We start from the raw sequence: 57,671 nt of genomic DNA on the forward strand, positions 1-57,671 counted from the left end.
TGAAGGCACCGGCGGTGATCAGGCCTTGTTTGGTGCCGGTGACGGACATGTAGGCAGGTGTTGCCATGGGGGTTTGCTCCTTGCAGAAAGTGAAGCCGAACAGGCGAAAAATGCCGTGCGACTGCAAGGAGACAGTTCAAGACCCGTGCCAACTGAAATTTAGTTGTTATTAATCAGTGGCTTGTGTTTTTGCTGTACGTTTTTTGAGCACTTTTGTGCGAGAAAACCCGAAAAAGTGCGCAACTTCTTGCGCAGTACTGTGCAAGAAGTTGCGCAGTTGGCTGCAGACCACGTTTATTATGGCCCGCAGCAATGTATGCACAGGGTTATCCACATTTGAGTGCGCAAGAAGTTGCGCAGTTGGGGAAATCGGCCGCGAGCATTTCAAGAGGCAAAACGAGCGTCGACTGACCGATCGATCGTCGCCGACAGGCACCCACTCACTGACGACTGAATGCGCTCGCCATCGCACCTCATGCGCCATGACCCTGTAAACTGTCGGCCAACTTGTCCCCCCTCAAACGAGAGCTGCCCATGGCCAACCACGACCTCACCTTCGTTCCCGATCTCGATGCCGACTCCATCTCCTCCGACGTTGTCGGTTTCGGCGGCGTGCTGGTCTCCACCCAGATCCCGACCCGGGCCGACGGCAGCCTGGAACTGGGCGACATCACCCTGCAGAGCGAATGCACCCTGCAAGCCCTGAAGGTGGCACTGGAGCGCGCCGGCAGCTCGATGGACAGGGTCATGCACCTGACCATCTACCTCACCGACATGGCCGACCGCGCCGCCTTCAATGCGGTGTACCAGCGCTTTTTCGCCAAGCCATGGCCAGTGCGGGCCGCAGTTGGCGTGGCCGCCCTTGCGGTCGAAGGCATGCGCGTGGAAGTGACGGCCATGGCGGCCAAGGGCTGAGACCAGCCGTAGGCGGTCGCCTGGCTCAGGACCGCGGCAGGCAGGCCAGCATCTGACGGATACGCTGCTGGGTATAGCCGGCTCGTGCAGCCGCCTCATCGATCGACTGCCGAGTCACCGTCTGCTCGATCAACCCGCCTTTGCGGGAAAATCCGGCCTGGCCAAGCACGACGAAATCGACTGGCTCGCTGATACCGTTGTAGGCACGGATATCGCTGGCGCTGCTGGCTGCTCGCCCTTTCCGGCAGCCGTCCCCTGGTTTGTCCGGGGAGGACCGAAAAGGGGGCGTCAGGCCTGACTCGACAGCGCTGCAGCGCTGCCCCACAGGGATAGGGCCGGATGCCTGCGCGGTGATTGCATTGGTGTGCAACAACTGGTGCAGCGCGATTGAGCCTTCGCCAAAAGCCGGCCCGCTTTCGCCCACAAGCGCGAACGTGCCGTTCAGGCCCTTGCCTGCGACCCAGACGATCGATCCCAGCATGCTCGCCTTGGCGGCCACCGCTATGGGCAGTGACTCGGAGTCCAGAGGCTGCACCTGGCCATCCACCTTGTGGCGCAATGAGGTGGTGGAAACATAGCTCTGCACCGTGGCGCCGCTCACGGTGTCAAGCAGCGGCCCCTTGCGCAGGCGGCCCTTGCCATTTCCGATGAGGTAGCGCCCATTGCCGCAGGATGTTCTGGCCTGCCCTGGCGCAAAGGGCTCGACTTCCATGGCATACACGCAGAACTCGGGCGTGTGCTCGGCAAACCCTTTGAGTTCCGCCTTCAGAAAAGCGTTTCGGCAATCAAGGTCGCATCGATAGCGGACACCTTTGCGCATGATCGAAAGGCCGTTGGCGATATAGGTGAACCCATGATCGCCAACGGTGTAGGCGCCCTTGCCACCATCCGGATTCACTGCCAGCCGCGCACGCACGGCGATCGAGCCATCCTTGAACACTCGCGTCACCAACACTCGGGAATCACCCTTGCTGCTGGTCAGTGTGCCAGGCGTACCGCAATCCTCGGCGCCTGAAGCCATTGACGCGGCGAGCAGAAAGCCCGCAGCAAGCCCGGACAGTACCGTTGGGCCAGACATTCTCGATCCCCCCCAGCTCAAGGACCAGCCGCAGGAGCGGCGGAGATACTGATGTAGAAGTCGATGGTGACTTCGCCCTTCTGGCTATCCGTCAGATAGGCCTTCAGCGGTTTCCGGGTCTGCCTGAGCGCCTTGACCTCCACCCAGTAGCTTCTGTTTTCAGTAATCACCCTGATTTCGGCAGCGCCCTGATCGGCTGAGTCCTGGGTTGCGTAGGTGATGCGCAGGTCGCCGGAGGAGTTCAGGATCAGAAAGCGCTCCTGCCCGCCTGCCACCATGTCCAGTGTGGATCCGGATGGCAGCCCTTTGATCGAGGGCACTTGCCCCTGAAACGGGTTGCAACCGGGAGCATCACTGTCAAAGCCCGGTACAGTGGTGTAGATGCGCGCAATCCATTCATTGGCCTCATCGGCCAGCAAGGCCGCCTGGAGCTGCTGCTGGGCATTGAAACGTCCATTGATGGAAATAGGCGCCAGGCCGGCTGACCACGCGTTCTTCGTGCCGTCCGGCGGGGGAACCGGCCGTGACCCGATCGCGTCGGAGATGATCCGGTACGTCACCTCAGGGGCAGGCTGCAATGCAGCCAGGTAGTTATTGAGCGCCGCGACGATTTCGACCAGTTTCTCCTTGTACACCCTGTCGAATGCCTTCGCCCTGGAAATCGCGCCATACAACGAGTAGGCATTGGTAATCGACACGGCTCCAGAGCCAGCCTTCAGCTGGGCGATGCGCCTTATCAGCTCGTTACCCTCCTCCAGGCTGGCCCGCTCGTATATCGACTCGACACACATCACCGCTTGCACGCCACGGTGATAAAGCTGCTCTCTGGTGGGTTTGTACTGCGCAGCGGAAAAACCATAGAGCGATGCACTGCCAGCCGCAAGCGCTGCCACCTGGTGACCGTTGCCTGCAGTGACGGCCTTGTAGCCCCCAAGACCCAGCGCACCTGCCAGCGCCAATGACGATCCCGACTGCCAGTAGGCCAATCCGTTGGTCTTGCCCTGGAGCTCCATGCGGATCTTGCTGGCCAGTTGCGAGCCAGTGGCAGTCTTTGTTTCAGGCGCGATACTCTGCACATAAGGGTTGAACAGCGCACAGGATGCGAGCAGCGCGGCCCCGCCCATGACCAGCAGTCTGACCAGCCGTATCGTCATGATGCCAATCCTTTGGAAGGCTGTAACAACGACGATAGATCCGCCATGGCAAATAGCAAGTGCGCCAGTATTTAAGACGCCTGCAGCAGTCCTATGCTTCGACTCAGGGCCCAGTACGAGCAGGATATGTTTCACCAACCCCCTGTTTCCAGTACCCTCGACGCAACTGCGGACATACATCTGATTCCATGCGAAAACTTCTGCTTGGCGCCCTGGCGCTTGTTCTGACTGCCATGCTCCTGGGCTATGGCCTGTGGACCGAACAACGCCCGGCCGGCCACTACCTGTCCGACCTTCGCGTTGAAGTGGCGCTGAACCAGGGCGTGCCCGCCGACAAGGGCAATCTGCTGGGCATCGAGCCACTGCTGTATCCGGGCGACTACCAGAACCTGGCCCTGCTGCACCGCAAGCTCGCCGCCTACCTTGAACACGCTCGCACCCAGGGCCTGGTCGGCCCGCGCACGATCGTGGTGCTGCCCGAGCATATCGGCACCTGGCTGTGGGCCCGCGGCGAAAAGAAAGAGCTGTACCAGGTCACCCGCCTGCAGGAGGCCTGGCAATGGCTGGAGCTGAGCAACCCGCTGCGCTACGGGCTGGCGATGTTCAACGCCGAGGGCGACGACCGCCGCGCCGATGCGCACCTGCGCATGAAGGCCACGCAGATGGCAGCCGACTACCAGCAACTGTTCGGCGGCCTGGCCAGGGAGTTCGGCGTGACCCTGGTGGCCGGTTCCATCGTGCTGCCCACGCCGTATGCAGAGCAAGGCATCCTTCACAGTGGCAGCGGCGCGCTGTACAACAACGGCGTGGTATTCGCCAGCGACGGCAAGGTGATCGGCCAGCCGCAACGCCAGCAATACCCCGACAGTGAAGTGCGCCGCTTCATCCGCAGCGGCGATGCCTATCCGCTGCAAGTATTCGATACACCCGCAGGCCGCCTCGGCGTATTGGTGGGCAGCGACAGCTGGTACCCGGCCAACTACCAGCAACTGGCCGCGCAGTCGGCACAACTGATCGCGGTACCCGCCTTCATCAGCGGCCGAGACAGCTGGACCGCCCCCTGGCGCGGCAACCGCCACCAGCCGATGGCCGTGAGCCTGCCGCTCAAGGCCGGCCAGGTCGAGGAAGGCCAGGCCTGGCAGCGCCTGATCGGCCACGGCCAAAGCGCCGATACTGCCCTGCTGAGCGTGTTCCTGCGCGGCCAGTTCTGGGAAATTGCCGGCGACGGCCTGGGCTTCACCAGCCGCGACGGGCACTACGTCAGTGCCAGCAGTCATCCCGGCGCGCGCCTGCTCAACCTCTGGCTGTAACCGATGAACCGACCACGGGTACGCCTGGGGGATCTGTCGGTGGGGTTCATCCAGAGCCTTGCGCAGGCGCTGCAGCAACTGGGGCATGATCCGGCCCCCCTTCTGCAACGCTACGGGCTTGTGCCTGCACGGCTGGCCGAAGCCGGTGCGCGCCTGTCGATTCCGCGCTACATGCACCTGGGGCATGCCGCCATTGCACTCAGCAACGAACCGGCGCTGGGCTTGCACATGGGCCGCCTGAGCCGCCTGAACCAGGCCGGCCTGGCCGGTGTAGCCGCCGCCCAGGCCCCTACCCTGGGCGAGGCCGCGCGTACGCTGGTGCGTTTCGAGCCGCTGTACGCCGCCAACTACCGTGGCCAGTCCAGCCTCCATGAGGACAATCAGGGCGCCTGGCTGCGCTTCTATTCGATCAGCCCGTACAACGACTACAACCGCTTCGTGGTCGACTCGGTACTGGCCGGCTGGCTGGCACAACTGTCGGGGCTGGTGGGGGTGGCAGTGCAGGCGGAGCGCATGGAGATCGAGTTTTGCGCACCCGCCTATGCCGACCGTTACCAGAGCCTGTGCAGCAGCCCGGTGCAGTTCGGGGCCACACATAATCAGTTGCGCCTGGACCGCGCCAGCCTGGCGCTGCGCAACCCGGCCCATTGCCCCAGCACCTGGCAGCACCTGTTGCAGCTATGCGAGCAGGAACTGGCGGAGCGCACGCGCATGCGCAGCCTGGCTGAGCGTATCGCCCATCTGCTGGGGCCATTGCTCAACGGCGGACGTGAACCGGACCTGGGTGAAGTGGCGGCGCAGTTGCAACTGCCCACGTGGACCTTACGGCGCAAGCTGGCCGAGGAAGGCACGCAGTTTCGGGCGATTCTGAACGACACGCGCCGCGATCTGGCTGTGACCTATATCCGCGACACGGAGCTGGCCTTTGGCGAAATAGCCTACCTGCTGGGGTTTGCGTCGGCAGAGGCCTTCCAGCGCGCATTCAAGCGCTGGAACGGCGTGACGCCGGGGGACTTTCGCCGCAGCCAGCGGCGGGGCGCATAAGCCCGATCAGAGCTCGGTAGCGTCTTCGGCCGGCTCTGGCGGGTCGAGTTCGAATGCGCGGTATTCCAGCAGTTCTTCTTGATAGTCGTCCATTGCCTGCTCCTTGGTTTTCTCGATCATGTCATTGAGTCGTGCTTCACCCTAAAGTGCCCAGGTGAAGAAAAAATGACCGTGACGTGACAGGCTGGCGCAAGGTGGCTCGCCCTTCGCTGGCAAGCCAGCGAAAATTACAAGCGCTCAGCCCATTGAGATAAACGTAGCAGGCAATCGATGATTTATCCGATGCGTCACAGCGGCGCAGGCGCGTCGGGCGTCGGGGCCGCTGGAGGCTGCGCCGGTGCGGCGGCAGGCTCGGTGGGCGGTGCAGTCTGTTCGACCGTGATCGGCGCCGCATCCTGGGGCGGCGCCACAGGCTGCGAGCTCTTGCTGTCGTCGACCAGCGGTGCAGCCGGCGCTTGCGCTGCCGGTACCGCCACCACCGGCGCTGCGACCTCGGCAGGTGCCGCAGGGGCCGGAGCCTGCGCCGGCGCGGCCTCGACGGCCGGAGCGCTTGGCGCAGCAGGCGCAGGTTCGGGCACTCCCAGGTCGAGAGCCGGCTTGGCGGGTTCGGCCTTGGGCTCGACCTTGGCCTTCTTGCTCGGCTTGGGCAGGAAACTCTCGACCAACGCAAAGTAGCGCTCGTAGAACTTGGGCGAGGTCACCGTTTCGCTGGCCACTTTGACCATGGAGTCGTCCGACGAGCCGATCGGCATCGACACCGACCCCAGCACACCCACCCCGAGGCTGGCCGAAGTGTTGGATTTTTTCAGCGCATAACGGTCCTGCAGGGCATTGGCGAACATGGTCGAGCGCTGACCGGAACCGGTGTCGTTGGCACAGACCACGTTGAAGCTGATCTGCAGGTGCGAGTCGCCCGTCTGCTGGAAGCTCTTGTTGCCATTGACCTGGCCCGGTTCGCTGGTGGTGATGATGTAGCCCTGGCTGAGCAGCGCGCGCCGGGCAGCCTCGCAGGTACCTGCTTCGCTGACCGGAAAGCTGCGCGAGAAGGTGCCCGAGTCGTCGAAGTTCTCGTGTTCGTAGATGGCGGCTTTCTTCGAGGAACAGCCGGCAACGCCCGACAGCACAAGGGCCAGCCCGAGCGCAGTGAAGACGGTTGACTTTGACATTGAAAATCCTGCGAAAAACGGTCGGCGCCTATTGTGCATCACATCCGCAGATGACTGAAACCGCAACCGGGCGATCCGGCACTAAATTTCACCTGCACAGCGGCTGTGCCTGCACTACACAGCCGTCCTGAACCATTGGTCGCGATTTTTTTCGTTCACTATTTAACCAGCTTTCCCACGTCATACCGGGAAATGTCTGACTCCCCGCTACACCTTGAGCCCATCGATACTGGCCCGGCATGCGACAGAAAATGGCAATACGCCACTACGTCAGCCACTGACCATCGACCCAGGAGCATTCAAGGTGAAAAACATATCGGTGAAAGTGAAGCTGGCCCTCGGTTTCGCGAGTATCGTGCTGCTGATGGCGCTCCTCGCCGTGATCGGCATTCGCAGCCTCAACACCCTGACCACCCGTGCCGATCGGCTGGTGTCGGTCAATCACGTGCTCGACCACACCAACGACATTCGCGCCGCGCGCCTGTCGTATGAACACCACGGCGATGAAAACCTTGCGGCGCAATTGAACACCTCTTACAGCACCCTGGTGGCGCTGATCGAGGAGAACCTCCAGCGCCTGGACGACGCAGTGTCCAGGCAGCAGTTGCAACACGTGCTGGAAAACATGCAGGGCTACATGCAGCAGTTTCGCCAGCTGCAAACCGCCCAGCAGGACATAGGCCGCATCCAGGCCGATTCCGAGCGCCTGGGCAGCAGCCTGCAGAACGATGTCCGTACGCTGACCCAGGCGCTGTACCAGGACGACGCCGGCAACGTCCGTCGCGACCTTGCCACCCTCAACGACGCCCTGAGCGACCTGCGCCAGAACAGCCTGGCCATGATGCGCGAGGGCAGCACCAAACGCCTGGACACGGTGCGTGAGGCCCACACACGCGCCAATGACAGCGTGAAGCGCCTGGGCAGCGGTCACCCGCAACTGGGTAGACTGCCCTCCGACCTGGACCAGTACCTGCAACTGGCCGAGCGCTTTGCCCGCGATGTCGAGCAGCAGGCCCGCAGCCGTACAGTGCTGGTGAGCAATATCGAAACCAGCCTGGAAGCGATCAATACGCTGATCGCACGCCAGAATCAGCTCAGCGTCGACGAATCCAGCCACAGCCGTGCATTGATGCTCGGGCTGCTGGTTGGCGCCATGCTGCTGGGCGGTGCGATCGGCTGGGTGATCATCCGCCAGATCACCCAGCCGTTGCAGCAGGCCGTAGTGATCGCGCGTCGTATCGGTGCCGGCGACCTGAGGGATAACAGCAGCGAGCTGCGCCGTGACGAGTTTGGCCAGTTGCTCCAAGCCCTCTCCCAAAGCGGCGACAACCTGCGCGGTGTGCTGGGCCAGGTGGGCACCGTTACCGCTCAGTTGTCAGCGGCGGCCGAGCAGCTCTCGGCCATCACCGAACAGACCCGTGCCGGCGTCGACAGCCAGAAACTGGAGACCGACCAGGTCGCCACGGCCATGAGCGAAATGGTAGCCACGGTGCAGGAAGTGGCGCGCAATGCCGAGCAGGCCAGTACCGCCACCCGCCAGGCCAACAGCCAGGCCAGCCAGGGCAATCTGGTGGTACAGCGCGCACTGACCCAGATCGACCAGTTGGCCGACGACATCGGCACCTCCGCCGACGCCGTCGGCAGGTTGTCCGAAGAGAGCGAACGCATCGGCAGTGTGATGACGGTGATCAATGCCATCGCCGAGCAGACCAACCTGCTGGCGCTCAACGCCGCCATTGAGGCGGCACGTGCCGGCGAGGCCGGGCGTGGCTTCGCCGTGGTGGCCGATGAGGTGCGCGGGCTGGCCCAACGCACCCAGCAGTCCACCGCAGAGATCGAGACATTGATCGGGTCATTGCAGCAGGGTGCGCAGAGGGCTGCAGAACGCATGCACACCAGCCAGGGCATGGTCGGTACGACAGTCGGGCTGGCCAATGAGGCAGGCGTGGAGCTGCAGGCCATCACACACACGGTCACGCACATCCAGGCCATGAACGTGCAGATCGCGACCGCCGCCGAACAGCAGAGCGCGGTAGCCGAAGAGATCGGTCGCAGCGTGATCAGTGTGCGTGATGTGGCCGAACAGACGTCCACCGCCTCGGCGCACACTGCCACCTCGGCGGCAGAGCTGGCGCGCCTGGGCACTGAGCTGCAAGGGCTGCTTTCGCGCTTCAAGGTCTGAGGGGCATATTCTTTCGCCAGCAAGGCCGGCACCTGCAGGCAGTACGTCGCCAGCAGGTGCCAGCCTTGGCGGCCAGGCTTTTCTGCAGGCACAAAAAAAGCGACCCTAAGGTCGCTTTTTTTGTTGCTTCGAGGAGTTCAAGGGCCTCGAGGCGGATATGGCGCAGCGGACGGGACTCGAACCCGCGACCCCCGGCGTGACAGGCCGGTATTCTAACCGACTGAACTACCGCTGCGTATCGCACAGGCTTTCACCTGTTTGAAACTGGGATCTGGCCTGAAGCCTTGGCTTCGGACCTCAAACCGGTTGTTGAACCGATCTGGAGAAAAGTGGCGCAGCGGACGGGACTCGAACCCGCGACCCCCGGCGTGACAGGCCGGTATTCTAACCGACTGAACTACCGCTGCGCATAGTGGACTTGCGTCCTGTTCCTCTCTGGTAACACCGTCTTTCGAAAGTGTCGGGCCAGGAACATCTCAGGAAGTGGTGGGTGATGACGGGATCGAACCGCCGACCCTCTGCTTGTAAGGCAGATGCTCTCCCGGCTGAGCTAATCACCCGTGTGCTTCGCTGAGGTGGTGAAATTTACGCAGGTATCGAACCTAAGTCAATACCAGTGTTGAAGTTTTTTTCACTTTCGTAAAAAAACAGCTGCAGGCTTCAAGCAACAAGCTGCAAGTAAAAGCAGAATCAAAAGCCGATTGCACAGGTTCTTGCAGCGTGTCGCGTGAAGCCTGCCGCTTACGTGTAAATCATCTTCTTGGTCATGCCACCGTCCACCACGAACTCCTGGCCGGTGACAAAACCCGCGTTGCGCGACAACAGCCATGCCACCATCGCCGCCACATCTTCCACGGTCCCTACCCTGCCCGCCGGGTGCTGCGCATGGTCGGCCTCGCTCAAGGGCTCGGCACGGCGCAGCGAAGGGTCCCGCGCATCGATCCAGCCAGGGCTGACAGCGTTGACGCGGATCTCCGGGCCCAGGCTCATGGCCAGTGCGTGGGTCAGGGCCAGCAGCCCGCCCTTGCTCGCAGCATAGGCCTCGGTATCGGGTTCGGACTGTGCCGCACGGGTGGACACCAGGTTGACGATGGCACCGCAATGCGCGCGCAGGTAAGGCGCACAGTGCTTGGCCAGCAGCATCGGGCCACCCAGGTTGACCGCCAGCACGCGGTTCCAGTGGTTCAGGCTGAGGCTTTCGAGGGTGGTATTGTGCGGGTCGGCAATCGCCGCGTTGCACACCAGCGCATCCAGGCGTCCGAACTGCCCCAGCACCTCGGCCACGCCCACCGTCACCTGGGCCTCGTCGGCCACGTCCATGCCGACGAACCAGGCGTTGTCACCGAGCACCTTGGCCACCTTCGCGCCACGGGCCCGATCCAGGTCGGTGAGCACCACTTGCCAGCCCTCGCTGATCAGCCAGGCCGCGATGCCCAAGCCGATCCCGCGTGCAGCGCCGGTTACCAGCGCCACACGCCCGTTGTGGCTGCTCTCGCTCACCGACCAGTCGATCACAGCGCCGCCAGACCGCGCGCCAGGTCGGCCTGCAGGTCGCCCACGTCTTCCAGGCCCACGGCAACCCTGATCAGGCTGTCGCGAATCCCGGCGGCCTCACGCTCCTGCGGCGCCAGACGGCCGTGGGAGGTGGTGGCCGGGTGGGTGATGGTGGTCTTGCTGTCACCCAGGTTGGCGGTGATCGAAATCAGCCGCGTGGCGTCGATGAAGCGCCATGCGCCCTCCTTGCCACCCTTGACCTCGAAGCTCACCACCGCACCGAAGCCGCGCATCTGGCGCTTGGCCAGCTCGTGCTGCGGGTGGCTTGGCAGGCCCGCGTAATGCACCTTCTCGACACCGTCCTGCTGCTCCAGCCACTCGGCCAGGGCCTGGGCATTGGCGCAGTGGGCGCGCATGCGCAGGTTCAGCGTTTCCAGGCCCTTGAGGAACACCCAGGCGTTGAACGGGCTCAGCGTCGGCCCCGCAGTACGCAGAAAGCCCACCACTTCCTTCATGTGCTCGTTGCGCCCGGCGACCACGCCGCCCATGCAGCGGCCCTGGCCGTCGATGAACTTGGTCGCCGAATGCATGACGATGTCCGCGCCCAGCTTCAATGGCTGTTGCAGGGCCGGAGTGCTGAAGCAATTGTCCACCACCAGCAGCGCGCCCCGGGCATGGGCGATCTCGGCCAGCGCGCCGATGTCCACCAGCTCGGCCAGTGGATTGGACGGCGACTCGACGAACAGCAGCCTGGTATTGGGCTTGATCGCCTGTTCCCAGCCAGCCAGGTTGGCCAGCGGCACGTAGTCGACCTGCACGCCGAAGCGCTTGAAGTACTTCTCGAACAGGCTGATGGTCGAACCGAACACGCTCTGCGAGACCAGCACATGGTCGCCAGCGCTGCACAAGGCCATCACCAGCGACAGGATCGCGGACATGCCTGTGGAGGTGGCGACCGCCTGCTCGGCGCCTTCCAGGGCGGCGATGCGCTCCTCGAAGGCCCTTACGGTCGGGTTGGTGTAGCGCGAATAGACGTTGCCTGGAACCTCGCCGGCGAACCGCGCAGCGGCGTCGGCCGCCGTACGGAACACGTAGCTGGAAGTGAAGAACAGCGGGTCGCTGTGCTCACCTTCCGGCGTGCGATGCTGGCCGGCGCGTACCGCCAGCGTATCGAAAGCGACCCCGTCGAGGTCGCTGTCCAGGCGCCCGGCATCCCATTGCTGTGTCATGCCGTTGCTCCCCTTGTCAGTTGTTGTAAAGGTCGATGATCGCGCTGACCGCCTGGTTCTTGACCTTGGAGGCGTCATTGCGCGCCTGCTCGATCTTGTCCAGGTAGGCGGCGTCGATGTCGCCAGTCACGTACTGGCCATCGAATACCGCGCAATCGAAATGCTCGATCTTGATCTTGCCACCACCTACAGCCTCGATCAGGTCCGGCAGGTCCTGGTAGACCAGCCAGTCGGCGCCGATCAGTTCGGCCACGTCCTGGGTGCTGCGGTTGTGCGCGATCAGTTCATGAGCGCTCGGCATGTCGATGCCGTAGACGTTGGGGAAACGCACCGCTGGCGCGGCGGAGCAGAAGTAAACGTTCTTCGCGCCGGCTTCGCGGGCCATCTGGATGATCTGCTTGCAGGTGGTGCCGCGCACGATCGAGTCGTCGACCAGCATCACGTTCTTGCCGCGGAACTCCAGCTCGATGGCATTGAGCTTCTGGCGTACCGACTTCTTGCGCGCGGCCTGGCCGGGCATGATGAAGGTACGGCCGATGTAGCGGTTCTTGACGAAGCCTTCACGGAACTTCACGCCCAGGTGGTTGGCCAGTTCCAGCGCCGCGGTACGGCTGGTGTCGGGAATCGGGATGACCACGTCGATGTCGTGCTCGGGACGCTCGCGCAGGATCTTCTCGGCAAGCTTCTCGCCCATGCGCAGGCGCGCCTTGTACACCGACACACCGTCGATGATCGAATCCGGGCGGGCCAGGTAAACGTGCTCGAAGATGCAGGGGGAAAGCTTGGGCGCGATGGCGCACTGGCGGGTGTGCAGCTTGCCTTCTTCGGTGATGTACACCGCTTCGCCCGGCGCCAGGTCGCGGATCAGGGTGAAGCCGAGCACGTCCAGCGAGACGCTTTCGGAGGCGATCATGTATTCGACGCCTTCGTCGGTGTGACGCTGGCCGAACACGATCGGGCGGATGCCGTTCGGATCGCGGAAGCCGACGATGCCGTAGCCGGTGATCATCGCCACCACCGCGTAGCCACCCACGCAACGGTTGTGCACGTCGGTCACGGCGGCGAACACGTCTTCCTCGGTCGGTTGCAGCTTGCCGCGCACCGCCAGCTCATGGGCGAATACGTTGAGCAGCACTTCGGAGTCGGAGTTGGTGTTGACGTGGCGCAGGTCGGACTCGTAGATCTCCTTGGCCAGTTGCTCCACATTGGTCAGGTTGCCGTTGTGCGCCAGGGTGATGCCATACGGCGAGTTGACGTAGAACGGCTGGGCCTCGGCCGAGGTCGAGCTGCCCGCAGTCGGGTAGCGCACATGACCGATGCCCATGTGGCCCACCAGACGCTGCATGTGACGCTGCTGGAACACGTCACGTACCAGGCCGTTGTCCTTGCGCAGGAATAGTCGGCCATCATGGCTTGTAACGATACCGGCAGCATCCTGGCCGCGGTGCTGGAGCACGGTTAGCGCGTCATACAGCGCCTGATTGACGTTCGACTTACCGACGATACCGACGATGCCACACATGCGACGCAACCCCTACATTATGAAACTTGACGGATCAGCACTCAGGGCGCTTTGGGCCCAAGCAACTGTTCTTGAAACGGGAGATCAGCCGGTGCGCTGATTCCGCTGGCTAGCCACTGGCTGGTCAGCCCCAGAATGAGGTTTTTCGACCAGTCAGCCACCAATAGAAATTGTGGCAGCAGGCGAGACTCCTGCCACCACGGGTCCTGTTGTACCGGCCCCAGGCTCAGCAGCCCGACCGCCACCACGACGAGCAGGGCCCCGCGAGCGGCGCCGAACGCCATGCCCAGGAAGCGATCGGTCCCGGACAACCCGGTGACGCGAATCAGCTCGCCGATCAGAAAATTGATCATTGCCCCCACCAGCAAGGTGGCGACGAAAAGAATGGCACATCCGGCTATCACCCGCGCCGACGGCGTCTGGATGTAGCCTTCAAGGTACTGCGAGATACCGCCACCGAACATCCAGGCGACCGCACCGGCGATGATCCAGGTAAGCAGCGACAAGGCTTCCTTGACGAAACCGCGCTTGAGACTGATCAGCGAAGAAACGGCGATGATCGCGAGAATCGCCCAGTCGACCCAGGTAAATGCCACAGTGCTGCCTGCAAACGGATAAGGCGGCGCATTTTACCAGAGCGGTGGGCTATCGGTAAGCGGTGATTTGCCGTCCGGCGGCGGCCGGACGGCGGGGAGGGTCAGCTACGTTCGGGCTGGAAGCGCACCACAAAACCCTTGAGGTTCTGCTGGCGGTTGATCACATCGCGCAGGCGCTCGGCTTCGGCACGCTCGATCAGCGGCCCGACGAACACCCGGTTGGTACCTTCGGCCGAGCGAATATAGGCGTTGTAGCCCTGGCTACGCAGGGTTTTCTGCAGGTTCTCGGCATTGGCGCGGTTGGACAGGCTGGCCAGTTGCACCGACCAGCTCACCGGCAGGCCATTGCCATCGACCTTGGCAGGTGCACTGGCAACCGGCTTGGCCGGGGCCGCCGCAGGCTTGCTGACCGGCGCAGGCGTGGCCGGCTTGGCCTCCGCCACCGGCGCGGCGGGCGCTGGGGTGGGTGCAGTCACCACCGGTGCCGGGGCAATGGGCGTGCTCGGTGCGCTGGGTTCCTGGGCGGTGAGCGCCTCATCCTGGATCACCTGCGGCTCGGGCACCTCCACCGGTTCCACCTGCACCTGCGGCAAGGCCGGCACAGCCGGGGCGGCGGGCGCCTCGACATGCACCTGGCGCAGCTCGTCCTCACGGGTGAACAGCATCGGCAGGAAGATCACCGCCAGTGCCACCAGCACCAGCGCGCCCACCATCCGCTGCTTGACGACTTTATCCAGCAACGCCATTTGCCCCGTCCTCCATGGTCTGCCGGCTCAGCCACTGCAGGGCCTCGCCGACACAGAAAAATGATCCGAACAGCAGGATCTGGTCGCCTGCCGTCGCTTGCGCACACTGCCCGTCAAGGGCGTCGGCGACGCTTGCATACGACTTCACGTCGGCGCCAAGGTTCTGCAACGCGGCCTGCAACTCGCTTGCAGGCCGGCTGCGGGCGGTGTCCAGTGGCGCAACCGCCCAGTGGGCCACTTGCGCATGCAGCGGTTCGATCACCCCGGCCAGGTCCTTGTCGGCCAGCAGGCCGAACACCGCCAGGCGCCTGCCGGCCACCGGGCGCGAAGCCAGGCGCTGAGCGAGGTACTGGGCCGCATGTGGATTATGGCCGACGTCGAGCAGAATGCTCAGGTGCTTGCCCTGCCAGATGAACTGGCGACGGTCGAGGCGCCCGACGATACGGGTGTCGCGCAGTGCCTGGGCGATCTGCGCGGCATTCCAGGGCAGGCCGGTCAGCAGGTAGGTCTGCAACGCCAGCGCCGCGTTTTCCATGGGCAGATCGAGCAACGGCAGGTCGTGCAGCTCGACGGCATTGCCGTGCGCATCCAACCCCCGCCACTGCCAGTACTGGTCGGTGCTGGACAGGTCGAAGTCGCGTCCGCGCAGCAGGAACCGGCAGCCTAGTTCGCGTGCCTTGTCCAGCAGCGGCTGCGGCGGGTCGAGGTCGCCACACAGCGCCGGCTTGCCGGCACGGAAAATCCCGGCCTTCTCGAAGGCCACCGACTCACGGGTATCGCCAAGGAAATCGCAATGGTCGACACCGATACTGGTGACCACGGCAAGGTCGGCGTCCACCAGGTTGACGGTGTCGAGCCGCCCGCCCAGGCCCACTTCAAGCACCACGGCGTCCAGCGCCGACTGCTGGAACAGCCAGAACGCCGCCAGGGTACCGGCCTCGAAGTAGGTCAGGGAGGTCTCGCCACGCGCCGCTTCGACGGCGGCGAATGCCTGGCACAGCTGCGCATCGCTGGCCTGCTGGCCGTCGATCTGCACCCGCTCGTTGTAGCGCAGCAGGTGCGGCGAGCTGTAGACACCGACCTTCAGGCCCTGGGCGTGCAGCAGGCTGGCCACGAAGGCACAGGTAGAGCCCTTGCCATTGGTGCCGGTAACGGTAATCACCCGAGGCGCGGGCTGGCCCAGCCCGAGGTGCGTTGCGACCTGCCGCGAACGCTCCAGGCCCATGTCGATTGTCGACGGGTGCAACTGCTCGAGGTAGGCGAGCCACTCGCCCAGGGTGCGCTGGGTCATACGTTGGCAGGCACCGGTGGTACCACGATCGGCTCGATCACGGGGGCGACGAACTTCGGCGTCGGCAGGCCCATCATCTGCGCCAGCAGATTGCCCAGGCGCGGGCGCAGTTCGGATCGGGCGATGATCATGTCGATAGCACCGTGCTCCAGCAGGAACTCGCTGCGCTGGAAGCCTTCAGGCAGTTTTTCGCGCACGGTCTGTTCGATAACCCGAGGGCCGGCAAAGCCGATCAGCGCCTTGGGCTCGCCCACGATCACGTCGCCGAGCATTGCCAGGCTGGCCGAAACGCCGCCGTAAACAGGGTCGGTGAGAACCGAGATGAACGGAATGCCTTCTTCGCGCAGGCGCGCCAGCACGGCGGAGGTCTTGGCCATCTGCATCAGCGAGATCAGCGCTTCCTGCATGCGCGCGCCGCCCGAGGCCGAGAAGCAGACCATCGGACAACGGTTTTCCAGGGCATAGTTGGCGGCACGCACGAAACGCTCGCCGACGATGGCACCCATCGAACCGCCCATGAAGGAGAACTCGAACGCACTGACCACCACCGGCATGCCCAGCAGGGTACCGCTCATGGAAACCAGGGCGTCCTTTTCGCCGGTCTGCTTCTGCGCAGCAACCAGGCGGTCCTTGTACTTCTTGCCGTCGCGGAACTTCAGGCGGTCGACCGGCTCCAGGTCGGCACCCAGCTCATTGCGGCCTTCGGCGTCGAGGAAGATGTCGATGCGTGCACGTGCGCCGATGCGCATGTGGTGATTGCACTTGGGGCACACATCCAGGGTCTTTTCCAGCTCCGGACGATACAGCACGGCCTCGCAGGACGGGCATTTGTGCCACAGCCCTTCGGGTACCGAGCTCTTCTTCACCTCGGAACGCATGATCGAAGGGATCAGTTTGTCTACCAACCAGTTGCTCATGCTTTCTTTCTCCAGTAGCGGCGACCGGCAGGCAAAAGTTGCCGGGTCACGCGTATGCCCTTGAGCTCAATTCGTGTATGACGCGATGATGAAACGTGGCCGGCGGTGCGCGTTCAGCGCGGTACCACCCTGCCCCAGCTTCATCGTCAACCTGTAAAGGCGACGCCGGTGGCGCCACCCGGTAATTTCGATCGGCCCGTGGGCGCGATCCGGCAGCAACGGGCTGCGAAAGCTATGGACGATGGCGCACCGCCAGCCGTCACATCGAGCATTCGCCCGCCCCTCACGCCTGGCGCACCGCGCGCATGAACGCCTCGATGCGGGCCGGGTCCTTGATGCCCTTGGCCTGCTCCACCCCACCACTGACGTCCACTGCGTAAGGACGCACCTGGGCGATGGCCGCCCCGACATTGTCGGCCGAGAGGCCGCCAGCCAGGATGATCGGCTTGCTCAGGTGCTCGGGTATCAGGGACCAGTCGAACGCCTCGCCGGTTCCGCCCGGAACGCCGGCCACGAAAGTGTCGAGGAGGATGCCGCTGGCCTTGGCGTACTGCTGGCAGCCGGCCTCCAGGTCATCCCCGGGGCGAACCCGCAGGGCCTTGATCCAGGGACGGTGGTAGCCGTCGCAGTCGGCCGGAGTTTCGTCGCCATGAAACTGCAGCAGGTCCAGCGGCACGGCGTCGAGGATCTCGTTTAGCTCACAGCGGCTGGCGTTGACGAACAGGCCCACGGTGGTGACGAAGGGCGGCAGTGCAGCGATGATCGCCCGCGCCTGCTGCACGTTCACCGCGCGCGGACTTCTGGCGTAGAACACCAGCCCGATGGCGTCGGCGCCCGCCTCGGCCGCGGCCAGCGCATCCTCGATGCGGGTAATCCCGCAGATCTTGCTGCGAACGGCGGACATGGCCTGTGAACCTCAGCTGAACCGGAAAGCTCCGGATGTTAGCAAATGCCTTGCGGGCCGTCAGCCGTCAACGACTCGTAACCCGTAAGGAAATGTGGCCCGATGAAACGCTCGGGCAGTTCGAACTCGTCATGGTATTCCACCTGCACCAGGTACAGCCCGAACGGGTGCGCGGTCACCCCGCCGGTACGACGCACGCGGCTTTCGAGCACTTCCCTGGCCCACTCGGGCGGACGCTCGCCGGCGCCGATGGTCATCAGCACGCCGGCAATGTTGCGCACCATGTGGTGCAGGAAGGCGCTGGCACGGATATCCAGCACGATCATGCGCCCATGCCGGCTCACCCGCAGGTGATGGATCTGCTTGATCGGCGACTTGGCCTGGCACTGGCCGGCGCGGTAGGCGCTGAAGTCATGGGTGCCCACCAGGTAGGCTGCGGCTTCGGCCATGCGCCCGGCATCGAGTGGGCGGTGATTCCAGGTGACCTGGTCGCCCAGGTGCGCCGGGCGGATCTGGTCGTTGTAGATCACGTAGCGGTAGCGCCGGGCAATGGCCTTGAAGCGCGCGTGAAAGTGCGCCGGCATCTGCCTGGCCCACGATACGCTGACGTCATGCGGCAGGTTGATGTTGGCGCCCATGGTCCAGGCCTTCATGCTGCGCACCGCCCGCGTGTCGAAATGCACCACCTGGCCGCTGGCATGCACGCCGGCATCGGTACGCCCGGCGCACTGCAGCGACACTGGCGAGTCGGCGACCTTCGACAGCGCCTCCTCGAGGGTCTGCTGCACGCTCGGCACGCCACTGGCCTGGCGTTGCCAGCCACGGTAGCGGGTGCCTTTGTATTCCACGCCCAGCGCGATTCTGAAAAAGCCTTCGGCGGCCATTTCGGCTGCGGCGTTATCGATGATTTCCAAGGGGATACAGCCTGTCGGTTTACGCAATGGCGCGGATTATAACGACAACGGCAGCCACGAGGGCTGCCGTTGGCCTTTCAGGTGGGCGTTCAGCTCATCTGCGAACGCAGTTCGATGGCTTCCTTGCGCTGGGTCTCGGTACCTTCCTTCATCACTTCGTCGAGTATCTCGCGGGCGCCGTCGTTGTCGCCCATGTCGATGTAGGCACGTGCCAGATCGAGCTTGGTGGCGGCTTCGTCGGTACCGGAGAGGTAGTCGAACTCCGGCTCGTCGAGCATCAGGTCGGAGGCGTCTTCGGCGGTGAAGTGCGGCGCGATGGAAGGCTGCTCGAGGTTCTGCGAGAGCTTGTCGAGCTCGGCGTTGACGTCGTCCAGCTCGGCGGCAAAGCTGGCGTCCAGCGGGTCCGGCTCGTCGGCCAGGGACAGGTCGAAATCATCGGCCAGGTCCGGGAAGCTGTCGTCCAACCCCAGCGAGTCATCGAACGCCGCCAACTGGGCCTCGATATCCAGTGGCGCTTCAGGCGTAGCGGCGGGTGCAGCTTCAGGCGCCGGTGGCGCAAGGTCGGCGCCCATGTCGAGGTCGAAGTCGGACAGGTCATCCAGAATTGGCTCGGGCTCGACCGGTGCAGGTTCGGGCATCGGCTCGGCAGGCACCTCGGCGGGTGTCTCGGCCGGCACTTCAGTCACTACCTGCTCCTGCACGTCGGGCACGTGCGGCGCTGGCGTCTCGGCCTGGGCCTGGGCCTGGGCCTGCTCTTGCAGCAGGGTATCGAAATCGAGGTCGTCGAGCGCCGCGATATCGGCAGGCGGCGTGGCCTGCGGGGCCTGCGGATCATCGATCTGCAGGTCTGCCAGGCCCTCGAGACCTTCGAGGTCTTCAAGGCCTTCCAACCCCTCCAGGTCATCCAGGCTCAGGTCGAAGGCGCTGTCCAGGTCGTCTTCGCCCGGCAACTCGATTTCCGGCTCGGGCTGCGGGTCGTCCTGCAGCAGGTCCTGCACATACTGGGCATCCAGCTCGGCGGCCAGGGCCGCAGCGCTGACGCCCGCTGCGGCCACGCCGAGCATGGCCGGGTAACGCTGCTTGAGCGATTCGACACCGGCGTGGTTCTGACCATTGGCAACCAGTTGGCGCTCGTGGCCGACAAAGGCGTCACGGTCGCCCTGGCGGGCATAGACTTCCATCAGCTTCAGGCGCAGGTCGGCGCGCTCGGGGGCCTGCTCCACCGCAGGCTCCAGCAGCTCGGCGGCATGGTTCAGACGACCGCGGGCAATGCTCAGGTCGACTTCCGCCAGCAGGGCATCGTCATTTGGCGCGGGGGCGTCCTCGGCCGGTGCCTGCACGGCAGCCGCGATGACGGCCGGTGCCACCACCGCAGCCGGGGCCGGAGACGGAACCTCTACCGGCTCGGGCGCGGGCTCGACCACGGGGGCCGGCTTGGGCTCGAATTCCGGCTCCAGCTCCAGCTCGGACTCCGGGTCCAGCCTGTCGTAGGCGGGTGCTACCTCGGCAGCCGCAGCCGCTGCAGCGGAGGCCGCCACCACACCCGGCGCCAGGGTCACGCTCGGCGCGGAGACCTCCAGGCCCTCGAAACTGCTTTGCGGCAGATCCATGTCCGGCCCCAGGCCCAGGTCGCTTTCCTCGGCCAGGGCTCGCGCCATGCGCATGTGCTTTTCAGCCTCCTGCTGGGCACGACGCTTGCGCGCCAACAGCAGCAGAAGCAACAACAGCACCAGCAAGGCTGAACCTGCGATCAGCGCCAGCAGCCAGCTGTTGCCCAGCAGGTCGTCGAGCATCTTGTCCGAATCGCTCGGGGTAACGGCAGCCGGCGGCGTTTCGGCCACCGGCGCGGTATCCACGGCAGCCGGCGCCGGGGACACCACCGCTTCGCTCGGTACCGCCTGCTGCAACTGGGCATCGATCGCCGGCTGCTCGGGCGCAGGCACGCTCGCCGGCGCGGCGCTCTGGGCTTCCAGGCGCGCCAGCTGGTCGTTCTTCAGTTCGATCAGGCGCTGCAGCTTGTCCAGCTGGCTCTGCAGATCCGCCACACGGCTTTTCAGCTCGGCGTTGTCACGCCGGGTGGTGTCGAGGCTCTCTTCGGCCATCGCCAGCTTGTCGGCCAGGGCCTTGCTGTCGCCAGCCGCACCTTTGCCGCCGGGTGCCACCAGCTTGAGGTTGTCCTGCTGGGCGATACGCGCCGGGGCGGCGCCGGCCGCGTCACGCCGGGTGGCGTCGAGCTGGCGCGCACGCGGGCCCAGACGGCGCCCCTCACGCCAGGCCGCATACTGCTCGGCCACTTCCTTGACGGCCTGGCCCTGGGGGATGGCGGCGATCTGCTGCTGGTCGGGCAGGCGCAGTACCTGGCCAACCTTGAGCTGGTTGATGTTGCCGTTGTAGAAGGCATCGGGGTTGAGCGCCTGGATCGCCAGCATGGTCTGCTGCACCGATCCACCCTGGCGCGCCTTGGCGGCAATCTGCCACAAGGTGTCGCGACGCACGGTGGTGTGGCGGGCGGACGCGGTCACCGCTGGGGTGACGCCCGAAGCCGCCTGGGCCGCTTCGGGAGAGAATTTGGAGGCGTCGATCAGTACGCTGTAGTCGCGCAGCAGGCGGCCCTGGGGCCACATCACCTGCACCAGGAACTTGACCATAGGGGCCGGCAGCGGCTGGCTGGAGGTCACCCGCAGCACGCTCTTGCCACTGGGGTTGATCACCGGGGTGAAGGTCAGGTCGTTGAGGTACGCCTGGCGTTCGACCCCGGCCTTGCTGAACTCTTCGGCCGGCGCCAGGCTGGGCACCACTTCGGCGGGGGTGAGATCACGCACATCGAGCAATTCGATCTCGGCATCCAGCGGCTGGTTCTGCCCCGACTTGAGGGTCAGCTCGCCCAGCCCCAGCGCATGCGCCATACCCGAGGACAGCGCCGATGCCGCGGCTATTGCTAACACCAGTTTGCGAATTCGAAGCATGACCTCATCCTTTGTATGAACCTTCCCCGGCTACCGAGAAGAAAGTGAAAAACCGCCGTGAGGCATTTGACTGGCATGACCACCGGATCATGTTGGCAAGGTGCCCCGCAAGCGCGTGACGGCCGCTCACTTCCAGTATTTCAGAAACAATGTGCAAATCGTCGCCAAGTATCTTTTACGCAAGGTGTTTTATCAACAACTCCGCCAGCTGTACGGCGTTCAACGCCGCGCCTTTGCGCACGTTGTCGGTGGTCAGCCAGAGATTGAGCTGTTCGGCCTCGTCGACACCGCCACGCACCCGCCCGACATACACCACATCCTGGGCCACCGCATCACCGACCGGGGTCGGGTAGTCACCCGCCTCCACCAGTTCGACACTGTCGGCGTGCTCCAGCACGGCGTTCACCGCCGCCAGATCGACCGCCTTGCGACTGTGCACGGCCACAGTGTAGCTATCGCCGAAAAACACCGGGACTTGAACACAGGTCACGGAAATCTTCAGCGAAGGCAGGCCAAGCAACTCGCGCAGCTCACTCACCAGGCGACGCTCCAGGGCGCCATGGCCCTCGCTGTCGCTGGTGCCCACCTGGGCCAGCAGGTTGAACGCCACCTGGCGATCGAAGAAGCGCGGCTCCAGCGGACGCGCATTGAGCAACTCGGCAGTTTGCCGGGCCAGTTCGCCCACCGCCTCGCGGCCCTGGGCCGACACTGCCATGCACGCCGTCACGTTGACCCGTTCCAGTTCCAGCAGGTGCTTGAGCGGGGCCAGCACCACCGCCAGGGCAACCGCGGCAGCGCTCGGGCTGACCAGTTGCACGGGCAGGCTCTGACTGTCGATGGCCTGTGGATTGGCCTCGGGCACCACTGCTGCCACCTGTTCGGCCGACAGCGCGCCGGACAGATCGATCACCGCACACCCGGCGGCACGCGCCTTGGCGGCGAAACTGCGGGTAACCGCAGGGCCTGCGGCGAAGAACGCCAGCTTGACCTGGCTGAAGTCGAAGGCATCGACTTCGCGCACGCGCAGGTTCTTGCCACGGTAGTTCACCGAGCTGCCCGCCGACTCGTTGCTGGCCAGCAGGTGCAGGGTGCCCAGGGGAAAATCGCGCTCCTCGAGGATTTGCACCAGGGTCTCGCCGACGGTGCCGGTGGCGCCGATCACGGCGATATCGTAGGTCTGGGTCATGGACAGTGCCTCTGGCAGAACGGGGGGAGCGGCACTTTACTCGGATTGCCGCAGCGAGACCACCCGGTGCCGGCAAAGGCATCAGGCCACCACAAAAAAGCCCCCTGCGTCGCAAGACGAGGGGGCCTGTTCTAGCGCGCAGCAGCGATCAACGCTCCAGCAGGATCCGCAGCATGCGACGCAGCGGCTCGGCCGCGCCCCACAGCAGCTGGTCGCCCACGGTGAAGGCGCCCAGGTACTGCGACCCCATGTTCAGCTTGCGCAGACGCCCTACCGGGATGTTCAGCGTGCCGGTGACGTTGGTCGGGCTCAGCTCCTGCATGCTGATCTCGCGCTGGTTCGGCACCAGCTTCACCCAGGGGTTGTGCTGGCTGATCATGCCTTCGATGTCGGCGATCGGCACGTCCTTGTTCAGCTTGATGGTCAGCGCCTGGCTGTGGCAACGCATGGCACCGATGCGCACGCAGATGCCGTCGACCGGGATCGGGTTCTTGAAACGACCCAGGATCTTGTTGGTCTCGGCCTGGGCCTTCCACTCTTCACGGCTCTGCCCGTTGGGCAGCTCCTTGTCGATCCACGGGATCAGGCTGCCGGCCAGCGGCACGCCGAAGTTCTCGGTCGGGTAGGCGTCGCTGCGCATGGCCTCGGCAACCTTGCGGTCGATGTCGAGGATGGCCGCCGCCGGGTTGGCCAGGTCATCGGCAACCGCCGCATGGGTAGCGCCCATCTGCTTGATCAGCTCGCGCATGTTCTGCGCGCCGGCGCCGGAGGCCGCCTGGTAGGTCATGGCGCTCATCCATTCGACCAGGCCGGCTTCGAACAGGCCGCCCAGGCCCATCAGCATCAGGCTGACGGTGCAGTTGCCACCGATGTAGTTCTTGGTGCCGGCGTCCAGCTGCTGGTCGATGACCTTGCGGTTGACCGGGTCCAGCACGATGACCGCGTCATCCTGCATGCGCAGGCTGGAAGCGGCATCGATCCAGTAACCCTGCCAGCCGGCTTCGCGCAGCTTGGGGAACACCTCGTTGGTGTAGTCGCCACCCTGGCAGGTCAGGATCACATCGAGGGTCTTGAGCTCTTCAATGCTGTACGCATCCTTGAGCGGAGCAATGTCCTTGCCCACGGATGGCCCCTGGCCCCCGACATTGGAGGTAGTGAAGAACACCGGCTCGATCAGATCGAAATCCTGCTCTTCGAGCATCCGCTGCATGAGCACGGAACCGACCATACCGCGCCAACCGATCAGACCTACACGTTTCATCGCAACTACACCTTCGCTAAAAGTGGGCCGCCGCCTGGAAGAAACCAGCGGCGGGCCCGAGAGATTACAGATTCCGCAGCGCTGCGACTACTGCGTCGCCCATTTCCTGCGTACCTACCTTGCTGCAGCCCGCCGACCAGATGTCGCCGGTGCGCAGGCCCTGATCCAGCACCAGGCTCACGGCCTGTTCGATGGCCTCGGCCGCCGCCTGCTGGTTGAAGCTGTAACGCAGCATCATCGATACCGACAGGATGGTCGCCAGCGGGTTGGCGATGCCTTGCCCGGCGATGTCCGGGGCCGAACCGTGGCACGGCTCGTACATGCCCTTGTTGTTGGCATCCAGTGACGCCGACGGCAGCATGCCGATGGAACCGGTGAGCATGGAAGCCTCATCCGACAGGATGTCGCCGAACATGTTGTCGGTGACCATCACGTCGAACTGCTTGGGCGCGCGCACCAGTTGCATGGCGGCGTTGTCGACGTACATGTGGCTGAGCTCGACATCCGCGTAGTCCTTGGCCACGTCCTCGACGATTTCACGCCACAGCTGGCTGGAGGCGAGCACGTTGGCCTTGTCCACCGAGCACAGCTTCTTGCCGCGCACGCGGGCCATGTCGAAACCGACACGGGCGATGCGGCGGATTTCGCTCTCGCTGTACGGCAGGGTGTCGTAGGCCTGGCGCTCGCCGCCTTCCAGTTCGCGGGTGCCGCGCGGCGCACCGAAGTAGATGCCGCCGGTCAGCTCGCGCACGATCAGGATATCCAGGCCGGCGACGATTTCTGGCTTGAGCGAGGACGCATCGGCCAGCTGCGGGTAGAGAATGGCCGGACGCAGGTTGGCGAACAGGCCCAGTTGCGAACGGATTTTCAGCAGGCCGCGCTCAGGGCGGATATCACGCTCGATCTTGTCCCACTTCGGCCCGCCCACCGCGCCCAGCAGCACGGCGTCGGCCTGGCGCGCACGTTCCAGGGTCTCGTCGGCCAGCGGCACGCCGTGCTTGTCGATGGCCGCGCCACCGATCACATCGTGCGCCAGGCTGAAGCCGAGCTGGAACTTGTCGTTGGCCAGTTCCAGCACCTTGACCGCCTCGGCCATGATTTCCGGGCCGATGCCATCACCTGGGAGAATCAGAATCTGCTTGCTCATGGGTTCCTCATCATTCAATTCAAGCGGTGCGCCGCACTGGCGTACCGGGGAAAACTCAGCGTTGGGCCCAGAGCACGATCACGTCGGTGCTGAAGGAGCCATCGGCTTCTATCTGGTAATGCTGGCGAACTTCGTCGCCCATCGCCTGCTGCAACTGGCGAATCGCCGCACGCATCGGCTCGGGGGTGCGCATGCGCTCCACCCACGAGGTGTATTCCAGGCGCAGGCGCTGGCGCGTGTGGCTGCGGGTGCACAGGCCGGCTTCGCTGACCTGTTGCAGCCACTCGCCGGCAGAATAATCGCGCACGTGGCTGGTGTCGCGCAGTACTTCGACGCTTTGCAGGTAGGTGTCGAGCAGCGGGCTGCCCGGCGACATGACGTCGACGAACGCGGCCACGCCGCCGGGCTTGAGCACCCGGCGTACCTCGCGCAGGGCCAGGCCCAGGTCGCTCCAGTGGTGCGCCGAGTAGCGGCTGAAGACGAAATCGAACGAGGCGTCGGCGAACGGCAGGCGCTCGGCGGCGCCACGCTCGGTGACGATGTTGTTCAAGCCGCGCTCGATGGCGGCGGCGCCGACCACGTCGAGCATCTGCTGCGACAGGTCATAGGCGACCACTTCGGCCACCAGCGGGGCGACATGGAAGCTCACGTGACCGGCACCGCAGCCCAGGTCCAGCAGGCGGGCGTCGGCGTGCCCGGCAAGCTCGGCCTGCAGCAGGGCGAATTCGCTACCCTGGGCATGCACGGCGCTGCTCAGGTAGGCAGAGGCTTGTTCGCCGAACTGGCGCTGGACGACTTCGGTGTGGGCGGTGCTGCGGGTCATCATGGATCTCCTGGGGCGGCTTGGCCGGCACATCACTGCATCATTCAGGCGTCGCGAAACAACCAGGGCTGGCTAGCACGGTGCCTGGCTTCAAACGCTGCAATCGCATCGCCATCCTGCAAGGTCAGGCCGATGTCATCCAGGCCGTTGAGCAGGCAATGCTTGCGGAACGCGTCGATCTCGAAGTGGAGCACCTTGCCGTCCGGCCGCGTCACGGTCTGCGCCTGCAGGTCGATGGTCAGCTGGTAGCCCGGGTCCGCCTCAACCTGCTTGAACAGCTCGTCGACTTCCTCGTCGCCGAGGATGATCGGCAGCAAGCCGTTCTTGAAGCTGTTGTTGAAGAAGATGTCGGCGTAGCTGGGCGCAATGATGCTGCGAAAGCCGTACTCTTCCAGCGCCCAAGGCGCATGCTCGCGGCTCGAACCGCAACCGAAGTTCTCCCGCGCCAGCAACACGCTGGCCCCCTGGTAACGCGCATGGTTGAGCACGAAATCCTGGTTCAGCGGGCGCTTGCTGTTGTCCTGGTAGGGCTGACCCACGTCCAGGTAACGCCATTCGTCGAACAGGTTCGGGCCGAACCCGGTGCGCTTGATCGACTTCAAGAACTGCTTGGGGATGATCTGGTCGGTGTCGACGTTGGCACGGTCCAACGGGGCGACCAGGCCGGTGTGCTGGGTAAAGGCTTTCATGCTGCGCTCCCTTGGATCAACTCGCGTACATCGACAAAACGACCGGTTACTGCGGCAGCCGCCGCCATTGCCGGGCTCACCAGGTGGGTACGCCCACCGGCGCCCTGGCGCCCCTCGAAGTTGCGGTTGGAGGTGGAGGCGCAATGCTCGCCACTTTCGAGGCGGTCCGGGTTCATCGCCAGGCACATCGAGCAGCCCGGCTCACGCCATTCGAAACCGGCCTCGAGGAAGATCTTGTCCAGGCCTTCCTGCTCGGCCTGCGCCTTGACCAGGCCCGAGCCCGGCACCACGATGGCCTGCTTGATGGTCGAGGCCACCTTGCGACCCTTGGCGATCACGGCCGCGGCGCGCAGGTCTTCGATGCGCGAGTTGGTGCACGAACCGATGAACACGCGGTCGAGCTGAATGTCGGTGATCGCCTGGTTGGCGTTCAGGCCCATGTACTTGAGGGCGCGTTCGATGGAACCGCGCTTGACCAGGTCGGCCTCGGCCGCCGGGTCCGGCACGCGCTGGTCGACCGCCAGCACCATCTCGGGCGAGGTGCCCCAGCTGACCTGCGGTTTGATCTGCGCCGCGTCCAGCTCGACCACGGTGTCGAACACCGCGTCGCTGTCGGACACCAGGTCTTTCCAGGCTTCGACGGCCAGGTCCCACTGCTCGCCCTTGGGCGCATACGGACGACCCTTGACGTAGGCAACGGTCTTCTCGTCGGTGGCCACCAGGCCCACCCGCGCACCGGCCTCGATGGACATGTTGCAGATGGTCATGCGGCCTTCGACCGACAACTCGCGAATGGCGCTGCCGGCAAACTCGATGGCATGCCCGTTGCCGCCGGCGGTCCCGATCTTGCCGATCACGGCCAGCACGATGTCCTTGGCAGTGACGCCGAACGGCAATTGCCCTTCGACGCGCACCAGCATGTTCTTCATCTTCTTGGCCACCAGGCACTGGGTAGCGAGCACGTGCTCGACCTCGGAGGTGCCGATGCCGTGGGCCAGGGCGCCGAACGCGCCGTGGGTGGAGGTATGCGAGTCGCCGCAGACCACGGTCATGCCGGGCAAGGTGGCACCCTGCTCCGGGCCGATGACGTGGACGATGCCCTGGCGCACATCGTTCATCTTGAATTCGGTGATGCCGTATTCGTCACAGTTTTCGTCGAGGGTCTGCACCTGCAGGCGCGACACCTGGTCGGCGATGGCCTCGATGCCGCCCTTGCGCTCTGGCGTGGTGGGCACGTTGTGGTCGGGGGTGGCGATGTTGGCATCGATGCGCCAGGGTTTGCGGTTGGCCAGGCGCAGCCCCTCGAAGGCCTGCGGCGACGTCACTTCGTGAATGATGTGACGGTCGATATAGATCAGCGCCGAACCGTCGTCGCGCTGCTTGACCAAGTGCGAATCCCAGAGCTTGTCGTAGAGCGTTTTGCCAGCCATCAGACTTTCCTCATCAGTCTTTCTATGCCAATAACCCCTTGGCTTGTACGGACGATGCTATGGGGTTAGATTGAATAACTCAAATTCATATTTTTTATGCTTTGGATAACTTTTAGGAATCCAAACCCGAGGAACTCATTCCGTGGACCTGGCCAACCTTAGTGCCTTCATCGCCATCGCTGAAACCGGGAGCTTTTCCGGTGCCGGCGAGCGCCTGCACCTGACCCAGCCGGCCATCAGCAAGCGCATTGCCGGGCTGGAGCAGCAGCTGGATGTGCGCCTGTTCGACCGCCTTGGCCGCGAGGTGAGCCTGACCGAAGCCGGCCGTGCCCTGCTGCCGCGTGCCTACCAGATCCTCAACGTGCTGGACGACACCCGGCGGGCCCTGACCAACCTCACCGGCGAGGTCAGCGGTCGACTGACCCTGGCCACCAGCCATCACATCGGTCTGCACCGCCTGCCGCCGCTGTTGCGGGCGTTTACCCGTCAGTACCCGGCGGTGGCTCTGGACATCCAGTTTCTGGACTCGGAAGTGGCCTACGAGGAAATTCTGCACGGGCGCGCCGAAATCGCCGTGATCACCCTCGCCCCCGAGCCCCACAGCCTGGTGCGCGCGGTGCCGGTATGGGACGACCCGCTGGATTTCGTGGTTGCCCCCGAGCACCCGCTGGCCTGCAAGGGCGCGGTGGGCCTGGCGGACATTGCCCACCACCCGGCCGTGTTCCCCGGCGGCAACACTTTCACACACCATATTGTGCAGCGTCTGTTCGAGGCCCAGGGCCTGGTCCCCAACATCGCCATGAGCACCAACTACCTGGAAACCATCAAGATGATGGTGTCGATCGGGCTGGCCTGGAGTGTGCTGCCGCGCACAATGCTCGATGAGCAGGTTGCATCCATCGACTTGCCGGGCATACAGCTGTCGCGCCAGCTAGGCTACATTCTGCACACGGAACGAACGTTATCGAATGCGGCCAGAGCCTTCATGGCCCTGCTCGACAGTCACGCAAGCCCGGCGTAGCCCGCCCCTGCCCCGGGCGGCCCGCCACCAAGGACGTATCACCCGCCAAAGGTCTGGTACCGATGCCCAAGTCAGCCAATCGTTTTGCGCGCCTTCCCCGTATCCACGCAGCAGACCCCCAGGAGCTGGAACAGGCCTGGGAGAGTGCGCCGCAGTTGCTCGCGGCGCTCAATGGTGCGCACCTTGGCGCCTGGGTGTGGGATGTGGGCAGCGGGCGCATCAACTGGTCACGAGGCACCCAGGCACTGTTTGGCTTCGATCCGCATCAACCGCTGACCCACGACATCGACTACCTCGACCTGCTGCCGGAAGAGGACCGCGCACGCATGCGCCAGGCCTTTCATGCAGTGCTCAACGGCGAGCCGGTGGACCAGGCCCTGCGCCATCGCATCCGCTGGCCGGACGGCAGCCTGCACTGGCTGGAAGTGAACGGCAGCCTGGCCACCAACCGCGACGGGCGCCTGCAGATGATCGGGGTGGTGCGCGAGATCACCCGCCAGCGCGAACGCGAAACCGCACTGATCAACTCCGAAAAGCGCTTTGCCACGCTTTTTCACCTGAGCCCGAACGTGGTGCTGCTGACCCGGCGTGCCGACGGGCTGATCCATGAGGTCAACCAGCACTTCGAGAACATTCTTGGCTGGCCCGGCGCCCAGGTGATCGGGCGTACCACGCTGGAACTGGGCCTGTGGGCCAACCCCAGGCAGCGTGACCAGGTGCTGGAGGCCACCAGCGGCAACAACGGCCCGGTGACCCTGGAAGTGCAGTTTCGCGCCAGCAGCGGGCAGGTCCACGATGGCATCCTCAGCACCCAGGCCATCGAACTCGAAGGTGTCACCTACCTGCTCAGCACCTTCGTCGACACCAGCGAGCGCAAGCGTGCCGAACAAGCCCTCAAGGACAGCCAGGAGCGCCTGGACCTGGCACTGGACTCTGCCCAGCTGGGTACCTGGGACTGGCACATCCCCAGCGGCATGCTGTACGGCTCGGCCCGCGCGGCACAACTGCACGGCCTGGCGCCGGTGCCGTTCCACGAGTCGTTCGAGGCGTTTTTCGAAGGCGTGCCCGAGCTTGAGCGCAGCGGCATGCGCCAGGCCTATCGCAGCCTGCGCGAAGGCCCGGCGGGCAACTACCAGATCACCTACCGCATCCAGCTGGAAAACGGCGCCTCACGCTACCTGGAGAGCCGCGCACGGCTTTACCGTGACGACCAGGGCAACCCGCTGCGCATGGCCGGCACCCTGCTGGACATCACCGAACAGGTTGAACGCGAACAGCGCCTGACCAGCTCGGAGGAAAAGTTCGCCAGCCTGTTCCAGGTCAGCCCCGACCCCATCTGCGTCACCCGCCAGGACACCGGCCAGTTCATCGAGATCAACCAGGCGTTCACCCAGACCTTCGGCTGGTGCGCCGACCAGGTACTGGGTCGTACCGCCGAACAACTGGGGCTGTGGGCCGAATCGGCCGCCCGCGCACGACGTATCGAGCAGGTGATTCGCGACCAGGCGTTGAACAATGTCGCGGTGGTGGTCAATCACAAGGATGGCCAGCCCCTGACCTGTGTGATTTCCAGCCGCCTGATCAAGGTCGACAACCAGCCCTGCAGCGTCACCACCCTGCGCGACATCACCCAGCAGCAACGCGGCGAAGCCGCACTCAAGGCCAGTGAGGAGAAGTTCGCCAAGGCCTTCCACTCCAGCCCCGACGCCATCACCATCACCGAGCGCGACAGTGGCCGCTACCTGGAGGTGAACGACGGCTTCTGCCGGCTCACCGGCTACAGCGCCGACGAGGTGATCGGCCAGAGCATGGCTCAGATCGGGTTGTGGGCCGACGACAAGCAGCAGACCCTGCTGTTCGGTGAAATGCGTGAGCGCGGGCGGGTGCACCACCGCGAAATGCTGGGGCGCAACAAACGCGGCGAAATCCTCACCGTGGAGGTGTCGATGGAGCCGATCACCCTCAACGAGACAGACTGCCTGCTACTGACTGCCCGCGACGTCAGCCAGCTCAAGAATGCCCAGGCGCAGATCCGTCACCTGGCCTACCACGACCCGCTGACCAACCTGCCCAACCGCGCCCTGCTGATGGATCGCCTGAGCCAGCAGATCGCCCTGCTCAAACGCCAGAACCTGCGCGGCGCCCTGCTGTTCCTCGACCTCGACCACTTCAAGCACATCAACGACTCGCTGGGCCACCCGGTGGGCGATACGGTGCTCAAGATCATCACAGCCCGGCTTGAAGCCAGCGTGCGCCTGGAGGACACCGTGGCGCGCCTGGGGGGTGATGAGTTCGTGGTGCTGCTGAGCGGCCTGGAAGGCAGCCGCGAAGAGGTCACCGACAAGGTTCGCCAACTGGCCGACACCTTGCGCGAACTGCTGGCCGAGCCGATGTCGCTGGACGGCCAGCGCCTGCAGGTAACCCCCAGCATCGGCGTGGCGCTGATCCCCGATCACGGCACCACGCCGGCCGACCTGCTCAAGCGCGCCGACATTGCGCTGTACCGCGCCAAGGATTCGGGTCGCAACACCACGCAACTGTTCCACACCACCATGCAGAAGGCCGCCAGTGAACGCCTGCGCATGGAGAGCGACCTGCGCATGGCCCTGGCCAGGGGCGAACTGGCGCTGCACTTCCAGCCCCAGGTGGATGCCCGTGACAACCGCATCGTCGGGGCCGAGGTTCTGCTGCGCTGGCACCATCCGCTGTTGGGCCAGCAGCCGCCCAGCCAGTTCATCCAGGTGCTGGAGGAAAGCGGGCTGATCCTGGAGGTGGGCAGCTGGATACTCGACGAAGCCTGCGATGCCTGCTCGCGCATGCTGCAGGACGGGCTGATCGATCCGATGGATTTCAGCCTGTGCGTGAACATCAGCCCGCGCCAGTTCCGCCAGAACGATTTCGTCGAGCGGGTGCGGCGCAGCCTGGACGACTACCGCCTGCCCTACCAGATGCTCAAGCTGGAGATCACCGAGGGCATCGTGATCCAGAACCTGGAGGACACCATCAGCAAGATGCGCGAGCTGAAGGCGTTCGGGGTGAGCTTTGCGATGGATGACTTCGGCACCGGCTACTCGTCGCTCACCTACCTCAAGCGCTTGCCGGTGGATGCGCTGAAGATCGACCAATCGTTCGTGCGCGATGCACCGCTGGACCCCAATGATGCAGAGATCGTCAAGGCCATCGTGGCCATGGCCAGAAGCCTGGACCTGGCAGTGATTGCCGAAGGGGTGGAGCTGTCGGAGCAACTGGAGTTTCTGGAGCGGCTGGGGTGCCATCTGTACCAGGGGTACCTGCACAGCCGGCCATTGCCGCTGAACGAGTTCAGGGCGATGCTGCTGCAGGCACCGGCGGACTACTGACACACCGCAGCACGGCAGTTGCCAGCAAGGCTGGCTCCTGCAGTGAAGAGCCGCGGACCGGGCACAAAAAAGGGCACCCGAAGGTGCCCTCTTTCACTCAGTCCACACTCAGTTCAGCGCAGGTTTCTCGCCGTTGATCGGGATGCGCTTGGCCTTGGCTTCTTCAGGCACAACACGCAGCAGATCGACACTGAGCAGACCGTTGGCCAGGCCCGCCGACTTCACTTCGATGTGGTCAGCCAGGCGGAAGGACAACTTGAAGGCCCGCTGGGCGATGCCCTGGTGCAGGTAGGTGACGCTTTCACCACTGCTGTCACGCTTGCCGCCACTGACGGTCAGAACGCCTTTTTCCACTTGCAGGTCGAGGTCCTCTTCCTGGAAGCCAGCTGCAGCAACGACGATTCGGTAGTGGTCTTCGCCATGTTTTTCAACATTGTAGGGTGGGTAGGTGCTACCCGACTCGCTACGTGCCGCGGATTCGAACAGGTCGTTGAAACGGTCGAAGCCAACGGATTGACGGAACAGTGGAGCCAGAGAAAATGCGGTAGTCATGGTACATCTCCTGAAATATCAGCGAGTTGGTGATTGCGCGACCCGACTTCGGCATCGCGTACTCCCTAGATAAGGACCCGCCCTAACATTTCAAGCATCGACCACAAAAATTTTTTCAGGCCGCCTCGCTGACCGGAATACCCAGCAGCCGCGCCACGCGATCACAGTCGGTCTCGCGGCGCAGTTCGGTAAACAGTGCCGTGGCTTCGGGGTAGGTACGGGTCAGCATCGCCACCCACTGCTTCAGTCGCCCCGGTGCCTGACGCTCGGTCATCTGTTCCCGGGCCTGCACCCAGAAGTCCTGCAGCAGCGGTTGCAGTGCCTGCCAGTCCAGCGGCACGAACTCGATGCCCTGGCGCTCGGCGGCAATCTGCCGGGCCAGGTCCGGGCGCGACACCAGGCCGCGACCGAGCATGATGTCCTCCACGCCGCTGACCTCGCGGCAGCGGCGCCAGTCTTCCAGCGTCCACACCTCGCCGTTGGCGAACACCGGCACCTTCACCACCTCCTGCACCCGCGCCACGTACTCCCAGTGCGCCGGCGGCTTGTAGCCATCGACCTTGGTGCGTGCGTGCACCACCAACTGGTCGGCACCGCCTTCGGCCAGGGCGCGGGCGCAGTCCAGCGCACCGTCCGGGCTGTCGAAGCCCAGGCGCATCTTGGCGGTGACCGGGATATGCGCAGGCACCGCCCGGCGCACTTCGCGCAGGATGGCATGCAGCAGCTCGGGTTCCTTGAGCAGCACCGCGCCGCCGCGGGACTTGTTCACGGTCTTGGCCGGGCAACCGAAATTGAGGTCGATGACGGGGGCGCCCAGCTCGCAGGCCAGCACCGCGTTATCGGCCAGGCATGCCGGGTCGGAGCCCAGCAACTGCACACGCAAAGGCACGCCGGCGGCGGTTTGCGCACCGCGGCCAAGCTCCGGGGCCAGCTTCTCGTACACATGCGCCGGCAGCAACCGGTCGCACACGCGAATGAACTCGGTGACACACCAGTCGATGCCGCCCACCTGGGTCAGTACGTCGCGAAGGATGTTGTCGACCAGCCCCTCCATGGGGGCCAGGGCAATTTGCATGGCGTGGGTCTCGCGCGAAAAAGGCCGGCAGTCTAGCAAAAACCGTGGCTTATCGGGCTCCGGCCATCGCGGCGCCGTAGCCCTCGATGAATTCTGCCGGCATGCGCCTGGGCTTGCCGGTGGACAGCTCGATGCACACGAAGGTGGTCTGCGCCCGCAGCAAGGTGGTGCCGTCGCTTGGTCGCACCAGCTGGAAGTGACGGGTCATCTTCAGGCGCTGGTCCCAGTCGACGATCCAGGTGGCCAACTGCAGGATGTCGTCCTCATAGGCGCTGGCCAGGTAGTCGATCTCGTGACGCACCACGGCCATGGCGCGGTCCAGGCGCCGGTACTCGGCCAGGTCCAGCCCCAGGCGCTGGGAATGACGCCAGGCGCAGCGCTCGAGCCAGGTGACGTACACCGCGTTGTTGGCGTGCCCCAGGCCGTCGATATCCTCGGCACCGACCTGCAGGTCGATGGTAAATGGCGTTGCCCGATCCCAGCTCATGCCCGCTCCCGATCTGTAGTTAACGGGCAGAGTGTAACGGATGCTCAGGCTGATTGGCGCACTGGCCGGGCACTGCGTTGCAGCAGCGCAAGCACGCCGTCGACCAGTTGCGGGTCGGACAGCACACGCATATGCCCGCCCTGGGGCAACAGCAGCAGCTGGCTGTCGAACCACGCCTGATGAATCAGCCGCGCCTCGCTGACGGCGACCAGCGGGTCGTCCTCGGCATGCACGATGAAACCGGGCAGTTCCAGCTGGTAGACGGCCACGTCCAGGCGCGAGATCGGCACCCCGACCTCTCGCTCCACCTGGCGAATGAAGGCTGCCCGCGCCCGCGCCGGCAACCCCAGGTGCCGCGCCATGCCGCGCAGCACCTCGAGCAGGCGCGCCGGCGCGGCGATGCTCACCGCCACCTCGGTACGCAGCCCCCACTGCAGGGCCAGCAGCGTACTGGCACCGCCCATGGAATGGCCGATCACCCCGTGCAATGGGCCCAGCTCACCGGCCGCCTCGAGCAAGGCGTGGGCGAACGACACCACGTTGGCCTTGTTTCCACGCGAGCGGCCGTGGGCCGGCCCTTCGAGCGCCACCGCACAATAGCCGGCGGCCACCAGGGCCTCGATCAGATGGGCGAACTGGGTGGGGCGCCCCTCCCAGCCGTGCATCAGCAGCACCGTGGGGCCTTGCCCCCAGCGCAGCGCACTCAGGCCAAAGCGCAGGGTAATGCGCTCGGCACGCGCCAGCAGCGGCAGTTCCCAGTCGCGTGGCGGCAAGGTGCGCGGGCTCATGAAGGCCTGGCGCATCTGCCCGGCCACCCGATTGGGTGCCAGGCGTCCAACAGTGGCGTTGATACCACGAATCCAGCTCAGGCTGTTCATCACGTCGCTCCAGATCAGATCACCGCGGACTTGGCGGCACGCAACACACGGTCGGACAATTCGCTGGTACCCAGCGCTCGCGCCAGGGCCAGGCCACCGACCATCAGGGCCAGGTCGGCCAGCACTTTGTCGGCGTCTTCGGGGGTGTCGGCCAGGTTGGCCATCATCAACTCGATATGCTCGGTCAGCACCGCGCGAAAGGTCGCCGGCAACTGATTGATCTCGCCCAGAGAGCTGGGCAGCGGGCAGCCGCTGTCGACGGCATCGCGGTGTTTGCGCGACAGGTAGAAGGCCGCCACCAGGGCACGACGCGCCTCCCCGTCCAGCGACGCGTCGACCTGTGCCAGCAAGGCCCGGCGCTCGCCAAGCAACTGGCAAAAGGCTTCGAGCATCAGCGCATCCTTGTTCTCGAAATGCGCATAGAACCCACCCACGGTGAGCCCCGCAGCGCCCATCACCTGCTGCACACTGGGGTCGGCCGGGCCGTTAAGGATCAGCGCACTGCGCGCCGCATCCAAAATGCGCTGGCGGGTCTGGGCTTTTTTGTCGTGCATGGCAGGCCTCCAAATATTATGGAAGCAATATTATGCTCATAATATTTATTGGCAAGCACTTTCTCCTGCGGCCCAAGCGCGCAAGAGATTTTTTCGAGGGAAAAAACAAAAGGCTCATTCAATAATCGAATGAGCCTTGAAATCCCGCAGAGCGGGTAAAATGGCGTCCCCTAGGGGACTCGAACCCCTGTTACCGCCGTGAAAGGGCGGTGTCCTAGGCCACTAGACGAAGGGGACTTGTAACCTTCGTGCAGGCTCGTTTTCACGAACCCTGGCAAAATTGGTGGAGCTAAGCGGGATCGAACCGCTGACCTCCTGCATGCCATGCAGGCGCTCTCCCAGCTGAGCTATAGCCCCAGATTTCTAGCCTCGCGGCCCAGCGATGCCTTGCAACATCACTTGTGTAAAACTGGCGTCCCCTAGGGGACTCGAACCCCTGTTACCGCCGTGAAAGGGCGGTGTCCTAGGCCACTAGACGAAGGGGACGAACCTTCTTACCACACAACCCGGCTGCTGGAACCCGGTTGAACCCTGAGTTGTATGACCAACTCCGGATAGGGAATTTGGTGGAGCTAAGCGGGATCGAACCGCTGACCTCCTGCATGCCATGCAGGCGCTCTCCCAGCTGAGCTATAGCCCCACAATGTCGCTTTGAACTGAATCGCTTGGCTGGGTGCTTCGCGCTTCGTTTCGTTCATCGCTGTGGACGGGGCGCATATTAAGATCGGATTGAAGACCTGTCAAATAAATTTTCAACAAAATCCAAAAGAAATTTCCGAGATAACAAACACTTACCGGCCTGGGTCAGGAGAGCCCCCGCAAACTCGGGGGTCTCGCCCTTGCAGGAGCCGGCCTTGCCGGCGAAACAGGCGCTGCGCAATACCGGGTACCGCAGCGCTTTGTTCGCCGGCAAGGCCGGCTCCTACGGGAAAAATGCTCAGGCAATGGTGCCCAACAGCTTTTCCCATTCCTTGTTTTCTTTCTTCGACACACCACCCAGCAGGTCCAGCGCCTGGCGCAGGCGGTAGCGGGTCAGGTCCGGCCCGAGGATCTCCATGGCATCGAGCACCGACACCGAGCTGGCCTGGCCGGAAATCGCGGCGAACATCAGCGGCATCGCGTCACGCAGCTTGAGCTCAAGCGCCTCGACCACCGCCTGGATGCAGCCGGTGATGCGATCCTTCTCCCACTGGCGCAACCCCTCGAGCTTCCACAGGATCAGCTGGATCACCTGGCGTACCTGGTCGGCCGACAGTTTCTTGTGCTCGAACAGCTTGGCGTCGAGCTTGAGCGCACCTTCGAAGAAGAACCCACCCAGCGGCGCAATCTGGCTGAAGGTCTCTACCCTGCCCTGCACGTGCGGCGCGATCTTCATCATGTAGTCGCTGTTGAACGCCCATTTCTGCACGCGCGCGGCAAACTCTGCGACAGGCAGCTCACGCAGCCACTGGCCGTTGAGCCACGACAGCTTCTCGATGTCGAAGATCGGGCCGCCCAGCGACACACGCGACAGGTCGAAGTGCTCGACCATTTCGGCCAGCGAGAACTTCTCGCGCTCGTCCGGCATCGACCAGCCCATGCGGCCCAGGTAGTTGAGCATGGCTTCGGGCATGAAGCCCATGCGCTCGTAGAAGGTCACCGAGGTCGGGTTCTTGCGCTTGGACAGCTTGCTCTTGTCGGGGTTGCGCAGCAGCGGCATGTAGCACAGGGTTGGCTGCTCCCAACCGAAGTACTCGTACAGCTTGATCAGCTTGGGCGCCGAAGGCAGCCACTCTTCGCCACGCAATACGTGGGTGATGCCCATCAGGTGGTCATCGACCACGTTGGCCAGGAAGTAGGTCGGCAGGCCATCGGTCTTCATCAGTACCTGCATGTCCATGCGGTCCCACGGAATCTCGACGTCGCCGCGCAGCATGTCCGGTACCACGCACACGCCTTCGGTCGGCACTTTCATGCGGATCACATGGGGCTCGCCGGCGGCCAGGCGACGCTGCACTTCTTCAGGTGAGAGCAGCAAGGCGCGCCCGTCATAGCGCGGGGTTTCGCCGCGGGCCATCTGCTCGGCACGCATCTGGTCCAGTTCTTCGGCAGTGCAGAAGCACGGGAAGGCATGGCCCAGATCGACCAGTTGCTGGGCGTACTGCTTGTAGATCTCGCCGCGTTCGCTCTGGCGGTACGGGCCGTGCGGGCCGCCGACATCCGGGCCTTCGCTCCATTCGATACCCAGCCAGCGCAGGGCATCGAAGATCTGCTGCTCGGACTCGCGGGTGGAGCGCAGCTGATCGGTATCTTCGATACGCAGGATGAATTCGCCACCGTGCTGCTTGGCGAAGCAGTAGTTGAACAGGGCGATGTAGGCGGTGCCGACATGGGGATCGCCAGTCGGCGAAGGCGCGATACGCGTGCGAACGGTGGTCATGAGAGTCTCGAACAAGAGGTGAAACAAAGGCTGGATGTTAACAGCACGGGGCCACCCGGCTCCAGCAATGGGCACGATCGGCGCTTGTGTTTGCCAAGGCAAACCTTGTTAAATTTGCTTACATTTTTGGAACGATCGTACCCATGCCTGCCCAACTCAAGCGTCGCCTGCTGATTTTCCTGACCCTGGTTCTGCTCATCGGCCTGGGCTTTCTGGCCCACTGGTACTTCAAGGGGCGCTTCTACGAGAGTACCGACAATGCCTATGTGCAGGGCGAGATCACCCGGGTTTCCAGCCAGTTGGGCGCGCGCATCGAGCAGGTGCTGGTCGAGGACAACCAGCATGTGGCCAAGGGCGACCTGCTGGTGCGCCTGGAAGGCAACGACTTCCAGTTTGCCGTGGAGCGCGCCCGCGCCACCCTGGCCACCCGCGAGGCCGAGCGCCTGCAAGCCGACAGCCGCCTGACGCAGCAGGCGAGCCTGATCGCCGCCGGCCAGGCACAGGTGTCGGCCAACCAGGCCACGCTTGGGCGTACCCAGCTGGACCTCAACCGTGCACAGGCGCTGCGCAAGCCAGGCTTTGTCTCGGAAGAACGGGTGACCACCCTGTCGGCCGAAAGCAACGTGGCACGCTCCCAGGTGAGCAAGGCCCAGGCCGACCTGCAGGGTCAACGCCAGCAGGTCAACGCACTGGCTGCCGAACTCAAGCGCCTGGACGCCCAGATCGCCACCGCCCGCACCGACCTGGCCCAGGCCGAGCTGAACCTGAGCCGCAGTGAAATTCGCGCGCCGATCAGCGGCATGATCGGCCAGCGCGCGGCACGCAACGGCCAGTACGTGCAGGCCGGCGCCTACCTGCTGTCGATCGTGCCCGATCAGGACATCTGGGTGCAGGCCAACTTCAAGGAAACCCAGATCGGCAAGATGCAGCCCGGCCAGCGTGCCGAGCTGGTGTTCGACAGCTACCCCGACACGCCGATCGAAGGCCGCGTCGACAGCCTGTTCGCCGCTTCCGGCGCGCAGTTCAGCCTGCTGCCACCCGACAACGCCACCGGCAACTTCACCAAGGTCGTGCAGCGCATCCCGGTCAAGCTGACCTTCGCCGCCGACAACCCGCTGCACGGCAAGATCCGCCCGGGCATGTCGGTGACCGCCACCGTCGATATCCGTACCGATGGCCGGTGATCAACTGATCCGTCCCGCCGGCGAACCCAGCCGGCGCGACTGGATCGCGGTGATGAGCGTGATGCTCGGCGCGTTCATGGCAGTGCTCGACATCCAGATCACCAACTCGTCGCTCAAGGACATCCAGGGCGCCCTGTCGGCGACCCTGGAAGAAGGCTCGTGGATCTCCACCTCCTACCTGGTGGCCGAGATCATCATGATCCCGCTGACCGCCTGGCTGGTGCAGTTGTTGTCGGCGCGGCGCCTGGCGGTGTGGGTGTCGGCGGGTTTTCTGGTGTCGTCGCTGCTGTGCTCGATGGCCTGGAACCTGGAAAGCATGATCGTGTTCCGCGCCCTGCAGGGTTTTACCGGCGGCGCCCTGATCCCGCTGGCCTTCACCCTGACCCTGATCAAGCTGCCCGAGCATCACCGCGCCAAGGGCATGGCGATGTTCGCCATGACCGCCACCTTCGCCCCGTCCATCGGCCCTACCCTGGGCGGCTGGCTGACCGAGAACTGGGGCTGGGAATACATCTTCTACATCAACATCCCGCCCGGCCTGATCATGATCGGCGGCTTGCTGTACGGCCTGGAGAAGAAGGAAGCGCACTGGGAGCTGCTCAAAAGCACCGATTACACCGGCATCCTGACGCTGGGCGTCGGGCTTGGCTGCCTGCAGGTGTTTCTTGAGGAGGGGCATCGCAAGGACTGGCTCGAGTCGGGGCTGATCGTCACCCTGGGCAGCATTGCCCTGGTCAGCCTCATTACCTTCGTGATCGTGCAGTTCTCGAAACCCAACCCGCTGATCAACCTGCGCATCCTGCAGAACCGCAATTTCGGGTTGTCGAGCATTGCCAGCCTGGGCATGGGCGTGGGGTTGTACGGTTCGATCTACCTGCTGCCGCTGTACCTGGCGCAGATCCAGAACTACAACGCCCTGCAGATCGGCGAAGTGATCATGTGGATGGGGGTGCCGCAGCTGTTCCTGATCCCGCTGGTGCCGCAACTGATGAAGGTGATTTCGCCGAAGATCCTCTGCACCATCGGCTTCGGGCTGTTCGGGCTGGCGAGTTTCAGCTCGGGGGTATTGAACCCGGACTTTGCCGGCACCCAGTTCAACCATATCCAGATCATCCGTGCGCTGGGGCAGCCGATGATCATGGTGACCATCTCGCTGATTGCCACGGCCTATATCCAGCCGCAGGACGCAGGCTCGGCGTCGAGCCTGTTCAACATCCTGCGCAACCTGGGCGGGGCCATCGGCATTGCGCTGCTGGCCACGCTGCTGGATGCGCGCACCAAGGTGTATTTCGACTACCTGCGCGAGGCGGTGGTACCGACCAATGCCGCAGTGGCCGAGCGGCTGACCTTGCTGACCGAGAAGCTGGGCAGCGAAGGGGCAGCACTGGCCAGGCTGAGCGAGATCACCCATCAGCAGGCGATGATCATGGCGTACAACGATGCCTTCCATTTTGTCGGCATCGGGCTGGCAATCAGCATGGTGGCGGTGCTGTTGACGAAGAAGCTGCCGCAGGGGTTGAAGGCGGGCGAGGCGCACTAGACCGCGTTGAAGTCTTCGCTGGCAAGCCCGCTCCCGCAGGTACTCCATTGCCCTTGGCGTCAATGTGATCCTGTGGGAGCGGGCTTGACCCGCGAAAGGCCCGTCAGACCGTGAGCAGTCGCTCACGCAACTGCGCGATCTCGTCGCGCATCTGCGCTGCAGCCTCGAACTCCAGGTCCCGCGCCAGCTGGTACATCTTCTCTTCCAGCGCCTTGATGCGCTTGGCGATCTCGCCAGGCGAACGCAACTCGGCCTCGTAACGCTCGCGCTCCTCGGCGGCCTTGGCCATGCCCTTGCGCTTCTTGCTGCGCGAGCCGGGCACGTTGGCGCCTTCCATGATGTCGGTGATGTCCTTGACCACGCCCTTGGGCACGATGCCGTTGGCCTCGTTGAAGGCCATCTGCTTGTCGCGGCGACGCTCGGTTTCGCCGATCGCCCGCTCCATCGAGCCAGTCATGTTGTCGGCGTACAGGATCGCGCGGCCGTTGAGGTTGCGCGCCGCGCGCCCGATGGTCTGGATCAGCGAGCGCTCCGAACGCAGGAAGCCCTCCTTGTCCGCATCCAGAATCGCCACCAGCGAGACCTCGGGCATGTCCAGGCCCTCTCGCAGCAGGTTGATACCCACCAGCACATCGAAGGTGCCCAGGCGCAGGTCGCGGATGATCTCGACTCGCTCAACGGTATCGATGTCCGAGTGCAGGTAGCGCACCCGCACATCGTGATCGGCCAGGTAGTCGCTGAGGTCTTCGGCCATGCGCTTGGTCAGGGTAGTGACCAGCACCCGCTCCTCCACCGCCACACGCTTGCGAATCTCCGACAGCAGGTCATCCACCTGGGTCGTGGCCGGACGCACCTCCACCTGGGGGTCGACCAGGCCGGTCGGGCGCACCACCTGCTCCACCACACGGCCGGCATGCTCGGCCTCGTAGTTGCCCGGCGTGGCCGAGACGAAGATGGTCTGCGGGCTGACCGACTCCCATTCGTCAAAGCGCATGGGCCGGTTGTCCAGCGCCGAAGGCAGGCGAAAGCCGTACTCCACCAGGGTTTCCTTGCGCGAGCGGTCCCCCTTGTACATGGCCCCCACCTGCGGAACGCTGACGTGGGATTCGTCGATCACCAGCAACGCATCCGGCGGCAGGTAGTCGTACAGGGTCGGCGGCGGCGCGCCGGCCGGACGCCCGGACAGGTAGCGCGAGTAGTTTTCGATGCCGTTGCAGTAGCCCAGCTCCAGGATCATCTCCAGGTCGAACCGGGTGCGCTGCTCCAGGCGCTGGGCCTCGACCAGCTTGTTGTGCTTGTGCAGGTACTCCAGGCGTTCCTTGAGCTCCGCCTTGATCCCGTCCATGGCCTCCAGCAGGGTTTCGCGCGGGGTCACGTAGTGGCTCTTGGGGTAGAAGGTGAAGCGCGGCAGCTTGCGGATCACCTCGCCGGTCAGCGGGTCGAAGGCCGCGATGTTCTCCACCTCGTCATCGAACAGCTCGATGCGGATGGCCTCCAGGTCCGATTCGGCCGGGAAGATGTCGATCACGTCGCCGCGCACACGGAAGGTGGCGCGGGCAAAGTCCATGTCGTTGCGGGTGTACTGCAGGTCGGCCAGACGGCGCAGCAAGGCCCGCTGGTCGAGCTTGTCGCCACGGTCCACGTGCAGCACCATCTTCAGGTAGGTTTCCGGGCTGCCCAGACCATAGATGCACGACACCGTGGTGACGATGATCGCGTCACGCCGCTCCAGCAGCGCCTTGGTCGCCGACAGGCGCATCTGCTCGATATGGTCGTTGATCGAGGCGTCCTTCTCGATGAAGGTGTCGGAGGACGGCACGTAGGCCTCGGGCTGGTAGTAGTCGTAGTAGGAAACGAAATACTCCACCGCGTTGTTCGGGAAGAATGACTTGAACTCGCCATACAACTGGGCGGCCAGGGTCTTGTTCGGCGCCAGTACCAGGGTCGGGCGCTGCACCTGGGCAATCACGTTGGCGATGCTGAAGGTCTTGCCCGAACCCGTCACCCCGAGCAGGGTCTGGTGCGCCAGCCCGGCCTCGATCCCCTCGACCATCAGGCGAATGGCTTCGGGCTGATCACCCGCCGGCTGGAAACGGGTGACGAGTTGAAACTCGGACATGGTGAACCCCTGGAAATGAACGGATACAGGCAACTGTATTTATAGACAGTACTTATACCCAATTGGTGGTGCCCGGCGCCAGTTTCAAGGCAAACCACGGCCTGTTTCACAGTATTGACCGGCGCAAGCGACTGACGGTCGAAAAATATTCGCGAAAACAGCAGTAAAAGCTGCGACAGACTGTCGCCGTGACCGATGGGTATCACTATACTGACTCCCCGTTTGTGCACCGCTTCAGTGCATTCGGCTGGAGCGTGCGACCTCTATCACTCTCCATTCAGAGCCAAGGTAAAAATGAGCCTGTTTTCCGCTGTCGAGCTGGCACCCCGCGACCCTATCCTGGGCCTCAACGAAGCGTTCAATGCCGATACCCGCACCCACAAGGTGAACCTGGGCGTTGGTGTTTACTGCAACGAAGAAGGGCGTATCCCACTGCTGCGTGCAGTCATCGAAGCCGAAACCCAACGCGCCGCCCAGCACGCCTCCCGCGGCTACCTGCCGATCGACGGCATCGTGGCCTACGACCAGGCCGTGCAGAAGCTGCTGTTCGGTGCCGATTCGCCCCTGTTGGCCGCCGGCCGTGTGGTCACCACCCAGTCCGTCGGTGGTACCGGCGCCTTGAAGATCGGCGCTGACTTCCTCAAGCAGCTGTCGCCCAATGCCACTGTCGCAATCAGCGACCCGAGCTGGGAAAACCACCGCGCCCTGTTCGAAACCGCCGGTTTCCCGGTCAAGAACTACCGCTACTACGACGCCGCCACCCATGACGTCAACCGTGCCGGCATGCTCGAGGACCTCAACGCGCTGCCGGCCGGCTCGATCGTGGTACTGCACGCCTGCTGCCACAACCCGACCGGCGTCGACCTGACCCCGGCCGACTGGAACAACGTGCTCGAGGTGGTCAAGGCCAAGGGTCACATCCCGTTCCTGGACATGGCCTACCAGGGCTTTGGCCAGGGCATCGCCGAAGACGCCGCTGCCGTGCGCCTGTTCGCCGAATCGGGCCTGGACTTCTTCGTCTCCAGCTCGTTCTCCAAGTCGTTCTCGCTGTACGGCGAGCGCGTCGGCGCCCTGTCGATCGTCACCGAGTCCAAGGAAGAGGCCACTCGCGTGCTGTCGCAGGTCAAGCGCGTGATCCGCACCAACTACTCCAACCCGCCGACCCACGGCGCCACCATTGTCGCCACCGTGCTCAACAGCCCCGAGCTGCGCGCAATGTGGGAAGCGGAACTGGCCGAGATGCGCCAGCGCATCCACGGCATGCGCAAGCAGATGGTCGAGCTGCTGGCCCAGTACGGCGCACAGCAGGACTTCAGCTTCGTCGGGCGCCAGTGCGGCATGTTCTCCTACTCGGGCCTGACCGTCGAGCAGGTGGCACGCCTGAAGGACGAGCATGCGATCTATGCTCTGGATACCGGTCGTATCTGCGTCGCCTCGTTGAACCAGAACAACATTCACGTGGTGACCAAGGCGATTGTCGAGGTCCTGTAACACCTGATTGCTCAGGGGGAGCTTGACTTCCCCTTAGCAATCAGTAAGATACGCCCCAGATTCCGCGATAGCTCAGTCGGTAGAGCAAATGACTGTTAATCATTGGGTCCCAGGTTCGAGTCCTGGTCGCGGAGCCAAACATCGTTTCAGAGCGTGCTTGCACAGCCTCTGAAATACTCGAAAAACCCGCCTTTTGGCGGGTTTTTTCGTTTTGGTCTTCAGCCCGGGCCAGGACTGCCGGGCGATACAGGCTGCGACAGGCTGCGACAGGCTATTGCTGCCCGATTGGAAAGAACTGCCCCGCACTCCATACGCCCAGCCATGGCTGCCCATCGATGTCGCGCGTTACAGCCAGCTCTACCAGCTGGTAAAACACGCTGCGATGGATCAGCGCCTCGAGGTTGTTGCGCATGTGCACGTAAGGCGAAGGCTCCTGTGTCAGCGGGTCGATCACGAAGCGCAGCGGGTGCTCGGGCCCGGCCTCGACCACATCCTCCACATTGCTGGTGAAGCGCAGCACCTGCTGCTCACCACTGCCCTGCACGTCCATGAGCACCGCCACGAACGGCGCATCATCGACCTGGATTCCGACCTTTTCCACAGGCGTGACCAGGAAGTAGTCATCACCGTCGCGACGGATGATGGTGGAGAACAGACGCACCATCGGCTTGCGACCAATCGGGGTGCCCAGGTAGTACCAGGTACCGTCGCGGGCGATTCGCATGTCGATGTCGCCGCAGAAGTCCGGATTCCACAGGTGGACCGGCGCCGGGCCTTTGCCGACCTTCGGGAGTTGCGCCAACAGGTCATTGGCCTTGCCGGTATCCACCATCATCTGCTCCTCAGCGGCTCATGCCCAACAAACTGCGAGCGTAATCCTCAAGCGGTGCCGCAATCAAATCCTGCGGCTGATTGTCGTGGAACGTCAGCAAACCGCCACGGCTGCGGATGCTCACGGTATCGATCAGATAGCGGGTACTGGTTTCGATCAGCATCAGCTGAATTCTTCCGGTGTCGACACCCAGGCGGTCCACCGCCTGCTCGTCGTACCACTCGTCACCATTGCCGATACGGTTGTCGGCCTTGGCAAAACGCGCATACAGCAGGTAATGCGCGCCGACGTCGCGCGCCTGGGACAAGGCATCCTCCAGCCCCAGCGGACCCTCGGCACGTCGCACCAGCGGGAAGTACTCGACAAAGGCCTTGAAGGCTTCCTCGGCCACCACGTTGGGCCGCGGATAGGCATTGCCCGGCGGCACGAACACGCCCTGACCGATGAAGACGAACGAGTCGGGCTGCAGGCGCACCGACAACGAACGGCGGGTTTCGCTATGGTCGAGCAGGCCGGCGTCGCTCATGTGGTAGCGCACACCTTCGCCCATATCGCTCACATTCATGCAGCCACCCAGCGCCATCAGCGCCAGCAGCAGAACCAGGCTACGCATCTTTCCTCCAGAAGCCGGTGACGGAAAACCGGCGAACAGCCGCCAGATGCAGGTTTTGCGCCAGCTGGAGGGTATGGCTCAACCGCCGATGATCTTCATCACCGTGGCACCGCCTGAAAAAGCCACGGCCTGCTTGTCGCCCAGGGCCTTCATCAACATGCCCTGCAAGGCCGGCAACGCCTGGTGGCGCGGCTTGTCGAGCAGGTCACCGATGAAATGCCGGTTGCTCGACGACAGGCAGCCATGCAGCCACCCGGTAGAAGACAGACGCAGGCGCGAGCAGGTTCGGCAGAACGGCACGCTTTCGTTGGCGATCACGCCGAAGTGGCCTTGCCCCGGCACCCGGTAGCGCAATGCAGTGGCGTCCACTGGCGCATCGGCCTGGGCGTACTCGTGATGCTCGCCGATCAGTTGCAGCAACTGCTCCAGGCTCACGAACTGCTGCAGGAAAGCGTTGTGGTCGCTGGCCAGGTGCCCCATGCGCATCAATTCGATAAAGCGCAGTTCATAGCCACGGGCCAGGCAGTAGTCGAGCAGCGGCAGCACCTGATCGAGGTTGCGCCCGCGCAGTGGCACCATGTTCACCTTGATCTTCATGCCGGCGTCGCTGGCCTTGTGCATGCCATCGAGCACGCTGGCCAGATCCCCGCCACGGGAGATCCCGCGGAAGGCATCGGCGTCGAGGGTATCAAGGGAGACGTTCAGGCGCCGGATGCCGGCATCCAGCAGCAATGGCAGCTTGCGCGCGAGCAACTGGCCATTGGTGGTCAGGGCGATGTCATCGAGGCCGAGCACCGACACGCCAGCCAGGAAGGCTTCGAGCTTGGGACTGACCAGGGGTTCGCCACCGGTGATACGCAGGCGCTCGATACCGGCAGCTTCGATCAGCCAGGCCACCCCACGCACCATGGCCTGGGCCGAGAGCTCATCCTGCGCTGCGACCAGACGCTTGCCGTCCGGCACGCAATAGGTGCAGGCATAGTTGCACGCCGCGGTGAGGCTGACGCGCAGGTTGCGAAAACGTCTGCCTTGACGGTCGACGATCATGGAGCACTCCGGCAAGTGTGAATCGGGCTTGCAAAACCTGACTCAGAAATCAGTTTTTTGCAAGCCTCTTACCTGAGTATATGCCTGCACGGCGCCAGCGAGCATTCAGCTGCCAGATGGCTCCGGGTCGCGCTTGCGCTTGTTGCCCATGCGCACGCCAATGTCCATGAGGAACTGGAAGAAGCCTTCCTGGTCCTCCAGCACATTGCTCCAGAACGGCGAGTGATACAGTGCCACCGCGCCATGCACCAGGGCCCAGGCTGCGCAGTAGTGGAAATACGGCGGCACGTCCTCGAGCTTGCCCTCGGTGATGCGACCCTTGATCAGCAGGGTCAGGCGCTCGAAGTTGGAGGCACGGATCTTGTGCAGCTCCTCGACCATTTCCGGCACCTGGTTGCCTTTGACCACCTTCTCTTCGAGGCGGTCGAACAGGCGGTAGCGCTGCGGGTCGCGCATGCGGAATTCGAAGTAGGCACGCGACAGGGCCTCCTTGTCGCGATCCACATCGGCAGAGTGCAGCAGTTCGTTCAAATCGCGCTCGTAGTCGAGCATCAGGCGCAGGTAGATCTCCGCCTTGGACTTGAAGTGCTTGTAGATCGTGCCTTTGCCGATACCCACGGCGTCAGCGATCATCTCGACGGTGACACTGTCTTCACCCTGTTCGAGAAACAGCTTGAGCGCGGTATCGAGAATCTCTTGCTCTCGGCGACGAAACTCACGGACCTTACGAGGTTCTTTCTGCATAAGAAGGACTGGATCAAAATCGAAGCCCGTTATTATGCCTAACTTGCGCAAAAATGCACGGATCATCCGCGCATGCCTATGTTTCTTGATGAGTTTGAACAGGCCGGCGACCCGGTTGCCCGAAGCGGACCTCCCCTTCCCCCTGCCTCAGACGTGCAATCCAGGCGGTCAGGCGCACGGCAGAGCAATGCGTGCTCAGCAGGGCCGCACGTATTCCAAATCTGTTTAAAAAACGATCAACCCTTGGTGGAATCGCGGCGAACCTGACCAATACTTGAGGTGTTGGCGCGACGCATCCCCCCAAGTGACGCGCCGATAAGGGTGAACACGGACCGCTCGCCTTTGTTTTACTCCTAATGGTCTTAACCCGGATTCCCCCCCAGAACCCGGGTTTTTTTTGCCCGCGCGACCGCCACGGCGACCGCGCAGCGGGGTCAGGCCACCCGCACCCGCGCCAGGGGGAACAGACGCCTGAAGTTCTCGGTGGTCTGTTGCGCCAGTTGCTCGTAACGCTCCCCCCGCACCAACGCGATGAACTCCGCCACGTCACGCACATACTCCGGCAAGTTCGGCTTGCCGCGGTGCGGAATCGGCGCCAGGTACGGTGAGTCGGTCTCTACCAGCAAACGATCTGCCGGCACCTGCCGCGCCACATCACGCAACGCGTCGGCATTGCGGAACGTGACAATCCCCGACAACGAAATGTAATACCCCAGGTCCAGCGCTGCCTTGGCCATCTCCCAGTCTTCGGTGAAGCAGTGCAGCACGCCTGCCTGCGGCAATGCCGCCTCGCGCAGCAGGGTCAGGGTATCGGCGCGCGCCGCACGGGTGTGGATGACCACCGGCTTGCCGGTGAGCCTGGCCGCCTCCAGGTGCAGGCGAAACGACGCCTGTTGCAACTGTGCAGCCTCGGGCTCGTAGTGATAGTCCAGCCCGGTCTCACCAATGGCCACCACCTCGGGGTGGTTCAGTTCGCCGAGCAGCCAGTCCAGCGCCGGCGCTTCGCCTGGCGCCAGGTCCAGCGGGTGGATGCCGACCGAGCAGTCCACATCAGGGTAGCGCGCTGCCAGCGCCCTGACCTGGGCCGCATTGTCGGCACTTACGCCGATGCACAGGAAATGCCCGACGCCCCGTGCCCGCGCGGCATCCAGTGCGGCATCCAGGGAGCCACCATGGGCGGCGAGGTCGAGACGGTCGAGGTGGCAATGGGAATCTACAAGCATGGGCGTAATGACAACACTGAAAATGGAGGATCGAAAGGCCAGCTCAACGCTGGCCCGGCAACAGGGCCCAGGAGGCCAGCAACGCTTCGAGCAACAGCACGCGGTTGAGGTTGGCCTTGTTCAGCACCTTCTGGCGCTGCACAAGAATCCAGTCCTGGATATCCAGCACCTTGCCCTGCGGGCTTTTCTGGGCAAGGTACTGCACGACCTTGCGCATGTCGGCCAGCCCCAGGCCCTCTTCGTCCTGGGTCAGCTGATAGCGCAGGATCAGGTTGGACCAGTCGCAGAACCAGTCGAACAGCAACAATAGCGGGATGCTGTTCCAGCCTTCGGCCAACTGGGTCGCGGACTGCTGCTGCTTGAGCAGCTTCTTGACCCCCTCGACCACCTGCGCGCGCTGCTCGCGCACACCCTGGGCCTGCAGGCTGACAGCCAGCAGTGGCGAACCTGCTGCAAGGCTCAGCAGTTCGTGGCGCTCGGCCTCGTCACTGTCGGGTAACGCGGCTGCCAGCCACGCCTCGCTCTGCGCCTGACTTGGCAACGGGCAGGCCTGTTGCTGGCAACGGCTCCTGATGGTCGGCAGCAACCGGCTGGGCTGGTGACTGACCAGCAACAGCACGGTATCGCCCGAAGGCTCTTCGAGGCTCTTGAGCAAGGCGTTGGCAGCGTTGATGTTCATTGCCTCGACCGGCTCGATGAGAATCACCTTGCGTCCACCCATCTGCGCGGTCTGCACCACGAAGCTGACCAGGTCGCGCACCTGGTCGACCTTGATCGGCTTGTCGGCCTCTTCAGGCTCCAGGATGTAGTTGTCCGGGTGACTGCCCGCCTTCAGTAACTGGCACGACTTGCAGTGCCCGCACGCCTCAAGCCCCTCGGGCTGGCGGCACAGCAGAAACGCCATCAGGCGCTCGGCCAGCGCCCGCTTGCCGATGCCTTGCGGGCCGTGCAACAGGTACGCATGGGCATGCTGTGTGCGCCCGGCCAGTTGCTGCCAGAGCGTCGCCTGCCACGGGTAGGCCTCAGCCACGGCAATGCTCCAGGATCTGCGGCAGCAACGCATCCAGGGCGAGTTGAACCCGGGCCAGCGGTTGCGCGGCATCGACCAGGTGATAGCGCGCCGGGTCGGCGGCTGCGCGGGCCAGGTAGGCCTGGCGAACGGCCTGGAAAAACGCCTGGCCTTCCTGCTCGAAGCGATCCAGCCGCCCGCGCGCCGCTGCGCGCGAAAGGCCGACCTCCACCGGCAGGTCGAACACCAGGGTCAGGTCGGGGCGCAGGTCGCCCTGGACGAAGGTTTCAAGGGTGGCAATGCGCCCGACCGACAGCCCGCGGCCACCGCCCTGGTAGGCATAGGTGGCATCGGTAAAACGGTCGCACAGGACGATGGCGCCCCGCGCAAGCGCCGGGCGGATCACCTGGGCCAGGTGCTGGGCGCGCGCGGCGAACACCAGCAACAGCTCGGTGTCGGCATCCATCGTCTCATCGCTGGGGGCCAGCAACAGTTCGCGGATGCGCTCGGCCAGCGGGGTGCCGCCCGGCTCGCGGGTCAGCACCACATCCAGCCCGTGGGCGCGCAGGTGCTCGGCCAGGTACTCGCGATTGGTGCTCTTGCCCGCGCCTTCGGGACCTTCCAGGGTGATAAACAAGCCGCTCACAGGCAGTCCTTAATCAGGGTCATTGCGGGGTAGGTTCGCTGGCCGGGGGAACATCCGGCTGCACCGAGGGCTCGGCAGGCTGCGGTGCAGCCTGGGGCGCCTCGGACGCAGGAACCTCGTTCGGGGTGTCGCCGGCGCTTGGCGCCGGGCTTGAACGGTAGTCGGCACGCCGCTTGATCTGGTACTCGCGCACGGCAGAATTGTGCGCCCCCAGGTCGTCGGAGAACACATGGCTGCCATCGCCCCGGGCGACGAAGTACAGGCTGCTGCCCGGCTCCGGGTTCAAGGCCGCGTGAATGGCTTCACGCCCGACCATGGCAATCGGCGTGGGCGGCAGGCCGGCGATCACGTAGGTGTTGTAGGGCGTGGGCTCACGCAGGTCGGCGCGGGTGATCTTGCCGTTGTAGCGTTCGCCCATGCCATAGATCACGGTAGGGTCGGTCTGCAGCAGCATGCCGATCTGCAGGCGACGCACGAAGACGCCGGCGATCTGACCACGCTCCTGTGGCACGCCGGTTTCCTTCTCGACCAGCGAGGCCATGATCAGCGCCTGGTAAGGGTCGCGATAGGGCGCAGCCGGGGAGCGCTCGTTCCACTCCTTGGCCAGCACCTCCTCCAGGCGCGCGTACGCCTGCTGCAGGAACTCGACATCGCTCATGCCGCGCACGAACCGATAGGTATCAGGGAAGAAGCGCCCCTCGGGGAACACGCCCGGGTGCCCGAGCTTGTCCATGACCTCGCTGTCGCTCAGGCCATCCAGGGTCTGGCGGATCTTTTCATGTCTGGCCAGTGCCGAGCGCACCTGGCGGAAATTCCAGCCCTCGACCAGGGTCAGGCTGTACTGCACCACGTCACCACGCCGCCACGCCTCGAACAGGTCGCGCACGTTCATGCCGGGGGTCATGCGGTACTCGCCGGTATGCAAAGCCACGCTCGGCATGTTGAAGCGCCAGTAAAGGCGCAGCCAGAAGGCGTCGCGAATCACGCCGTCCTGCTGCATGCGATAGAACATGCGGTTGGGCGTGGTGCCGGTAGGAACATCGAGCAACCGCTCGCCGGTCAGGTGCAGCGGCTGCTCCAGCGCCGAGTGCACCTTCCAGGCCGAGAAGCCCAATAGCAGGCCGGCCAGGATCAACCCGGTCTCCAGCAGCACCAACAATTTACGTCTCACGAATCAAGCATCCAGTAGCGTACGGGCAATGGCCTGCAGTTTACGGGTGAGCGGCCCCGGCGACCAGTTCAGCGATGCAAATGCACGCACCGGCCATACGCCATACACGCTGTTGCACAGCAACACTTCGTCGGCCTGCTCGAGATCGGCCAGCGCCAGGTCGACCACACGGGCCGTGATACCGTGGCGCGGCGCCTCGTCCAGCAAGGCAGCGCGCATTACCCCAGCCACGCCGCAACGCGCCAGGTCGGCGGTGTAAAGCACGCCATCGCGCACCACGAACAGGTTGCTGTAGACACCTTCGATCACACGCCCGGAAACATCACGCATCAAACCTTCAGCGTACTCGGCGCCCTGCCACTCGGCCCGTGCCAGTACCTGCTCCAGGCGATTGAGGTGCTTGAGCCCGGCAAGCAAGGGTTGCTCGGCCAGGCGGGTCTGGCAGGCAAACAGCCTTATCCCCTGCTCGGCGTTCTGCGGCGGGTAGCTGGCGGCGGGGCTGGCCTGAAGAATGCGACGCGGCGGTGCACCGGCAGCCGGGGCATAGCCGCGCTGACTGTCGCCACGGGTGAGAATGAGCTTGAGCACGCCATCACCCAGCAAGCCGGCATAACGGCATACCTCGTCGCGGATGAGTAGGTGATCGGCGTCGATCGCCAGGCGCTGGCAACCCAGCGCCAGGCGGTCGAGGTGATATGCCAGCAGCGAGGGCTGCCCGGCCCGCACGGCGATGGTCTCGAACAGACCATCGCCATAGGCCAGCCCGCGGCTGCTCAACGTCAGGGCGTCAGCCGGCAGGCCATCGACCCAGCTGTGCATCACTCGGCGAACCGGCGGAACACCAGCGAGCCATTGGTACCGCCAAAACCGAAGGAGTTCGACAGCACGACCTCGATCGGCATGTTGCGCGGCTGGTGCGGCACGAAGTCCAGGTCGCAGCCTTCATCCGGCTCATCGAGGTTGATGGTCGGCGGCGCCACTTGCCCATTGATGGACAGCACGCTGAAAATCGCCTCTACCGCGCCGGCAGCCCCCAGCAGGTGACCGGTCATCGACTTGGTCGAGCTCACGGCCAGCTTGTAGGCGTGCTCGCCAAACACCGACTTGATCGCTGCCACTTCGGCCAGGTCGCCGGCAGGCGTCGAGGTACCGTGGGCGTTGATGTAGCCGACTTCGCTGGGGTTCACGCCCGCATCGCGCAAGGCGTTGGCCATGCAACGGGCCGCACCGGCGCCGTTGTCGGGCGGCGAGGTCATGTGGTAGGCGTCGCCGCTCATGCCAAAACCAACCAGTTCGGCATAGATGGTCGCGCCCCGCGCCTTGGCGTGCTCGAGCTCTTCGAGCACCAGCGCACCGGCACCGTCGGACAGCACGAAACCGTCACGGCCCTTGTCCCACGGCCGGCTGGCACGGGTTGGCTCGTCGTTGCGCGTCGACAGCGCACGCGAAGCGCCAAAACCGCCCATACCCAGGCCACAGGCCGCCATCTCTGCGCCACCGGCGATCATCACGTCGGCTTCGCCGTAGGCGATATTGCGCGCCGCCATGCCGATGCAGTGCGTGCCCGTGGTGCAGGCAGTGGCAATGGCGTAGTTGGGCCCCTGTACACCCAGGTGGATCGACAGGAAACCGGAAATCATGTTGATGATCGAGCCTGGCACGAAGAACGGCGAAATGCGCCGCGGGCCTTGCTCGTGCAAGGTCCGGCTGGTTTCTTCGATATTGGTCAGGCCGCCGATGCCCGAACCCATGGCCACGCCGATACGCTCACGGTTGGCATCGGTGACTTCCAGCCCGGCATTGCGCACCGCCTGGAACCCGGCCGCCAGGCCGTATTGAATGAACAGATCGAGCTTGCGGGCTTCCTTGACCGACAGGTACTGCTCGACTTCAAAGCCCTTTACCGAGCCGCCAAAACGGGTGGAGTAGGCAGACAGGTCAGTATGCTCGATCAGACCTATGCCACTGCGGCCAGCCAGAATGCCTTGCCAACTGCTTGGCACATCCGTGCCCAGTGGCGACAGCATACCCATACCGGTGACCACGACGCGTCTACGCGACACAGCACTCTCCTTATTCTATGGTCTACATCTCATGCAAAGAAAAAACCGCACGCCAGTAACGGCAGTGCGGTTTTTCCATGACAAGAAGCGACGACTACAAAGTCTTAAGCCTGGTGGCTGGTGACGTAGTCGATGGCTGCTTGAACAGTAGTGATCTTCTCGGCTTCTTCGTCAGGGATTTCGGTCTCGAATTCCTCTTCCAGAGCCATCACCAGCTCAACGGTGTCAAGGGAATCGGCACCCAGATCTTCTACGAAGGAAGCGGTGTTGACCACTTCTTCTTCTTTAACGCCCAGTTGCTCGGCGACGATTTTCTTGACGCGTTCTTCGATGGTGCTCATACCTAGTTTTCACTCCTAATGGATATATGTCAGGCAGCTGGCCGGTGTGTAAGTTTATAGAAAGACGCCCGCTTTTCAAGCGTAATGCATCCCTCGAACTTCACACCCACCTGCCGCCTAGAATTTGGTTGCAGCTTTATAACGGATTTTAGACAGCTCGTATGACATTTTTTTGAAGCAATCCGTCACATTTAACTACATGTACATCCCGCCGTTGACCGGGACAGTCGCACCGGTCACGTAAGCTGCGCCGTCAGAGGCCAGGAACGCAACCACTTTCGCGATTTCGTCGACCTGGCCCAGACGACCCAGCGGAATCTGGTTTTGCAGCGCTTCACGCTGTGCCTCTGGCAGTTCGCGGGTCATGTCGGTATCGATGAAACCCGGCGCTACCGAGTTCACGGTGATCGCACGGGAGCCGACTTCACGCGCCAGGGCGCGGCTGAAGCCTTCCAGGCCGGCCTTGGCGGCGGCGTAGTTGACCTGGCCGACGTTACCCATGGCCCCAACGACCGAACCGATGCTGATGATACGACCCCAGCGCGCCTTGGTCATGCCGCGCAGCACGCCCTTGGACAGACGGTAGAGGCTGTTGAGGTTGGTATCGATGACGTCGAACCACTCGTCGTCTTTCATGCGAAGCATCAGGTTGTCGCGGGTGATGCCGGCGTTGTTGACCAGGATGGTCGGCGCACCGAACTGCACCTGGATAGAAGCGAGGGTGGCGGTGACCGACTCGTCGCTGGTCACGTTCAGCTCCAGCCCGGTACCGGCGATGCCATGCTCCTTGAGGGTCGCGGCAATACGCTCGGCGCCGGAGGCGGACGTGGCGGTACCGATGACGGTGGCGCCCAGACGCCCCAGTTCCAGGGCGATCGCCTGGCCAATGCCACGGCTGGCGCCGGTGACCAGTGCAACTTTACCTTGCAGGCTCATGCAAGTTTCTCCTAAATCAGGCCAGCGCCGCACGGGTGGCGGCGAAAGCATCCGGGGTATTGAGGTTGAAGGTGTTCACGCCGTCGGCGCAGCGCTTGTTCAAGCCGGCCAGCACCTTGCCGGGGCCGCACTCGACCAGTTGCACCGCGCCATTGGCAGCCAGGGTCTGCACGCATTCGACCCAGCGTACCGGCTTGTACAGCTGCTCCAGCAGGTCGCTTTTGAGGGTTTCGAGATCGCCAGCCACGCCCGCACTGACGTTCTGCACCAGCGGGATCTGCGGGGCCTGCCAGTGGATGGCATTCACCGATTCGGCAAACCGCTCGGCGGCCGGGCGCATCAGCTCGCAGTGCGACGGCACGCTGACCGGCAGCGGCAGCGCGCGTTTGGCGCCGGCGGCCTTGCAGGCTTCCATGGCGCGCTCTACAGCAGCCTTGGCACCGGCAATGACAACCTGGCCCGGGGAGTTGAAGTTGACCGCACTGACCACCTCACCCTGCGCGGCCTGAGCACACAGGTCCACGACCACGGCGTCATCCAGGCCCAGAATCGCAGCCATGGCGCCCTGCCCGGCCGGCACGGCCTCCTGCATGAGCTCGCCGCGACGCTTGACCAGCTTGACCGCGTCACCCAGGCTCAGGCTGCCGGCAGCCACCAGCGCACTGTATTCACCCAGGCTGTGCCCGGAAACGAATGCAGGGCGCGCGCCACCTTCGGCCAGCCACAGGCGCCACAGGGCGATCGAGGCGGTCAGGATGGCCGGCTGGGTTTTGTCCGTCTGGTTGAGTTGTTCTTCCGGGCCCTGCTGGGTCAGTGCCCACAGGTCGTAACCGAGAGCCTCGGAGGCCTCACGGAAGGTATCGATGACCAGCGGGTACTGGGCGCCCAGCTCGGCAAGCATGCCGAGCGACTGCGAACCTTGGCCAGGAAAGACGAATGCGAGGGATGCAGACATTGAACAAGCCCCTAATGATCTTGTCGTCGAAAATAGCGCCCAGCCGGGGCTGAGCGCGAGAAAACTGACAATTGGATGGTAACGAGAACCAAGCGGTCACATTTATGCACGTCGTTGTGCCGATGCCTAAGGCAGCAGATCCTCCAGACGGCCGTGCAAGCGCTGCGGCAGGTTCTCCTGGATCTCGATCAGCGCCCGCTGTATCGCGCTCTGGAAACCCTGCACACCCGCCGAGCCATGACTTTTGATGACGATGCCCTGCAGGCCGAGAAAACTCGCGCCATTGTGGCGCGCCGGCGCAAGGTCGGCCTTCAGGCGACTGAGCAGCGGCATCGCCAGGGCCCCCACTGCCCGCGCCATCAGGCCACGCTTGAACAGCGCCTCGATGCGCCCACCGATCATGGTGGCCAAGCCTTCGCTGGACTTGAGCAGGATATTGCCGACAAAGCCGTCGCACACCACCACATCCGCTTCGCCACGGTACAGGCCATCGCCCTCGACAAAGCCGATGTAGTTGAGGCCGCGGGCATTTTGCAGCAGCGTCGCAGCCAGCTTGACCTGCTGGTTGCCCTTGATGTCTTCGGTACCGATGTTGAGCAGCGCCACACGCGGCCGGGAAATGCCCAGCGCTTGCGCCGCCACCGAGCCCATCACGGCGAACTGGAACAGGTGCTCGGCGCTGCAGTCGACGTTGGCCCCCAGGTCAAGCAGCTGGCAATAGCCAGTCTGGGTCGGTATGGCCGCCACCATCGCAGGCCGATCGATGCCGGGCAGGGTCTTGAGCACATAGCGCGACAACGCCATCAGCGCGCCGGTGTTGCCGGCGCTCACGCAGGCCTGCACCTTGCCATCACGCAATAGTTCGAGGGCCACGCGCATCGACGAGTCGGGCTTGCCACGCAGCGCCTGGGACGGCCGCTCGTCCATGCCGATCACTTCGCTGGCCGGCACAATATGCAGGCGCGCGCGATCCGCTGCCGACTGGCCAGCGATCAGATCTTCAAGGAGGGAGGGTTGACCGACGAGGGTCAGGTGCAGCGAGGGAGTAGCCGACAGGCAAGCAATGCTGGCCTGAACAATGCTGCGGGGACCGAAGTCCCCGCCCATTGCGTCAATCGCGATCTGAGCGGACAAGGATTACTCGTCAGCGCCCTTGTCGATCACTTTGCGACCACGGTATACGCCTTCTGGCGATACGTGGTGACGCAGGTGCACTTCACCAGTGGTTTTCTCTACGGACAGAGCGTTTTCCGAGAGAGCGTCGTGCGAACGGCGCATGTCACGGGCAGAGCGGGATTTTTTGTTCTGCTGAACAGCCATAATTGATTAACTCCTAAACGTTTGGGTCACGCTTTAACTGCGCCAATACACTGAACGGGTTGGACCGCGTTACCTCGTCCTTGCTCGGTTCGGGCTCATCGGCGCCCGCCGGCTGCTGGCATTCTTCC

At 64.0% G+C, this 57,671-nt stretch carries 51 protein-coding genes, 8 tRNA genes and 1 pseudogene (1 of these 60 running past the window's edge); 10 read left to right on the forward strand and 50 right to left on the reverse strand.

Translation table 11 applies throughout. The features are described 5' to 3' along the window. A pseudogene (locus NJH59_RS23775) lies at positions 1–67 on the reverse strand (type VI secretion system tube protein Hcp); the annotation flags it as partial. A gap of 467 nt (positions 68–534) precedes the next feature. On the opposite strand from NJH59_RS23775, the gene NJH59_RS23780 reads away from it, so the two are divergent. Continuing rightward, positions 535–915, forward strand: a complete 381-nt coding sequence (locus NJH59_RS23780; RefSeq protein ID WP_043862834.1) for a RidA family protein — start codon at positions 535–537, stop codon at positions 913–915. Positions 916–940: 25 nt separating this feature from the next. Here the strand turns inward: NJH59_RS23780 and NJH59_RS23785 are convergent, their stop codons facing one another. Continuing rightward, a complete protein-coding gene (locus tag NJH59_RS23785; RefSeq protein ID WP_253087394.1) occupies positions 941–1,993 on the reverse strand; it encodes a hypothetical protein in 1,053 nt (350 codons plus the stop codon). Positions 1,994–2,010: 17 nt separating this feature from the next. Further along, positions 2,011–3,147, reverse strand: a complete 1,137-nt coding sequence (locus NJH59_RS23790; protein WP_253087395.1) for a hypothetical protein — start codon at positions 3,145–3,147, stop codon at positions 2,011–2,013. Positions 3,148–3,335: 188 nt separating this feature from the next. On the opposite strand from NJH59_RS23790, the gene NJH59_RS23795 reads away from it, so the two are divergent. Both NJH59_RS23795 and NJH59_RS23800 read left to right on the forward strand, forming a co-directional pair. Next, entirely contained in the window at positions 3,336–4,457 is a 1,122-nt protein-coding gene (locus tag NJH59_RS23795; RefSeq protein ID WP_078479725.1) for a carbon-nitrogen hydrolase family protein, read from the forward strand. A gap of 3 nt (positions 4,458–4,460) precedes the next feature. Next, positions 4,461–5,501: an AraC family transcriptional regulator gene (locus NJH59_RS23800; RefSeq protein WP_253087396.1), complete on the forward strand. Its 1,041-nt coding sequence runs from the start codon at positions 4,461–4,463 to the stop codon at positions 5,499–5,501. 287 nt (positions 5,502–5,788) lie between these two features. On the opposite strand, the gene NJH59_RS23805 is transcribed toward NJH59_RS23800, so the two are convergent. Beyond that, the gene (locus NJH59_RS23805; RefSeq protein WP_253087397.1) at positions 5,789–6,667 is read right to left on the reverse strand and encodes a DUF2242 domain-containing protein; all 879 of its coding nucleotides are present in this window, start codon (positions 6,665–6,667) and stop codon (positions 5,789–5,791) included. 304 nt (positions 6,668–6,971) lie between these two features. On the opposite strand from NJH59_RS23805, the gene NJH59_RS23810 reads away from it, so the two are divergent. Further along, a complete protein-coding gene (locus NJH59_RS23810) occupies positions 6,972–8,849 on the forward strand; it encodes a methyl-accepting chemotaxis protein (RefSeq protein ID WP_213606039.1) in 1,878 nt (625 codons plus the stop codon). Between the two features lie 158 nt (positions 8,850–9,007). On the opposite strand, the gene NJH59_RS23815 is transcribed toward NJH59_RS23810, so the two are convergent. From NJH59_RS23815 to leuC, 19 genes are all read right to left on the reverse strand, one after another. Further along, positions 9,008–9,084 (reverse strand) — tRNA-Asp (locus NJH59_RS23815). 95 nt (positions 9,085–9,179) lie between these two features. Further along, positions 9,180–9,256, reverse strand: a tRNA-Asp gene (locus NJH59_RS23820). A 77-nt stretch (positions 9,257–9,333) separates the two neighbouring features. Beyond that, positions 9,334–9,409 (reverse strand) — tRNA-Val (locus NJH59_RS23825). 181 nt (positions 9,410–9,590) lie between these two features. After that, a complete protein-coding gene (locus NJH59_RS23830; RefSeq protein ID WP_167400232.1) occupies positions 9,591–10,349 on the reverse strand; it encodes an SDR family oxidoreductase in 759 nt (252 codons plus the stop codon). Positions 10,350–10,360: 11 nt separating this feature from the next. Beyond that, a complete protein-coding gene (locus NJH59_RS23835; protein WP_043862841.1) occupies positions 10,361–11,572 on the reverse strand; it encodes an O-succinylhomoserine sulfhydrylase in 1,212 nt (403 codons plus the stop codon). Between the two features lie 16 nt (positions 11,573–11,588). Continuing rightward, on the reverse strand, positions 11,589–13,094 hold the full coding sequence (gene purF, locus NJH59_RS23840) for an amidophosphoribosyltransferase (protein ID WP_043862842.1): 1,506 nt from the start codon (positions 13,092–13,094) through the stop codon (positions 11,589–11,591). A gap of 41 nt (positions 13,095–13,135) precedes the next feature. After that, positions 13,136–13,690 (reverse strand): CvpA family protein, encoded by a 555-nt coding sequence (locus tag NJH59_RS23845; RefSeq protein WP_043862843.1) that lies wholly within the window; start codon positions 13,688–13,690, stop codon positions 13,136–13,138. A 101-nt stretch (positions 13,691–13,791) separates the two neighbouring features. Beyond that, positions 13,792–14,436, reverse strand: a complete 645-nt coding sequence (locus NJH59_RS23850; RefSeq protein WP_058541082.1) for an SPOR domain-containing protein — start codon at positions 14,434–14,436, stop codon at positions 13,792–13,794. Beyond that, a complete protein-coding gene (folC, locus tag NJH59_RS23855) occupies positions 14,420–15,727 on the reverse strand; it encodes a bifunctional tetrahydrofolate synthase/dihydrofolate synthase (protein WP_253087398.1) in 1,308 nt (435 codons plus the stop codon). Before folC ends, NJH59_RS23850 begins: the two co-directional genes overlap by 17 nt. Further along, positions 15,724–16,644, reverse strand: a complete 921-nt coding sequence (accD, locus tag NJH59_RS23860) for an acetyl-CoA carboxylase, carboxyltransferase subunit beta (RefSeq protein WP_043862846.1) — start codon at positions 16,642–16,644, stop codon at positions 15,724–15,726. The genes folC and accD overlap by 4 nt, the downstream gene beginning before the upstream one ends. 283 nt (positions 16,645–16,927) lie before the next feature. Beyond that, complete coding sequence (locus NJH59_RS23865; RefSeq protein ID WP_054916652.1) at positions 16,928–17,548, reverse strand: phosphoribosylanthranilate isomerase; 621 nt, start codon at positions 17,546–17,548, stop codon at positions 16,928–16,930. 38 nt (positions 17,549–17,586) lie between these two features. Next, positions 17,587–18,432, reverse strand: coding sequence for a tRNA pseudouridine(38-40) synthase TruA (gene truA / locus NJH59_RS23870; RefSeq protein WP_054916657.1), 846 nt, complete (start codon positions 18,430–18,432; stop codon positions 17,587–17,589). Between the two features lie 119 nt (positions 18,433–18,551). Beyond that, entirely contained in the window at positions 18,552–21,428 is a 2,877-nt protein-coding gene (locus NJH59_RS23875) for a FimV/HubP family polar landmark protein (RefSeq protein WP_253087399.1), read from the reverse strand. Positions 21,429–21,603: 175 nt separating this feature from the next. Beyond that, positions 21,604–22,614, reverse strand: coding sequence for an aspartate-semialdehyde dehydrogenase (locus NJH59_RS23880; RefSeq protein WP_043862849.1), 1,011 nt, complete (start codon positions 22,612–22,614; stop codon positions 21,604–21,606). 148 nt (positions 22,615–22,762) lie between these two features. After that, positions 22,763–23,875 (reverse strand): aspartate-semialdehyde dehydrogenase, encoded by a 1,113-nt coding sequence (gene asd / locus NJH59_RS23885; RefSeq protein ID WP_043862850.1) that lies wholly within the window; start codon positions 23,873–23,875, stop codon positions 22,763–22,765. Between the two features lie 64 nt (positions 23,876–23,939). Continuing rightward, the gene (gene leuB, locus NJH59_RS23890; RefSeq protein ID WP_043862851.1) at positions 23,940–25,022 is read right to left on the reverse strand and encodes a 3-isopropylmalate dehydrogenase; all 1,083 of its coding nucleotides are present in this window, start codon (positions 25,020–25,022) and stop codon (positions 23,940–23,942) included. A 55-nt stretch (positions 25,023–25,077) separates the two neighbouring features. Next, on the reverse strand, positions 25,078–25,845 hold the full coding sequence (locus NJH59_RS23895; RefSeq protein WP_043862852.1) for a class I SAM-dependent methyltransferase: 768 nt from the start codon (positions 25,843–25,845) through the stop codon (positions 25,078–25,080). A gap of 44 nt (positions 25,846–25,889) precedes the next feature. After that, positions 25,890–26,534 carry a 3-isopropylmalate dehydratase small subunit gene (leuD, locus tag NJH59_RS23900; RefSeq protein ID WP_043862853.1) on the reverse strand — a complete coding sequence of 215 codons (645 nt, stop codon included), beginning with the start codon at positions 26,532–26,534 and terminating at the stop codon, positions 25,890–25,892. Next, positions 26,531–27,964 (reverse strand): 3-isopropylmalate dehydratase large subunit, encoded by a 1,434-nt coding sequence (gene leuC, locus NJH59_RS23905; RefSeq protein ID WP_043862854.1) that lies wholly within the window; start codon positions 27,962–27,964, stop codon positions 26,531–26,533. Before leuC ends, leuD begins: the two co-directional genes overlap by 4 nt. Positions 27,965–28,106: 142 nt before the next feature. Here leuC and NJH59_RS23910 point away from each other — a divergent pair, with 142 nt between their 5' ends. Both NJH59_RS23910 and NJH59_RS23915 read left to right on the forward strand, forming a co-directional pair. Beyond that, positions 28,107–28,985 (forward strand): LysR family transcriptional regulator, encoded by an 879-nt coding sequence (locus NJH59_RS23910; RefSeq protein ID WP_043862855.1) that lies wholly within the window; start codon positions 28,107–28,109, stop codon positions 28,983–28,985. 62 nt (positions 28,986–29,047) lie between these two features. Continuing rightward, positions 29,048–32,344, forward strand: coding sequence for a PAS domain S-box protein (locus tag NJH59_RS23915; RefSeq protein ID WP_054916654.1), 3,297 nt, complete (start codon positions 29,048–29,050; stop codon positions 32,342–32,344). Positions 32,345–32,452: 108 nt separating this feature from the next. On the opposite strand, the gene NJH59_RS23920 is transcribed toward NJH59_RS23915, so the two are convergent. The 10 genes from NJH59_RS23920 to gltX all read right to left on the reverse strand — a co-directional run bounded on the left by NJH59_RS23920 (position 32,453) and on the right by gltX (position 38,309). Beyond that, complete coding sequence (locus tag NJH59_RS23920; RefSeq protein ID WP_043862857.1) at positions 32,453–32,896, reverse strand: Hsp20 family protein; 444 nt, start codon at positions 32,894–32,896, stop codon at positions 32,453–32,455. Positions 32,897–33,011: 115 nt separating this feature from the next. Next, the gene (locus NJH59_RS23925; protein ID WP_054916655.1) at positions 33,012–33,971 is read right to left on the reverse strand and encodes a tRNA-dihydrouridine synthase; all 960 of its coding nucleotides are present in this window, start codon (positions 33,969–33,971) and stop codon (positions 33,012–33,014) included. A 49-nt stretch (positions 33,972–34,020) separates the two neighbouring features. Continuing rightward, entirely contained in the window at positions 34,021–34,458 is a 438-nt protein-coding gene (locus tag NJH59_RS23930) for a thioesterase family protein (RefSeq protein WP_043862859.1), read from the reverse strand. Positions 34,459–34,502: 44 nt separating this feature from the next. Then, a complete protein-coding gene (locus NJH59_RS23935; RefSeq protein ID WP_043862860.1) occupies positions 34,503–35,336 on the reverse strand; it encodes an alpha/beta fold hydrolase in 834 nt (277 codons plus the stop codon). Positions 35,337–35,350: 14 nt separating this feature from the next. Further along, entirely contained in the window at positions 35,351–35,890 is a 540-nt protein-coding gene (locus tag NJH59_RS23940) for a TetR/AcrR family transcriptional regulator (protein WP_078479730.1), read from the reverse strand. A gap of 161 nt (positions 35,891–36,051) precedes the next feature. After that, positions 36,052–36,127, reverse strand: a tRNA-Glu gene (locus tag NJH59_RS23945). 44 nt (positions 36,128–36,171) lie between these two features. After that, a tRNA-Ala gene (locus NJH59_RS23950) sits at positions 36,172–36,247 on the reverse strand. Positions 36,248–36,300: 53 nt separating this feature from the next. Continuing rightward, positions 36,301–36,376: transfer RNA gene (locus NJH59_RS23955), tRNA-Glu, on the reverse strand. A gap of 78 nt (positions 36,377–36,454) precedes the next feature. Then, positions 36,455–36,530, reverse strand: a tRNA-Ala gene (locus NJH59_RS23960). A 297-nt stretch (positions 36,531–36,827) separates the two neighbouring features. Next, positions 36,828–38,309, reverse strand: coding sequence for a glutamate--tRNA ligase (gltX, locus tag NJH59_RS23965; protein WP_043862862.1), 1,482 nt, complete (start codon positions 38,307–38,309; stop codon positions 36,828–36,830). 143 nt (positions 38,310–38,452) lie between these two features. On the opposite strand from gltX, the gene NJH59_RS23970 reads away from it, so the two are divergent. Both NJH59_RS23970 and NJH59_RS23975 read left to right on the forward strand, forming a co-directional pair. Then, positions 38,453–39,493 (forward strand): HlyD family secretion protein, encoded by a 1,041-nt coding sequence (locus NJH59_RS23970; RefSeq protein ID WP_043862863.1) that lies wholly within the window; start codon positions 38,453–38,455, stop codon positions 39,491–39,493. 49 nt (positions 39,494–39,542) lie between these two features. Beyond that, on the forward strand, positions 39,543–41,033 hold the full coding sequence (locus tag NJH59_RS23975; protein WP_173925078.1) for an MDR family MFS transporter: 1,491 nt from the start codon (positions 39,543–39,545) through the stop codon (positions 41,031–41,033). A 103-nt stretch (positions 41,034–41,136) separates the two neighbouring features. On the opposite strand, the gene uvrB is transcribed toward NJH59_RS23975, so the two are convergent. Continuing rightward, on the reverse strand, positions 41,137–43,152 hold the full coding sequence (gene uvrB, locus NJH59_RS23980; RefSeq protein ID WP_043862865.1) for an excinuclease ABC subunit UvrB: 2,016 nt from the start codon (positions 43,150–43,152) through the stop codon (positions 41,137–41,139). A 294-nt stretch (positions 43,153–43,446) separates the two neighbouring features. Between uvrB and NJH59_RS23985 the strand changes: the two genes are divergently transcribed. Further along, complete coding sequence (locus NJH59_RS23985; protein ID WP_078479732.1) at positions 43,447–44,643, forward strand: amino acid aminotransferase; 1,197 nt, start codon at positions 43,447–43,449, stop codon at positions 44,641–44,643. 61 nt (positions 44,644–44,704) lie between these two features. Further along, a tRNA-Asn gene (locus NJH59_RS23990) sits at positions 44,705–44,780 on the forward strand. Between the two features lie 134 nt (positions 44,781–44,914). Here the strand turns inward: NJH59_RS23990 and NJH59_RS23995 are convergent. From NJH59_RS23995 to NJH59_RS24070, 16 genes are all read right to left on the reverse strand, one after another. Beyond that, complete coding sequence (locus NJH59_RS23995) at positions 44,915–45,475, reverse strand: DUF1285 domain-containing protein (protein WP_043862867.1); 561 nt, start codon at positions 45,473–45,475, stop codon at positions 44,915–44,917. Positions 45,476–45,485: 10 nt separating this feature from the next. After that, positions 45,486–46,088 (reverse strand): DUF4823 domain-containing protein, encoded by a 603-nt coding sequence (locus NJH59_RS24000; protein ID WP_043862868.1) that lies wholly within the window; start codon positions 46,086–46,088, stop codon positions 45,486–45,488. A 78-nt stretch (positions 46,089–46,166) separates the two neighbouring features. Continuing rightward, entirely contained in the window at positions 46,167–47,135 is a 969-nt protein-coding gene (locus NJH59_RS24005; RefSeq protein ID WP_043862869.1) for a GTP 3',8-cyclase MoaA, read from the reverse strand. 105 nt (positions 47,136–47,240) lie between these two features. Continuing rightward, positions 47,241–47,879 (reverse strand): TetR/AcrR family transcriptional regulator, encoded by a 639-nt coding sequence (locus tag NJH59_RS24010; RefSeq protein WP_054915804.1) that lies wholly within the window; start codon positions 47,877–47,879, stop codon positions 47,241–47,243. Between the two features lie 434 nt (positions 47,880–48,313). After that, a complete protein-coding gene (locus NJH59_RS24015; RefSeq protein WP_054915805.1) occupies positions 48,314–49,102 on the reverse strand; it encodes a TatD family hydrolase in 789 nt (262 codons plus the stop codon). Positions 49,103–49,145: 43 nt separating this feature from the next. Further along, entirely contained in the window at positions 49,146–50,132 is a 987-nt protein-coding gene (locus NJH59_RS24020; protein WP_058541076.1) for a DNA polymerase III subunit delta', read from the reverse strand. Further along, complete coding sequence (gene tmk / locus NJH59_RS24025; RefSeq protein ID WP_253087400.1) at positions 50,125–50,757, reverse strand: dTMP kinase; 633 nt, start codon at positions 50,755–50,757, stop codon at positions 50,125–50,127. Before tmk ends, NJH59_RS24020 begins: the two co-directional genes overlap by 8 nt. Before the next feature lie 19 nt (positions 50,758–50,776). Beyond that, entirely contained in the window at positions 50,777–51,928 is a 1,152-nt protein-coding gene (gene mltG, locus NJH59_RS24030) for an endolytic transglycosylase MltG (protein ID WP_054915808.1), read from the reverse strand. Positions 51,929–51,931: 3 nt separating this feature from the next. Then, a complete protein-coding gene (gene pabC / locus NJH59_RS24035; protein ID WP_229590047.1) occupies positions 51,932–52,747 on the reverse strand; it encodes an aminodeoxychorismate lyase in 816 nt (271 codons plus the stop codon). Further along, positions 52,747–53,991 (reverse strand): beta-ketoacyl-ACP synthase II, encoded by a 1,245-nt coding sequence (fabF, locus tag NJH59_RS24040; protein ID WP_043862876.1) that lies wholly within the window; start codon positions 53,989–53,991, stop codon positions 52,747–52,749. Before fabF ends, pabC begins: the two co-directional genes overlap by 1 nt. Positions 53,992–54,095: 104 nt before the next feature. Next, positions 54,096–54,332, reverse strand: coding sequence for an acyl carrier protein (acpP, locus tag NJH59_RS24045; RefSeq protein ID WP_003175607.1), 237 nt, complete (start codon positions 54,330–54,332; stop codon positions 54,096–54,098). A 195-nt stretch (positions 54,333–54,527) separates the two neighbouring features. Next, on the reverse strand, positions 54,528–55,268 hold the full coding sequence (fabG, locus tag NJH59_RS24050) for a 3-oxoacyl-ACP reductase FabG (RefSeq protein ID WP_043862877.1): 741 nt from the start codon (positions 55,266–55,268) through the stop codon (positions 54,528–54,530). A gap of 16 nt (positions 55,269–55,284) precedes the next feature. After that, on the reverse strand, positions 55,285–56,223 hold the full coding sequence (gene fabD / locus NJH59_RS24055; protein ID WP_196932777.1) for an ACP S-malonyltransferase: 939 nt from the start codon (positions 56,221–56,223) through the stop codon (positions 55,285–55,287). Positions 56,224–56,349: 126 nt separating this feature from the next. Continuing rightward, on the reverse strand, positions 56,350–57,357 hold the full coding sequence (plsX, locus tag NJH59_RS24060; RefSeq protein WP_078479736.1) for a phosphate acyltransferase PlsX: 1,008 nt from the start codon (positions 57,355–57,357) through the stop codon (positions 56,350–56,352). 3 nt (positions 57,358–57,360) lie between these two features. Then, a complete protein-coding gene (gene rpmF, locus NJH59_RS24065) occupies positions 57,361–57,543 on the reverse strand; it encodes a 50S ribosomal protein L32 (protein WP_010223221.1) in 183 nt (60 codons plus the stop codon). Positions 57,544–57,556: 13 nt separating this feature from the next. Next, on the reverse strand, positions 57,557–57,671 hold the 3' portion of the coding sequence (locus NJH59_RS24070) for a YceD family protein (RefSeq protein ID WP_054915811.1). The gene runs 413 nt beyond the window's last position; the window shows 115 of its 528 coding nt (coding positions 414–528); its start codon lies off the right edge, out of view; its stop codon occupies positions 57,557–57,559.

The sequence above is a fragment of the Pseudomonas sp. VE 267-6A genome (genome assembly GCF_024126555.1).
In the GTDB taxonomy this organism is placed as follows: domain Bacteria; phylum Pseudomonadota; class Gammaproteobacteria; order Pseudomonadales; family Pseudomonadaceae; genus Aquipseudomonas; species Aquipseudomonas palmensis.

Bases quoted from the DNA above. Each gene is read 5' to 3' on its own strand.
- NJH59_RS23780 (WP_043862834.1), top strand. From the start codon at position 535: ATGGCCAACCACGACCTCACCTTCGTTCCCGATCTCGATGCCGACTCC.
- NJH59_RS23785 (WP_253087394.1), bottom strand. From the start codon at position 1,993: ATGTCTGGCCCAACGGTACTGTCCGGGCTTGCTGCGGGCTTTCTGCTC.
- NJH59_RS23790 (WP_253087395.1), bottom strand. From the start codon at position 3,147: ATGACGATACGGCTGGTCAGACTGCTGGTCATGGGCGGGGCCGCGCTG.
- NJH59_RS23795 (WP_078479725.1), top strand. From the start codon at position 3,336: ATGCGAAAACTTCTGCTTGGCGCCCTGGCGCTTGTTCTGACTGCCATG.
- NJH59_RS23800 (WP_253087396.1), top strand. From the start codon at position 4,461: ATGAACCGACCACGGGTACGCCTGGGGGATCTGTCGGTGGGGTTCATC.
- NJH59_RS23805 (WP_253087397.1), bottom strand. From the start codon at position 6,667: ATGTCAAAGTCAACCGTCTTCACTGCGCTCGGGCTGGCCCTTGTGCTG.
- NJH59_RS23835 (WP_043862841.1), bottom strand. From the start codon at position 11,572: ATGACACAGCAATGGGATGCCGGGCGCCTGGACAGCGACCTCGACGGG.
- purF (WP_043862842.1), bottom strand. From the start codon at position 13,094: ATGTGTGGCATCGTCGGTATCGTCGGTAAGTCGAACGTCAATCAGGCG.
- NJH59_RS23850 (WP_058541082.1), bottom strand. From the start codon at position 14,436: ATGGCGTTGCTGGATAAAGTCGTCAAGCAGCGGATGGTGGGCGCGCTG.
- folC (WP_253087398.1), bottom strand. From the start codon at position 15,727: ATGACCCAGCGCACCCTGGGCGAGTGGCTCGCCTACCTCGAGCAGTTG.
- accD (WP_043862846.1), bottom strand. From the start codon at position 16,644: ATGAGCAACTGGTTGGTAGACAAACTGATCCCTTCGATCATGCGTTCC.
- NJH59_RS23865 (WP_054916652.1), bottom strand. From the start codon at position 17,548: ATGTCCGCCGTTCGCAGCAAGATCTGCGGGATTACCCGCATCGAGGAT.
- truA (WP_054916657.1), bottom strand. From the start codon at position 18,432: ATGGCCGCCGAAGGCTTTTTCAGAATCGCGCTGGGCGTGGAATACAAA.
- NJH59_RS23875 (WP_253087399.1), bottom strand. From the start codon at position 21,428: ATGCTTCGAATTCGCAAACTGGTGTTAGCAATAGCCGCGGCATCGGCG.
- NJH59_RS23880 (WP_043862849.1), bottom strand. From the start codon at position 22,614: ATGACCCAGACCTACGATATCGCCGTGATCGGCGCCACCGGCACCGTC.
- asd (WP_043862850.1), bottom strand. From the start codon at position 23,875: ATGAAACGTGTAGGTCTGATCGGTTGGCGCGGTATGGTCGGTTCCGTG.
- leuB (WP_043862851.1), bottom strand. From the start codon at position 25,022: ATGAGCAAGCAGATTCTGATTCTCCCAGGTGATGGCATCGGCCCGGAA.
- NJH59_RS23895 (WP_043862852.1), bottom strand. From the start codon at position 25,845: ATGACCCGCAGCACCGCCCACACCGAAGTCGTCCAGCGCCAGTTCGGC.
- leuD (WP_043862853.1), bottom strand. From the start codon at position 26,534: ATGAAAGCCTTTACCCAGCACACCGGCCTGGTCGCCCCGTTGGACCGT.
- leuC (WP_043862854.1), bottom strand. From the start codon at position 27,964: ATGGCTGGCAAAACGCTCTACGACAAGCTCTGGGATTCGCACTTGGTC.
- NJH59_RS23915 (WP_054916654.1), top strand. From the start codon at position 29,048: ATGCCCAAGTCAGCCAATCGTTTTGCGCGCCTTCCCCGTATCCACGCA.
- NJH59_RS23920 (WP_043862857.1), bottom strand. From the start codon at position 32,896: ATGACTACCGCATTTTCTCTGGCTCCACTGTTCCGTCAATCCGTTGGC.
- NJH59_RS23925 (WP_054916655.1), bottom strand. From the start codon at position 33,971: ATGCAAATTGCCCTGGCCCCCATGGAGGGGCTGGTCGACAACATCCTT.
- NJH59_RS23930 (WP_043862859.1), bottom strand. From the start codon at position 34,458: ATGAGCTGGGATCGGGCAACGCCATTTACCATCGACCTGCAGGTCGGT.
- NJH59_RS23935 (WP_043862860.1), bottom strand. From the start codon at position 35,336: ATGAACAGCCTGAGCTGGATTCGTGGTATCAACGCCACTGTTGGACGC.
- NJH59_RS23940 (WP_078479730.1), bottom strand. From the start codon at position 35,890: ATGCACGACAAAAAAGCCCAGACCCGCCAGCGCATTTTGGATGCGGCG.
- gltX (WP_043862862.1), bottom strand. From the start codon at position 38,309: ATGACCACCGTTCGCACGCGTATCGCGCCTTCGCCGACTGGCGATCCC.
- NJH59_RS23970 (WP_043862863.1), top strand. From the start codon at position 38,453: ATGCCTGCCCAACTCAAGCGTCGCCTGCTGATTTTCCTGACCCTGGTT.
- uvrB (WP_043862865.1), bottom strand. From the start codon at position 43,152: ATGTCCGAGTTTCAACTCGTCACCCGTTTCCAGCCGGCGGGTGATCAG.
- NJH59_RS23985 (WP_078479732.1), top strand. From the start codon at position 43,447: ATGAGCCTGTTTTCCGCTGTCGAGCTGGCACCCCGCGACCCTATCCTG.
- NJH59_RS23995 (WP_043862867.1), bottom strand. From the start codon at position 45,475: ATGGTGGATACCGGCAAGGCCAATGACCTGTTGGCGCAACTCCCGAAG.
- NJH59_RS24000 (WP_043862868.1), bottom strand. From the start codon at position 46,088: ATGCGTAGCCTGGTTCTGCTGCTGGCGCTGATGGCGCTGGGTGGCTGC.
- NJH59_RS24005 (WP_043862869.1), bottom strand. From the start codon at position 47,135: ATGATCGTCGACCGTCAAGGCAGACGTTTTCGCAACCTGCGCGTCAGC.
- NJH59_RS24010 (WP_054915804.1), bottom strand. From the start codon at position 47,879: ATGCAGAAAGAACCTCGTAAGGTCCGTGAGTTTCGTCGCCGAGAGCAA.
- NJH59_RS24015 (WP_054915805.1), bottom strand. From the start codon at position 49,102: ATGCTTGTAGATTCCCATTGCCACCTCGACCGTCTCGACCTCGCCGCC.
- pabC (WP_229590047.1), bottom strand. From the start codon at position 52,747: ATGCACAGCTGGGTCGATGGCCTGCCGGCTGACGCCCTGACGTTGAGC.
- acpP (WP_003175607.1), bottom strand. From the start codon at position 54,332: ATGAGCACCATCGAAGAACGCGTCAAGAAAATCGTCGCCGAGCAACTG.
- fabG (WP_043862877.1), bottom strand. From the start codon at position 55,268: ATGAGCCTGCAAGGTAAAGTTGCACTGGTCACCGGCGCCAGCCGTGGC.
- fabD (WP_196932777.1), bottom strand. From the start codon at position 56,223: ATGTCTGCATCCCTCGCATTCGTCTTTCCTGGCCAAGGTTCGCAGTCG.
- rpmF (WP_010223221.1), bottom strand. From the start codon at position 57,543: ATGGCTGTTCAGCAGAACAAAAAATCCCGCTCTGCCCGTGACATGCGC.